52 protein-coding genes and 2 pseudogenes (1 of these 54 cut by a window edge) are annotated in these 57,671 nt (G+C 34.5%); 43 read left to right on the forward strand and 11 right to left on the reverse strand.

Going from position 1 to position 57,671, the window contains the following annotated elements:
* Positions 1-73: 73 nt before the first annotated feature.
* The gene (locus tag OZZ83_RS04485; RefSeq protein ID WP_002289074.1) at positions 74-1,057 is read right to left on the reverse strand and encodes a serine hydrolase domain-containing protein; all 984 of its coding nucleotides are present in this window, start codon (positions 1,055-1,057) and stop codon (positions 74-76) included.
* A 377-nt stretch (positions 1,058-1,434) separates the two neighbouring features.
* On the opposite strand from OZZ83_RS04485, the gene OZZ83_RS04490 reads away from it, so the two are divergent.
* Genes OZZ83_RS04490 through OZZ83_RS04565 form a run of 16 tightly spaced genes read left to right on the forward strand, consistent with a single transcriptional unit; the run spans position 1,435 to position 18,447 of the window.
* Entirely contained in the window at positions 1,435-2,826 is a 1,392-nt protein-coding gene (locus tag OZZ83_RS04490) for a sugar transferase (protein ID WP_002289073.1), read from the forward strand.
* A gap of 15 nt (positions 2,827-2,841) precedes the next feature.
* A complete protein-coding gene (locus OZZ83_RS04495) occupies positions 2,842-3,882 on the forward strand; it encodes a glycosyltransferase family 2 protein (RefSeq protein ID WP_002289071.1) in 1,041 nt (346 codons plus the stop codon).
* An 18-nt stretch (positions 3,883-3,900) separates the two neighbouring features.
* Entirely contained in the window at positions 3,901-4,986 is a 1,086-nt protein-coding gene (locus OZZ83_RS04500) for a glycosyltransferase family 1 protein (RefSeq protein ID WP_002289069.1), read from the forward strand.
* Between the two features lie 32 nt (positions 4,987-5,018).
* A complete protein-coding gene (locus OZZ83_RS04505; protein ID WP_002289068.1) occupies positions 5,019-5,981 on the forward strand; it encodes a beta-1,6-N-acetylglucosaminyltransferase in 963 nt (320 codons plus the stop codon).
* On the forward strand, positions 5,974-7,401 hold the full coding sequence (locus tag OZZ83_RS04510; RefSeq protein ID WP_002292877.1) for an O-antigen ligase family protein: 1,428 nt from the start codon (positions 5,974-5,976) through the stop codon (positions 7,399-7,401). The genes OZZ83_RS04505 and OZZ83_RS04510 overlap by 8 nt, the downstream gene beginning before the upstream one ends.
* Position 7,402: 1 nt before the next feature.
* On the forward strand, positions 7,403-8,473 hold the full coding sequence (locus tag OZZ83_RS04515; RefSeq protein WP_002292876.1) for a polysialyltransferase family glycosyltransferase: 1,071 nt from the start codon (positions 7,403-7,405) through the stop codon (positions 8,471-8,473).
* Complete coding sequence (locus OZZ83_RS04520) at positions 8,460-9,881, forward strand: oligosaccharide flippase family protein (protein ID WP_002292875.1); 1,422 nt, start codon at positions 8,460-8,462, stop codon at positions 9,879-9,881. The genes OZZ83_RS04515 and OZZ83_RS04520 overlap by 14 nt, the downstream gene beginning before the upstream one ends.
* Before the next feature lie 12 nt (positions 9,882-9,893).
* Positions 9,894-10,901 carry a UDP-N-acetylglucosamine 4,6-dehydratase family protein gene (locus tag OZZ83_RS04525; protein WP_278023483.1) on the forward strand — a complete coding sequence of 336 codons (1,008 nt, stop codon included), beginning with the start codon at positions 9,894-9,896 and terminating at the stop codon, positions 10,899-10,901.
* An 11-nt stretch (positions 10,902-10,912) separates the two neighbouring features.
* Positions 10,913-11,917 carry an N-acetylneuraminate synthase gene (gene neuB / locus OZZ83_RS04530; RefSeq protein WP_002292874.1) on the forward strand — a complete coding sequence of 335 codons (1,005 nt, stop codon included), beginning with the start codon at positions 10,913-10,915 and terminating at the stop codon, positions 11,915-11,917.
* On the forward strand, positions 11,914-13,062 hold the full coding sequence (neuC, locus tag OZZ83_RS04535) for a UDP-N-acetylglucosamine 2-epimerase (protein ID WP_002289362.1): 1,149 nt from the start codon (positions 11,914-11,916) through the stop codon (positions 13,060-13,062). Before neuB ends, neuC begins: the two co-directional genes overlap by 4 nt.
* Complete coding sequence (locus OZZ83_RS04540) at positions 13,035-13,712, forward strand: acetyltransferase (RefSeq protein WP_002289363.1); 678 nt, start codon at positions 13,035-13,037, stop codon at positions 13,710-13,712. The genes neuC and OZZ83_RS04540 overlap by 28 nt, the downstream gene beginning before the upstream one ends.
* The gene (locus OZZ83_RS04545) at positions 13,663-14,844 is read left to right on the forward strand and encodes a DegT/DnrJ/EryC1/StrS family aminotransferase (protein WP_002289364.1); all 1,182 of its coding nucleotides are present in this window, start codon (positions 13,663-13,665) and stop codon (positions 14,842-14,844) included. The genes OZZ83_RS04540 and OZZ83_RS04545 overlap by 50 nt, the downstream gene beginning before the upstream one ends.
* A gap of 12 nt (positions 14,845-14,856) precedes the next feature.
* Complete coding sequence (locus tag OZZ83_RS04550; RefSeq protein WP_002289366.1) at positions 14,857-15,834, forward strand: Gfo/Idh/MocA family protein; 978 nt, start codon at positions 14,857-14,859, stop codon at positions 15,832-15,834.
* A complete protein-coding gene (locus OZZ83_RS04555) occupies positions 15,834-16,742 on the forward strand; it encodes a dehydrogenase (protein ID WP_002289368.1) in 909 nt (302 codons plus the stop codon). The genes OZZ83_RS04550 and OZZ83_RS04555 overlap by 1 nt, the downstream gene beginning before the upstream one ends.
* On the forward strand, positions 16,743-17,495 hold the full coding sequence (locus OZZ83_RS04560) for an acylneuraminate cytidylyltransferase family protein (RefSeq protein WP_002289370.1): 753 nt from the start codon (positions 16,743-16,745) through the stop codon (positions 17,493-17,495).
* A 4-nt stretch (positions 17,496-17,499) separates the two neighbouring features.
* Positions 17,500-18,447 (forward strand): NAD-dependent epimerase/dehydratase family protein, encoded by a 948-nt coding sequence (locus OZZ83_RS04565; RefSeq protein ID WP_002289372.1) that lies wholly within the window; start codon positions 17,500-17,502, stop codon positions 18,445-18,447.
* Between the two features lie 116 nt (positions 18,448-18,563).
* On the opposite strand, the pseudogene OZZ83_RS04570 reads toward OZZ83_RS04565, so the two are convergent.
* Positions 18,564-19,430 (reverse strand): annotated as a pseudogene (locus OZZ83_RS04570) (ISL3 family transposase); the annotation flags it as partial.
* 484 nt (positions 19,431-19,914) lie between these two features.
* On the opposite strand from OZZ83_RS04570, the gene OZZ83_RS04575 reads away from it, so the two are divergent.
* Positions 19,915-21,549 (forward strand): YfhO family protein, encoded by a 1,635-nt coding sequence (locus tag OZZ83_RS04575; protein WP_002349576.1) that lies wholly within the window; start codon positions 19,915-19,917, stop codon positions 21,547-21,549.
* Positions 21,550-21,815: 266 nt separating this feature from the next.
* On the opposite strand, the gene OZZ83_RS04580 is transcribed toward OZZ83_RS04575, so the two are convergent.
* Entirely contained in the window at positions 21,816-22,985 is a 1,170-nt protein-coding gene (locus OZZ83_RS04580) for a serine hydrolase domain-containing protein (RefSeq protein ID WP_002289161.1), read from the reverse strand.
* Positions 22,986-23,188: 203 nt separating this feature from the next.
* Between OZZ83_RS04580 and mltG the strand changes: the two genes are divergently transcribed.
* From mltG to OZZ83_RS04625, 9 genes are all read left to right on the forward strand, one after another.
* On the forward strand, positions 23,189-24,364 hold the full coding sequence (gene mltG, locus OZZ83_RS04585) for an endolytic transglycosylase MltG (protein WP_002289159.1): 1,176 nt from the start codon (positions 23,189-23,191) through the stop codon (positions 24,362-24,364).
* A 135-nt stretch (positions 24,365-24,499) separates the two neighbouring features.
* Positions 24,500-24,979 (forward strand): transcription elongation factor GreA, encoded by a 480-nt coding sequence (gene greA / locus OZZ83_RS04590; RefSeq protein ID WP_002289156.1) that lies wholly within the window; start codon positions 24,500-24,502, stop codon positions 24,977-24,979.
* A gap of 168 nt (positions 24,980-25,147) precedes the next feature.
* Complete coding sequence (liaF, locus tag OZZ83_RS04595) at positions 25,148-25,879, forward strand: cell wall-active antibiotics response protein LiaF (protein WP_002292871.1); 732 nt, start codon at positions 25,148-25,150, stop codon at positions 25,877-25,879.
* Positions 25,876-26,943 carry a two-component system sensor histidine kinase LiaS gene (gene liaS / locus OZZ83_RS04600; RefSeq protein ID WP_002289154.1) on the forward strand — a complete coding sequence of 356 codons (1,068 nt, stop codon included), beginning with the start codon at positions 25,876-25,878 and terminating at the stop codon, positions 26,941-26,943. The genes liaF and liaS overlap by 4 nt, the downstream gene beginning before the upstream one ends.
* A 6-nt stretch (positions 26,944-26,949) precedes the next feature.
* Positions 26,950-27,582, forward strand: coding sequence for a response regulator transcription factor (locus tag OZZ83_RS04605; protein ID WP_002289153.1), 633 nt, complete (start codon positions 26,950-26,952; stop codon positions 27,580-27,582).
* A 175-nt stretch (positions 27,583-27,757) separates the two neighbouring features.
* Positions 27,758-30,424, forward strand: a complete 2,667-nt coding sequence (locus tag OZZ83_RS04610; protein ID WP_278023484.1) for an Ig-like domain-containing protein — start codon at positions 27,758-27,760, stop codon at positions 30,422-30,424.
* Positions 30,425-30,475: 51 nt separating this feature from the next.
* Entirely contained in the window at positions 30,476-30,871 is a 396-nt protein-coding gene (locus tag OZZ83_RS04615; protein WP_278023485.1) for an N-acetylmuramoyl-L-alanine amidase, read from the forward strand.
* A 243-nt stretch (positions 30,872-31,114) separates the two neighbouring features.
* Positions 31,115-31,780: a potassium channel family protein gene (locus tag OZZ83_RS04620; RefSeq protein ID WP_002292869.1), complete on the forward strand. Its 666-nt coding sequence runs from the start codon at positions 31,115-31,117 to the stop codon at positions 31,778-31,780.
* A 16-nt stretch (positions 31,781-31,796) separates the two neighbouring features.
* Positions 31,797-32,090 (forward strand): HesB/YadR/YfhF family protein, encoded by a 294-nt coding sequence (locus OZZ83_RS04625; protein ID WP_002314196.1) that lies wholly within the window; start codon positions 31,797-31,799, stop codon positions 32,088-32,090.
* Between the two features lie 59 nt (positions 32,091-32,149).
* Here the strand turns inward: OZZ83_RS04625 and OZZ83_RS04630 are convergent, their stop codons facing one another.
* Entirely contained in the window at positions 32,150-33,097 is a 948-nt protein-coding gene (locus OZZ83_RS04630) for a phosphoglycerate dehydrogenase (protein WP_278023486.1), read from the reverse strand.
* A 218-nt stretch (positions 33,098-33,315) separates the two neighbouring features.
* Positions 33,316-34,119, reverse strand: coding sequence for a DUF1189 domain-containing protein (locus tag OZZ83_RS04635; RefSeq protein ID WP_002310317.1), 804 nt, complete (start codon positions 34,117-34,119; stop codon positions 33,316-33,318).
* Positions 34,120-34,279: 160 nt separating this feature from the next.
* On the opposite strand from OZZ83_RS04635, the gene OZZ83_RS04640 reads away from it, so the two are divergent.
* From OZZ83_RS04640 to OZZ83_RS04655, 4 genes are all read left to right on the forward strand, one after another.
* Positions 34,280-35,179 (forward strand): cation diffusion facilitator family transporter, encoded by a 900-nt coding sequence (locus OZZ83_RS04640; protein WP_002310318.1) that lies wholly within the window; start codon positions 34,280-34,282, stop codon positions 35,177-35,179.
* 47 nt (positions 35,180-35,226) lie between these two features.
* Positions 35,227-35,697, forward strand: coding sequence for a GtrA family protein (locus OZZ83_RS04645; RefSeq protein WP_002310319.1), 471 nt, complete (start codon positions 35,227-35,229; stop codon positions 35,695-35,697).
* A gap of 84 nt (positions 35,698-35,781) precedes the next feature.
* On the forward strand, positions 35,782-36,390 hold the full coding sequence (locus tag OZZ83_RS04650; RefSeq protein ID WP_002310320.1) for a superoxide dismutase: 609 nt from the start codon (positions 35,782-35,784) through the stop codon (positions 36,388-36,390).
* A gap of 133 nt (positions 36,391-36,523) precedes the next feature.
* On the forward strand, positions 36,524-36,724 hold the full coding sequence (locus tag OZZ83_RS04655) for a cold-shock protein (protein WP_002292860.1): 201 nt from the start codon (positions 36,524-36,526) through the stop codon (positions 36,722-36,724).
* 49 nt (positions 36,725-36,773) lie between these two features.
* Here the strand turns inward: OZZ83_RS04655 and OZZ83_RS04660 are convergent, their stop codons facing one another.
* Genes OZZ83_RS04660 through OZZ83_RS04670 form a run of 3 tightly spaced genes read right to left on the reverse strand, consistent with a single transcriptional unit; the run spans position 36,774 to position 38,221 of the window.
* A complete protein-coding gene (locus OZZ83_RS04660) occupies positions 36,774-37,412 on the reverse strand; it encodes a hypothetical protein (protein WP_325066013.1) in 639 nt (212 codons plus the stop codon).
* Between the two features lie 24 nt (positions 37,413-37,436).
* Complete coding sequence (locus OZZ83_RS04665; protein ID WP_278023488.1) at positions 37,437-37,775, reverse strand: hypothetical protein; 339 nt, start codon at positions 37,773-37,775, stop codon at positions 37,437-37,439.
* On the reverse strand, positions 37,757-38,221 hold the full coding sequence (locus OZZ83_RS04670; RefSeq protein ID WP_245169371.1) for a helix-turn-helix domain-containing protein: 465 nt from the start codon (positions 38,219-38,221) through the stop codon (positions 37,757-37,759). Before OZZ83_RS04670 ends, OZZ83_RS04665 begins: the two co-directional genes overlap by 19 nt.
* A 538-nt stretch (positions 38,222-38,759) precedes the next feature.
* Here OZZ83_RS04670 and OZZ83_RS04675 point away from each other — a divergent pair.
* The 5 genes and pseudogenes from OZZ83_RS04675 to OZZ83_RS04695 all read left to right on the forward strand — a co-directional run bounded on the left by OZZ83_RS04675 (position 38,760) and on the right by OZZ83_RS04695 (position 45,852).
* Positions 38,760-40,706: an adhesive domain-containing protein gene (locus tag OZZ83_RS04675; RefSeq protein ID WP_278023489.1), complete on the forward strand. Its 1,947-nt coding sequence runs from the start codon at positions 38,760-38,762 to the stop codon at positions 40,704-40,706.
* A 108-nt stretch (positions 40,707-40,814) separates the two neighbouring features.
* A pseudogene (locus OZZ83_RS04680) lies at positions 40,815-42,494 on the forward strand (hypothetical protein).
* A gap of 5 nt (positions 42,495-42,499) precedes the next feature.
* The gene (locus tag OZZ83_RS04685; RefSeq protein ID WP_002316958.1) at positions 42,500-42,739 is read left to right on the forward strand and encodes a hypothetical protein; all 240 of its coding nucleotides are present in this window, start codon (positions 42,500-42,502) and stop codon (positions 42,737-42,739) included.
* A gap of 38 nt (positions 42,740-42,777) precedes the next feature.
* Positions 42,778-44,268, forward strand: coding sequence for a Mur ligase family protein (locus OZZ83_RS04690; RefSeq protein ID WP_025476959.1), 1,491 nt, complete (start codon positions 42,778-42,780; stop codon positions 44,266-44,268).
* A gap of 357 nt (positions 44,269-44,625) precedes the next feature.
* Entirely contained in the window at positions 44,626-45,852 is a 1,227-nt protein-coding gene (locus OZZ83_RS04695; RefSeq protein ID WP_002334662.1) for an LCP family glycopolymer transferase, read from the forward strand.
* A gap of 118 nt (positions 45,853-45,970) precedes the next feature.
* On the opposite strand, the gene OZZ83_RS04700 is transcribed toward OZZ83_RS04695, so the two are convergent.
* Positions 45,971-46,441 carry a TspO/MBR family protein gene (locus OZZ83_RS04700; protein WP_002310332.1) on the reverse strand — a complete coding sequence of 157 codons (471 nt, stop codon included), beginning with the start codon at positions 46,439-46,441 and terminating at the stop codon, positions 45,971-45,973.
* Between the two features lie 276 nt (positions 46,442-46,717).
* Between OZZ83_RS04700 and OZZ83_RS04705 the strand changes: the two genes are divergently transcribed.
* Together OZZ83_RS04705 and OZZ83_RS04710 are read left to right on the forward strand one after the other, a co-directional pair.
* Complete coding sequence (locus OZZ83_RS04705) at positions 46,718-48,265, forward strand: carbohydrate-binding protein (protein ID WP_002320427.1); 1,548 nt, start codon at positions 46,718-46,720, stop codon at positions 48,263-48,265.
* A 157-nt stretch (positions 48,266-48,422) separates the two neighbouring features.
* Entirely contained in the window at positions 48,423-49,001 is a 579-nt protein-coding gene (locus OZZ83_RS04710; protein ID WP_002310335.1) for a lytic polysaccharide monooxygenase auxiliary activity family 9 protein, read from the forward strand.
* A 171-nt stretch (positions 49,002-49,172) separates the two neighbouring features.
* On the opposite strand, the gene rlmD is transcribed toward OZZ83_RS04710, so the two are convergent.
* Positions 49,173-50,555, reverse strand: coding sequence for a 23S rRNA (uracil(1939)-C(5))-methyltransferase RlmD (rlmD, locus tag OZZ83_RS04715; RefSeq protein ID WP_002310337.1), 1,383 nt, complete (start codon positions 50,553-50,555; stop codon positions 49,173-49,175).
* A gap of 106 nt (positions 50,556-50,661) precedes the next feature.
* Between rlmD and recX the strand changes: the two genes are divergently transcribed.
* From recX to ntdP, 3 genes are all read left to right on the forward strand, one after another.
* Positions 50,662-51,459 (forward strand): recombination regulator RecX, encoded by a 798-nt coding sequence (gene recX / locus OZZ83_RS04720; protein ID WP_002320426.1) that lies wholly within the window; start codon positions 50,662-50,664, stop codon positions 51,457-51,459.
* Entirely contained in the window at positions 51,452-52,630 is a 1,179-nt protein-coding gene (gene mutY / locus OZZ83_RS04725) for an A/G-specific adenine glycosylase (RefSeq protein WP_002316961.1), read from the forward strand. The genes recX and mutY overlap by 8 nt, the downstream gene beginning before the upstream one ends.
* Before the next feature lie 93 nt (positions 52,631-52,723).
* Positions 52,724-53,257: a nucleoside tri-diphosphate phosphatase gene (ntdP, locus tag OZZ83_RS04730; RefSeq protein WP_002310342.1), complete on the forward strand. Its 534-nt coding sequence runs from the start codon at positions 52,724-52,726 to the stop codon at positions 53,255-53,257.
* A gap of 70 nt (positions 53,258-53,327) precedes the next feature.
* Here the strand turns inward: ntdP and OZZ83_RS04735 are convergent, their stop codons facing one another.
* Positions 53,328-53,762 carry a GNAT family N-acetyltransferase gene (locus OZZ83_RS04735; RefSeq protein ID WP_002310346.1) on the reverse strand — a complete coding sequence of 145 codons (435 nt, stop codon included), beginning with the start codon at positions 53,760-53,762 and terminating at the stop codon, positions 53,328-53,330.
* A gap of 141 nt (positions 53,763-53,903) precedes the next feature.
* Here OZZ83_RS04735 and OZZ83_RS04740 point away from each other — a divergent pair, with 141 nt between their 5' ends.
* From OZZ83_RS04740 to OZZ83_RS04750, 3 genes are all read left to right on the forward strand, one after another.
* A complete protein-coding gene (locus OZZ83_RS04740; protein ID WP_002310347.1) occupies positions 53,904-55,022 on the forward strand; it encodes an AI-2E family transporter in 1,119 nt (372 codons plus the stop codon).
* A 127-nt stretch (positions 55,023-55,149) separates the two neighbouring features.
* Positions 55,150-56,526 (forward strand): hemolysin family protein, encoded by a 1,377-nt coding sequence (locus tag OZZ83_RS04745; RefSeq protein WP_002310348.1) that lies wholly within the window; start codon positions 55,150-55,152, stop codon positions 56,524-56,526.
* 396 nt (positions 56,527-56,922) lie between these two features.
* Positions 56,923-57,671, forward strand: the start of a protein-coding gene (locus OZZ83_RS04750) for a peptide chain release factor 3 (protein ID WP_278023490.1). The gene runs 832 nt beyond the window's last position; only the first 749 of its 1,581 coding nucleotides appear in the window; it begins with the start codon at positions 56,923-56,925; its stop codon lies beyond the right edge, outside the window.

Raw genomic sequence — 57,671 nt, forward strand, 5'->3', positions numbered from 1 at the left:
ATAGATACAAAATCATAGCCAAAGTTTCACGAACCCTAGCTGTCAAAGAATCGATATTTTATTTTAATATAGGCTATTTTAAAATAAATGGTTTAAGGTATTCCTCTACAAAAGCCACTCTATCAATTATCATGGGTTTAAAATAAGAAGTGATGGAGATAACCAGATTGTTCTTAGCGTCAATATAAAGAACATTTCCACTATTACCAATTGCTGAATATATTTCGTTCTCAGAATCTAATACCCACCATAAATAGCCATATCTCATATTTTGTAAGTCTTCTAAAGCACTGGTTCTAGGTTTGAACATCTCGTTTATCCACATGGGTGGTACGATTTGTTTTCCTTTATACATCCCTTTATTTAGGCATAATACACCAATTTTTGCCAGATCACTTGCCGATAAACACAAACCATATCCTGCCGTCCCGATATTTAGTGGATCACAAAACCAGACATTGGTTTTAGGAGACTTATCCATTGTAAACTGCTTATGTTCTTCAGCTGTTTCAGCATAATAATTGACATGGTTTGGTATCCCTATAGGATCAAATAGATACTTATTGGCAAAATCAACAGTTGTTAGCTTACTTGTCTGATACAACAAGCCAGTTAATATGTGTAAACAGACAGTTTGATAGTTGAATTCGCCGGTTATACCTTTTCTTCCTCCCAATAAATCTAGTGATGTTTTTGTCCAATCTTCACTTGAACAGACTTTTGTCCATGGATCGCCTTTACATTTGTAGGGTGCTTTCATTGTTAGCAAGTGCTTGATTGTAATAGCGTAAATAGTTTTCTCCCCGCGTTTCACTTTATACTCTGGAAAATAATCTAATACTTTATCATCGATACTTTTGATTAATCCTTGCTCTAAAGCAATGCCAATCAGCAAAGATACAATACTTTTCGTTGCTGACATGATATGACAAGTATCGTCTTTTTTATAACCATTCCATTCATCTGTATAAACTTCTACCCCATCCTTATATGCGACAATTTGACATATATTTGGTTGTCGAAAACCAATAAAATCATGCAACTCTTGTTTATTCATAAGATATTACCTCACTTTCTTCTATAAGCATAATGTCATTAAAAATCGATTTCAATTTTTTCGATTCTTCACGTAATACAGGTATTCTTATGGACTAGACAGCGCTTTGGGAAGATGGATTCTCTGAAAAATATAAAGGTTCACTTTATGAGTGGATAAAAAAAGCAGCAAATACTTCGACTTCTTTAATTTACCAACATTAGTGAAAATCGATTCATCTGGAGATTTGTAATTTAGAGTCCTTGTCTTGATTAGAGGTGTATAAAGCTTTTTATTAGACATTTTTAAATTCCATTACAATTTGCTTATAAACTAGGTTTTTAAAGGTGACTATGGTAAGATAATAGAGGTATTATTTTGTGATTAGGAGTGTATATATGAATAAAAATGGAGAATGGAGTGCTGCACGACGGATATTCATTATATTAATGGATGTTATTGTATACAATGCAGCAATATATAGTAGTTTCTTACTGAAGTTTCGTGGAGAGATCCCATTACGAAATTTAGAAACTTTCCAACACTCAGCAATTATTATTTCAGTGATTTTTATTGCGTTGAACATTTTGTTGGGTGCATATGTTTTTTATAATCGAATGATCAGTGACATCGTGTTTGTCACAGTCATCGGTCAGGTATTGATGACACTAGGGATCATGGTAGTGACTTTTGCGGGCCGCTGGTTTGCTTTTCCACGTCTTGTTATCTTACTTTCATTTGTTCTCGGTACGCTTTTCTTAAGTATCTATCGTATTCTCGTATATAAACTTTATTTACGCGTAAGTCGAGATAAAAAGGTCGTCATTATTGGGTTAGAAAAGGATGTCGCACCAGCAATCCAAAATTTTGGTTCAAAGAAAAACAACAAACATAAAGTCGAAGCAGTCATTCTTGATAACTATTATGCAAACATCAAAAATATGATTAAAGACATCGATATTGTCTATCTTGCTTCTCATATCGAAGAAACTGAAAAAATCAAAATCTATCAATTAGTTACTAAAAATGAAAAAAAATTGTTTTTGAATACAACATTTGAAAACTTGACATTGATCAATCCAAATATTATGAATTTCGAAGATGAAAGTATTATTGAAGCATCTGGATTTAGAATCCAACCTGAATATGAACTATTCAAACGTTTGTTTGATATCATCGTTTCACTTGTTTTATTAGTTATTGCTTCACCATTTATGTTATTCACAGCAATTTTAGTCAAAGTGACATCACCGGGACCAATCATCTATAAACAAGTGCGGATCACAAAAAATCAAAAGGAATTTTCAATCTATAAATTCCGCTCGATGACCGCCACAGCCGAAGCAAAATCTGGACCAGTTTTAGCTAAGAGCAATGATGCACGAGTAACGCCTGTAGGTAAATTTATTCGAGCTGTCCGCTTTGATGAATTACCACAAATCTTCAATGTGCTGAAAGGCGATATGTCGATCGTAGGACCACGTCCTGAACGTCCTTTCTTCGTCGATCAGTTCAATGCAGAAAACCCTTATTACTACTTACGGCATAATGTTCGTGCTGGTATCACTGGGTATGCACAAGTCTATGGAAAATATGTCTCTGATTACAACAGTAAATTACGTTTTGATTTACTTTATATCAAAAAATATTCATTGATGCTTGATTTAAAGATCTTGCTGCAAACCATCAAGATCCTATTTGATAAAATGTCCTCTCAAGGACTTGAAGAAGACGAAAATGTGATCTCATTGGCAGAAATTGCTTTTCCGAATGAAAAAATCTTTCGCTAGTTGGGAGGCGTAAAAATGAACAATCCGAAATTCAGCATAATCGTACCAGTATACAATGCAGAAGCAACTATTGGTCGAACGATTGATATTCTAAAAGAATTGGATTATGAAGAGTACGAAGTCGTTTTAGTAAATGATGGATCAACAGATCAAACACAGGAAATCATTCAAGAACTGATTGAAAATGATGAACGTTTTGAATTGATTACTACGACCAATCAAGGGCCCGGATTAGCAAGAAACGAAGGAATAAGACAGTCAAAAGGAGAATATCTCTTATTCTTCGATGCAGATGACACGCCAGTAAAAACGATCTTGTCAGATTATGATCATTTGCTAGAAAAGAGTCCAAAAGCGGATCTTGTTGTTAGTTCGTTTGTTTTTCGTACAATGGACGAGGGAAGAATCGTTTCCGAAAAAGAAAACTTAGTTACAGAATGTCACTATCTAACTCACGAAGAGTTTATAAAAGACATGTATCAGTTAATGAATGAACAGTTGATGTATGTTGTATGGAACAAATGCTATCGTAGCGATATTCTGAAAAATAACCAAATTCTATTTAAAACTTATAATAGTTGTGAGGATCGAATATTTAACTTACATTATTATGAATACTGTCATCAAGTGATCATGAACCCAAAAGTAGAATATATTTATGAATTTGAAGGTGGGAAGGGGATCACTAATCAATACCGACCTAACAAGTTCGAAACATTTAAAGAATTCTATTCATTAGCAAATACTGTAACAGACGATATTAATAAAGACGGTATGGCGGCGCTTCTTTTAAAAGGGACAACTTCAGTTATTTTTTCTATTTATAGTACCTCTGCAAGAACTTCAAAAGAGAAGAAAGACGAAGCAAAGCAGATATTGAGTGATCCAGTGATCCGAGAAGCCAAGCAAATTGCTAAGACGGATTCTTCAGCAAAAAAAATAACAAAGTTGCTTTACAATATGCCAGCTCCACTATTTTTATCTGCTGTAAAAGTTGGAAGCTTCGTTGAAGTGAAAATGCCAGGGTTAATGGCTGCTTTGAAGCGAGTATATTAGTTAATGGAGGAAAATATAATGAAAAGAATTTTGCACTTTCAGGGACGAATGGGTTTAGGTGGAGCAGAGTCTTTCATGATGAATTTATATCGTAAAATTGATCGTACAAACTATCAATTTGATTTTTTGATTTATGAAGATTATGCAGATGTTCAAGACTATCATTCAGAGATTGAAAGATTAGGAGGCCGTATTTTTGTTGTACCTAATCCTAAGAAAAATATTTTTAAATATTTAATAGAAGTGAATAAGTTACTAAAAAAAGAATCTTTTTCTATAGTTCACAATCAGGTTTATTTTGGCGGGGGAATTAATTTATGGTTAGCCAAAAAGAATGGAATCAGACAGAGAATTGCTCATAGCCATGCAACTGAAGATGGAAAATCTCAAAATATTGTAATGAATGTATTGCGTAAATTTTTAACCAAATTGTTGTTACAAAATGCAACAGACTACCTTGCCGTTAGTCAAGAAGCTGGTGAAAGTCTGTTTCAAAACCATCCCTTTGAGATAGTTCATAATGGTATTGATTTAGAGCTTTATAGTAAAAATTCAGAAGCTAAGGTTAATAAGAGAAAAGAATTGGATATCTCAATGAGTACTTTTGTTGTGGGAAACATTGGACGATTAGAGAAACAAAAAAATCAATCTTATTTGTTAGAGATTTTTTTAGAAATACTAAAAATGAATTCTGATTCTTACTTGATTTTAGTAGGTGAAGGGTCACTTAGAAATAAACTGAAAGCCAAAGCAGTAGAATTGGATATAGAGAAAAGAGTAAAATTTTTAGGAGAAAGAAACGATATTCCCGAGTTATTATCTGTGATGGATGTTTTTGTAATGCCTTCTCTTTATGAAGGTCTGCCAATGGTTGGATTAGAAGCACAAGCAGCAAAATTAAAATTAGTCTTAGCAGATACTATTTCCAAAGATACAAAGTTAACAAATAATGTGGATTTTGTATCATTAGATGAAACACCACAAGAATGGGCAAAAAAAGTAATAAAAGAGCCGTATGCTAATAAAATAACACAAGAACTAAAGAGTTATGATGTTTCGTACACTACTGAACAAATGGAGAGTATATATAGTAGAGATCATTAAAAATGTTCAAGATATTTTAGGAGTGATTATTTTTGAAAATATGTTATTTGATATTGGCATACAATGATATTGGCAACTTAAAGAGATTGGTCAATCGATTGAACGAAAATGCAGTTTTTATTATTCATATAGATAAAAAAACTGATATAGAACCATTTATTGAAGCATTTAAATCATATGATAATGTTGAATTTTTATGTAATAAAAACCGTGTTAAAATTTATTGGGGTGGTTTTTCCATTGTACAAGCAGAAATCAATTTAGTAAAGAGAGCATTACAAAATGAGAAATATTTAAAATATGTATTATTATCTGGTGCTGATTATCCAATCAAAGATAATGAGTATATTTATAATTATTTTAAAAAGAATAGTTCAGTGGAGTTTATTCGTGGAATAGATCTAGATCAAATTAAACATAAAGAATTTTATTATAAACATATAGATGTATATCAAAAACATGATTATCCTAGAATTAATAGGAATAACACAACTGCATTTAAAATTTTTAGAGCTATAATTAATCGTTGTCTGAGGATGATTAAACTTCCCCCAAAAATTAGACACCATAAATTTGATTTGTATCATGGTTCTCAATGGTGGGCTTTGTCGAAAGAATGCCTAACAGAATTAATACAAATGTATGAACAAAATCAACAAGACTACCTGAATTTTAAAATAGGTATGTTTGCCCCAGATGAAAAATTTTTTCATACACTTTTTTTTAATTCCTCGTTCAAAAATAAAAATGTTATTGGAGGACCAGATTTACCACTTGAATTGAAAAATATTGAAGAAACTACTTTACAAACTTCGAAATTAGCAAATATTCATATTATTGATCCTTCCATGAACAAATGGTTTGATGAAAGGGATATAGATCAAATAAAAGAAAGTGAAAAATTATTTGTAAGAAAAGTTAAATCGGATTACTCTGATAAACTATTAAATAGAATTGATAAAGAAATTTTGAAAGTTGGAAATATAGATGAATAGAATAGTACCTGTTTTAGAGAAGAGTTTATTAAGTCGAGATGCGTTTCGAGTAATAAATTTAATCATTTGTCTGCTTTATTTTATGCCTAGTACTTTTAATGTAACTAATATCCCGATGAAAATAGCTTTTGCTTGGGGTGGAATTATAGTTTTGTATGAGGTTTTTATAAAGAAAAATTTTTTTAAAATGCGTTTTTCTTGGCTACTGATTGGAGCAATGATTAGTTTTATCTTAACTATAATCATTAACAGAGAAAATTTTTTAATTCCATCTATTTATAATTTTGGATATTTGCTGATTACTTTGATAGTAATTTTTCCTGCAGACTTTTCACAAAGTGAAGAGGAAAAAAAGAAAAAAATGGTGTATTTTAATAATGTTTTCATTATCATAATTTTTTTAGCTGCGCTAATATCTATCTATCAATTTATTTTTTTGATTTCTTATCATGTCCCAACAGGAACGCCAGGATTACTTGCAAGACAAGGTTTTATTGAACATCGGTTATTTGGTGTCTATACAAGTCCAAATGTTGGAGCTATGTTTGGATATACTTCTATTATTTTAAGTTTAATTAGTGTATTAATTTCAAAAATAACAAAAACGATTCGTGTTTTTTATATGATGAATTTTATCGTACAAATATTTTATATTACACTTTCTTCGTCTAGAGGTGCCCAGGTAGTAATTTGTTCTTTTTTAGTATTATTTCTTTTGTTGTTTGCCAATTCAAAATTTAGAAAGAGCATTAGAGAAGTACTACCTGTAAAAATCAAATGGATGGTAAGCATATTATTAGTTCTATTGGTATATTTTTCTTTTGGTACTAATTATGCTAAGGATTTTTTAGCAACAATTCCTGTATCGATTGATAGAAAAGTAGAAGTTATAGAGTCAAATGAATCAGATAAAACTCCACTTCCAGAAAAAGAAGTAATATTACAGCATTCTAGTGATAACTCCGAAATTTCAGCTGGTCGTTTTACGATTTGGAAAGCTGCGCTTAAAGTTATAAGACCAACTTTGTTATTTGGTTATGGAGAGACCGATTTCTATGGGAATAGCGATGCAAAATTTTTGAAAAAAGTAGATCTTGATACTACAGATGTGAATGAACTAAAAAGAGCACATGGAAACATGCATAATGGATTTCTTCAAGTACTTGTATCAAGTGGTATAATTGCTTTTATATGTATCTATGCTTTCTATGTGTTAAATATCTTTAGTTTACTCAAAACATTTTTTAGAAGTAAAGTGAATTATGCGTTTCTTGGTATTGTTTTAATTTTTATACTATCTATTTTTATAGATGAAATGGTGGAGGCTCATGTACTTTTCAATAAGCGCGATGTCATTTCAATTGTTTTCTGGTATTATTTGGGAAGCATTTCTTACTTGTATTTAAAAAAGGAGAATTAATATGAAGACAGCTTTCATTGCTTGGACTCCTTTACATTTGATTAATATATTAAATGTTTATCAAAATTTTTACCGAGAATCAAAAGGAGATTTATTTATTTATTCTGAATTTGAAAACGCTAGAAGATATAGTGAGCGTATAAAAGAATTAGGGCTATTTAATGATGTTGTTTTTGTGAATCACCGGAAAATCGGTTCTTCCTTTAAACGTAAAATTAACTTGTTAACTAACCATAATCAATTTTTCTCGGATGATTTATCCGTTTATGATGAAATTTTTATACAGGGGGAAAATTATTTCACAAAAATACTTTTCTCCAATGTTTACAAAAAAAATCCAGATGTAAAACTAAATTATATAGAAGATGGTTTGGGTACTTATTTGAAGAAGAGTATATTTTCAACAAGTAAAAACGTTCAAAGAGTTTTTAAAATATTAAATAAAAATAGCATCTTCAAAAAAAAAATTGACGATTATTTTGTCTATTGTCCGGAATTGTTACTTTATGATGTAAAAAATATAAAAAAAATTCCCAAAATAGATGAAAACAGTAAATTGATGAAAAACATACAATCAATCTTTGGGATAGAAGAAGTTTTTGTCGGAGATAAATGTATCTTTTTTGATCAACCTTTATTATCTGATGGTTATGGCATAGATGAAACAGATATTTTCGCTAAAGTAAATAGTATATTTTCTGGAAAAAAAGAAACTTTAATTAAGCTTCATCCTAGAGCAAGGACAAATCGTTATGGTGAAAAAAACATATTGAATTCCAGTTTACCGTTTGAAGTCTTGCTACTTGAAAATGACTTCTCTTCAACACTTTTGATTAGTCCTATATCTACAATTTCTTTTTCACCATCTATGATGTTTGAAAAGACGATCAACTCTATTATGTTGGCTAAATTAATTTTAAATGAATATACAGCATTATCTGAAGATAAAAAAGAAACATTGACAAATATTGTTCTTTTCTGTGAACAATATAACCGTCTATCAGAAGAAAAAATTTTACTCCCAGAAAACTGGGCAGAATTAAGAAAGTTGGTAGAGTATGGGATTATTTAACACACTTTCCAAGTCAAAATTAGTTAAGTCCAGTTTCTGGTATACTATAGGGAATTTTTTTATTAAGGGAATTTCATTCATAACTATTCCTATTTTTGTAAATATTACTACTCAAGCAGAATATGGTTTGATTAATAATTTCACTTCATTTGTATCAATTTTTTCGATTCTTGTTGGGCTAAGCCTAAATTCGGCAATTAATAATGCAAGTTTTGACTATAAAGATGACATAAATGAATTTATGTCATCGGTACTTTCTCTAGCTACACTTTCGTTAATTGTGTTCTTATTAATAGGGAACATATATTTTTTGTTTTCAAATGCTTTTTTTGATATGAACCAACTTGTATTTAATTTGATGTTATTACAAAGTTTTGCTAGTTTTGTAATTAGTTATATCCAGTCTTATTTTACGATTAACTTTAACCATTTTAAATATTTGATTTTATCTTTTATATCTACTTTTTTGAATATTGCAATCTCTGTAGCTTTGATGCAGACATTATATTTTGATGATAAATATGTTGGCAGAGTAGTCGGCGGAACACTGTCATTTGTGTTGATAGGTTTAGTAATTTATTTAAGAATAATGATAAAGGGTGCTCATTTTTTTGATAAAAAACAGTGGAGATACGCTTTAAAAATCTCTTTGCCGCTAATCCCACATTCCTTAGCAAATATAGTTTTAGCACAATTCGATAGAATTATGATTAATTCTTATTTAGGTCCTGCTGCGGGGGGAATATATTCCTACATTAGTAACATAGGTATTATTCTAAGCGTAATATGGATGTCTACTAATAACGCCTGGGTTCCATGGTTCTATGGTGAGATGAGTAAAAATAATGAAAAAAAAGTGAAGAAAGTTAGTAACTATTATTTAGTAGTCTTTACTTTGATTACGATGATTGTAATGGTAGTTTCGATTGATTTAGCAAAATTTATGGCTCCGAAAGACTATTATTCTGGGTTATCTTTAGTGGTTCCGATAACCTTAGGCTATTTCTTTCAGTTTTTATATAGTTTACCAGTTAATGCTGAATTTTATGAGAAAAAAACATCGTTTATTGCGATTGGTACAGTAGCAAGTGCTATAGTTAATATACTATTAAACATGATTTTCATACCTAGGTTAGGAATAATTGCTGCTGGATACACAACCGTATTTACGTATTTTTTACTTTTTATTTTTCATTATAATATCGCTAAAAAAATTACGAATAAACAATTATTTGACACAAAAAAAATATGTATCATAATAATTTTTGTATCAATTTTTTCTTTGATACTTCATATTTTAATCAATCAAATGTTGATTCGTTACGTTTTGACATCATTATTGATAATTAGTTTAGTTATATATTTTTTAAAGATTAAGAATCGAATTATAGATGACTATAATTCATAGGAGGAGATATAAGTGTTTAAAGGAAAAACAATATTAGTAACTGGCGGAACTGGTTCCATTGGAAGTGAAATTGTTCGTCAGCTTTTAAAATATGAACCAAAAGCTATCAGAATTTATAGTAGAGGTGAAGAAAAACAATTTTATATGCAACAAGAGCTCTCAAATCACACTAATTTGAGATTTTTAATTGGTGATATCAGAGACTCTCAAAGGATTGATTATGCAGGTCGTGATGTGGATATTATTTTTCATGCTGCCGCAATGAAACACGTTCCAGCAAGTGAATATAATCCTATGGAAGCTGTAAAAACAAATGTGATGGGAACTCAAAATGTAATAGATGCAGCGATCAAAAATAATGTAAAACATTTTGTAGGTATCAGTACAGATAAAGTAGTGAGTCCTACTAACACCATGGGTGCGACAAAGTTATTGAGTGAAAAATTAATAATAGCTGCCAATCAGTATAAAGGAAAAACAGAAACAATATTTTCTTGTGTAAGGTTTGGAAATGTCATGGGGTCAAGTGGATCTGTTATTCCTCTTTTTAGTAAACAAATAAAAAACAATAAAGATATTACTTTGACAGATGTTGATATGACACGATTTATGATGTCAATACCGGATGCTGCAAGATTAGTTCTGTCTGCTGCTATGAATTCAAAATTTGGAGAAACATATGTCTTAAAAATGCCGGCAATCAATATTTTAACTTTAGCTCAATCATTAATAAAAATATATAATGATACACATGATGAAAAATATAGAGGTGAAATAAAAGTTGTAGGTATCAGGCCAGGAGAAAAATTATATGAAGAGCTAATGACTACAGACGAAATTGAACGCTCATATGAAAATGATAAAATGTATATCATTCCACCACACTATCATGCTACTGACGAACTGTACAAAGATTATGAAAAAATTAAAATCACTGCATACTCTTCAGATGCAACAGAATTAATGAGTGGACAGGAATTTATTAGAATCGCAAAAGAGAATAATGTCGTGACTTGGTAAGGAGTTTTATGATGAAATCAGAAGTATATGTAATTGCAGAAATTGGTGTAAACCATAATGGAAGTCTAGATTTAGCTTTAGAAAGTATTGATAAAGCTAAAGAATGTGGAGCTAACGCGGTTAAATTTCAAACATTTAAAACGAATAAGCTAGTTTCCAAAAAGGCTCCAATGGCAAAATATCAGAAGGATAATCTTAAAGAGGACAGTTCTCAATTTGAAATGCTAAAAAAATTAGAATTATCTCAATCTGATTTTATTAGAATAAAAGATTATTGTATACAAAATAAAATTGATTTTTTGTCTACTCCTTTTGATGAAGAAAGTGCAGACTTTCTAAAACAAATTGGTGTACAAGGATTTAAAATTGGCTCAGGAGATTTAACAAATTTACCTTTTCTTAGAAAAATAGATATGTATGGGTTGCCAGTTTTATTATCTACAGGTATGGCTGATATTCATGAGGTCAGTGAGGCTGTAGATTGTTTCATAGATAGTCCAGTTACTATTTTACATTGTACTTCAAATTATCCGGCTAGTTCTGAAGATATTAATTTATTGGCGATTAACACATTAAAAGAAATGTTCGGGATACCCGTTGGGTACTCCGATCATTCATTGGGATATGATGTTGGTATTTGTGCTGTTGCGATGGGTGCTAAGGTAATTGAGAAACATTTTACCTTGGATAAGGAACTACCTGGTCCAGATCATAAAGCTTCTTTAGATCCTCAGGAATTTGCAGATTTTGTAAAGCATATTAGAAACACTGAAATATTTTTAGGTGATGGTGTTAAGCGAGCAATGCCTTCTGAACTTAGTACAAAAGAAGTATCAAGAAAAAGCCTAGTGGTCACTGAGAATTTAAATGTGGGAGATATTCTTACAGAGAAATCTCTTACAATAAAACGTCCTGGAAATGGAATAGCTCCTAAGTTTTTATATCAATATATTGGCAAAAAAGTTAAAAGACCAATAAGTGCAGATAGTGTTCTGCTTGAGGAAGATGTTGAATGAAAAAAATACTTATAGTAAGTGGAACACGAGCTGATTATGGAATATATAAACCTGTTGCTGAGAATTTACTACAAGATAATTGGGATGTATCATTTGTTGTTTCTGGAATGCATTTATCCCATAAATATGGATTTACTAAAGAATTGATCTTAGCTGACGGATTTAGAATTAGTGGAGAAGTTCAAAGTTTGTTTTTAGAGAACAATAAGGGAAACATGGCTCGGTCTGTGGCATTAGAGATAAATGGTTTCACAAATATATTTGAACAAACTAGCCCTGATTTTGTATTATTACTAGGGGATAGAGGAGAAATGTTGGCAGCTGCGATAGCTTGTTTGTATCTTGGAATCAAAACAGCACATATTCACGGAGGCGAAGTGTCTGGTACTGTAGATGAATCAATAAGACATGCCATAACGAAAATAGCATCTGTTCATTTTGCTGCTACGGAAAAAAGCAAAGAGCGTTTAATAAAAATGGGGGAAGATTCTTGGAGAGTTTTTCCCGTCGGAGCTCCTAGAATAGATACTATTTTAAATAATAGATTACCTAGTTTTAGAGATATAAAAGAAAAATATCATCTAAAATTTGAAAAGAAAAAATACGTTTTGCAAGTATTTCATCCAGTTGTAACCGAACTAGAAAATATAGAAAAACAAATTTTAGCTTTGATCAATTCAATGGAACAACAATCTCAACCAATTATTTGCATTTTACCTAATAGTGATGCTGGTAGCGAAATTATCAGAAAAATGTACCAGAAATATTTAAAAACGGATATTATTTATATTACGAATTTAGAGCCGGAGGAATACCTGACTATATTAAAAGAGTGCAAATTTATGATCGGAAATTCTTCTTCTGGGATAATTGAAGCTGCATCATTCAAAATACCAGTAATAAATTTAGGAACCAGACAAAATGGACGAGAACAATCTAAAAATATTATAAATGCAAATCTAAATGAAAATGAAATTGAAACTGCTTTGAATAAAATACAAGATCCTCAGTTTATAAAAAGCTTGAAAAATGTTAAGAACATCTACGGTGACGGCAACAGTTCTAGAAGAATAACAAAAACATTGAATCAAATATTGAATGATGGGGAAGATATTAAGTGGATTCAAAAACAAATAGCTTATTAAAATATACTAGTGATCCATACATTATTATTGGGGCTGGCGGACACGCAAAAGTCATTATTGAAACCTTAAGATTAGAAAATAAGTTAATATATGGATTTTTTGATGATAAGCAAAATAAAATGCAAGATCTGAAATATCTTGGGAAAATAAACGAATTGAATAGCTGGGCGGATAGCAAAAAAAAAATCTATAAATTTATTGTAGCTATTGGTGACTGTGTAGTAAGAAAAAAGATTATAAAAAAATTGAATATGCCAAGTGAGCAATATGGAATAGCTGTTCATCCAAGTGCTATAGTGGCAAAAGAAATTTCAATTGGTTATGGAACTGTTATTTTTGCGAATGCTGTAATTAACCCAGATGCTGTAATTGGAGAGCATGCTATAATAAACACAGGTAGCATTGTTGAGCATGATTGTAGAATTAATAACTATGTTCATTTATCTCCAGGTGTATGCTTAGCGGGTGGAGTACATGTAGGTGTAGGAACTCAAATAGGAATTGGTTCTCAATGTATCCAGATGAAGAAAATTGGATCTTGGTGTATGATAGGCGCAGGGAGCACTATTGTTAAGGATATTCCCTCACATTCCTTAGCTTATGGCAATCCAGCTAAAATTAAGAAAGAAGGAATTAATTTTGAATTCTAGAATTTTATTATCAAGTCCTCATATGGGAGGAACAGAAGAAAAATATGTTGCTAAGGCTTTTAAAGATAATTGGATAGCGCCATTAGGTGAAAATGTGGATAAATTTGAAGAAAGTATTACAAAATATACTGGTTCTAAGGGCGGAGCTTCTGCGTTAAGTTCAGGTACAGCTGCCATACATCTTGCCTTAAGACTGCTTAATGTTGGAAAAAACGATATTGTCTTTGCTCCTTCATTTACTTTTATAGCTACAGTAAATCCTATTTTATATCAAGGGGCTGTACCAGTGTTCATTGACTCAGAACCTAATACATGGAATATGAGCCCTGTTGCACTAGAGAGCGCATTAGAAGAAGCTGAAAGAAACAACCAATTACCTAAGGCAATCATCGTAGTGAATTTATATGGTCAAATGGCTGATTATGAACGAATTTTAGCTATTGCAAACCAATTTAATGTTCCAGTGATAGAAGATGCAGCGGAATCGTTAGGTTCTACTTATAAGGGAATTTCGTCAGGCTTATTTGGGACAATTGGGATCTATTCATTTAACGGTAATAAGATCATCACAACCTCAGGTGGAGGAGCTCTAGTGTCTAGTGATAAAAAATATGTTGAGCATTCAAGATTTTTAGCAACACAAGCAAGAGATCAAGCACCGTATTATCAACATAGCGAAATAGGTTATAATTACCGTCTAAGCAATATTTCTGCCGGTATCGGACGTGGACAAATGGAAGTATTGAATGATAGAGTAGCTAAACGAAGAGAAATTTTCAATCGATATAAGGAAGCTTTTTCTGGAATTGATAGAATTGAAATGATGCCAGAAGTGGATGGCATGGTGCCAAATCGTTGGTTGTCTACTTTAACGATCAATGATTATAATTCTATTGATCAAGTAGTTAACGTAATAAATAAACTAAATGAAAAAAACATTGAAACAAGAGCTTTGTGGAAACCACTACATTTGCAACCAGTATTTCAAGGGGTAAAAATGTATTACCATGATAATAATCTTAGTGTGTCAGAAAAGTTATTTAATAGCGGCTTATGCTTACCTTCTGGAAGTAATATGACAGATAGTGAACAAGAATTTGTTATTGATGAGTTTAAAAAAATATTCAAGTAGGTGTGATATTTTATGAACATAGGAATTATTGGTTTAGGTTCCATGGGGAAAAGAAGACTTAGACTCATTCAAGAACACTTTAATGATATTTTACTATGTGGTGTTGATACTAATGAGGCGAGACGAAAGGAAGTTGAAAAGGAATTTGGAATACCAACTTATAATAGTCTAACAGAGGCAAAAAATTTGTTTGAAATAAATTCAGTTTTTGTTTGTACATCCCCTATAACCCATGAATTTATTATAAAAGAGGCTTTAAATTTAGATTGTAATATCTTTACGGAAATCAATTTATTAAATGAATATTATGATGAAATAATCGAAGTAGCTAAAAAGAAAGATAGATTACTTTATCTATCTTCTACATTTTTGAAGAGAAAAGAAATTCAATACATTAAGTCTAAAGTGACGCATAATAAAAAAATTTCTTATCAATACCATGTAGGACAGTATTTACCCGACTGGCATCCTTGGGAAGATTATCGCAATTTTTTTGTTTCAAACAAAAAAACTAATGGGTGTAGAGAAATATTCGCTATTGAATTACCTTGGATTATAGATACATTTGGGAAAGTTAAATCGTTTACTGTAATGACCCAGAAATTATCCAATCTTGATATTGATTATTCGGACAGTTTCACTCTTATTATTGAGCATGAAACTGGTATAGTTGGAACTTTAAGTGTAGATGTTGTTTCAAGAGTAGCTAAAAGAAATTTAACTATAATTGGTGAAAAGATTTTAATAGAATGGGAAGGTAACCCGGATTCTCTATTTTCATGGAATGAAGAAACTTCTAGTATGACAGATATTCAATTGTACGATGAGGTTATGCATGATAATAATTATTCACATACTATTATTGAAGATGCATATTTAGAGGAGATTAAAGAATTTTTCACGCTTTTGGAAAAGAAAATGGAACCCCAATATACTTTTGAAAAAGATAAGTATATTATTAACTTAATTAACGACATTGAGGTAAATTAATGATGAAAGTAATTTTTTTTGGGTTAGGGTCAATTGGAAAGAGACATCTAAAAAATCTAATAAGCTATGGAAAAAAGAATTCTATTAATTTTGATATAACAGCTTATAGTAGCAGTGGAAAAAAAGAGTTTGAAGAAATAACGTATATTCAAAATAGAGACGATTTGGATACACATTATGATATAGCTTTTATTACAAATCCGACTTTTAAGCATCTGGAAACACTAAATGTAATTGTTGAAAAAGTTGATTACATATTTTTAGAAAAACCTGCTTTTTCTGAGAGTATTGATCTTACTCAATATAATTATGATTACAAAAATATTTATGTTGCTGCTCCACTGAGGTATAAAAATATCATGGAAGTTGTTCGTAATAGTATTCAAAGTAAAAAAGTATATTCTGTAAGAGCTATTTGTTCTACTTATCTTCCTGATTGGAGAAAAGGTACTGATTATAGAAATAATTATTCTGCCTTTAAATCTATGGGGGGAGGAGTAGAATTAGACTGTATACATGAATTGGATTATATTATAAACCTATTTGGTTTCCCTAAATCAGTAAAAAAACAGTTTGGTAAATATTCGAATCTTGAAATTAACAGTAATGATTTAGCAACATATATATTGAGATACGATGATAAAATTATAGAAATTCATTTAGATTATTTTGGAAGAGTTCCTACAAGAAAATTTCAATTGTTTACTTTAGATGAATGTATCAATGTTGACTTATTAAATAATAAAATAAGTTTTGAAGAAAACATTGTTAAAGAAATGCCTGAATCTGCTAATGATATGTATGAGAAGGAGTTGAAATATTTCTTTGAAAACGTAGTAACAGGCAAAGAAAACTGGAATGATTTATATCATGCAAACGAAGTATTGAAAATAGCTGAGGAGAAATAAATGGAAATTTTATTTACTATTTGTGGTAGAGCTGGGTCTAAGGGGTTTAAAAATAAAAATTTGAAATATTTGGCAGGAAAGCCCCTAGTCCATTTCGCTTTAGCAATGATAGATATCTATCAACAAAAACATCCTGAACATAATTGCACGACTTGTTTGAATACGGACAGTAATGAGTTAGTAGAATTGACGACTAAGTTAAATCCGTCTGTGAAAATTGTAGAACGTAAACCTGAATTAGCTACAGATACTGTAGGGAAAATTGAAGTGATACGTGATTCATTCTTACAACTAGAAAGAGAAGATAATATATTTGATTTAATTATAGATTTAGATTTGACTTCACCTTTACGTGAAGTTTCTAATCTTGAAGAATTAATAGATGAACATCTAAAAAATTTAGATAAAGACGTCTACTTTTCAGTTGTTTCTGCAAGACGTAATCCCTATTTTAATATGGTAAAAAGAATTGAAAATGAAGTTACTATAGTTAATAAATCAAGATACACATCTAGGCAACAGACACCTGAAGTTTTTGAAATGAATGCCTCAATGTATTCTTTTAAACCTGAATTTCTAAAAAAAAGTAATTATATTTTTGATGGGCAATGTGGGATAATAAAAATGAGAGATTATCTAATTTTAGATATTGATAGTGAAGAAGATTTTAAATGGTTAGAATTTTTGTTTCCTAAATTTTTAGAAGATTCTTCGGAGCTTCAAGATATCTATAATTATTTATATCGGAGGTAAAAGGATGAGCTGTTATCTTATCACCGGTGGGGCTGGCTTCATTGGTTCTACCTTAGCCAATCATTTAGGAGAAGAACATGTGGTAATCGTCGTCGATGACTTATCAATGGGAAAAGTAGAAAATCTTGATATGACGAAAAATATCACTTTTATTGAGGGAGATGTCGCTGAGAAATCCTTGATGGAAGAGATCATGAAAGCTAATAAATTTGATTATATCTTTCATTTAGCAGCAGTTGCTAGTGTGGCAGATTCAGTTGCCCGACCAGTAGAAACACATCGTGTGAATTTTGAAAGTGTATTAATGATTTTAGAATTGATCCGCAAGTATCAACCTGATTTAAAACGGATCGTGTTTAGTTCTTCAGCGGCTGTTTATGGGGATGAACCGACTTTACCAAAAAAAGAAGAGTCCGTGATTCGCCCATTGACGCCTTATGCGGTTGATAAATTCGCTGCAGAACAATATGTGCTAGATTATTGTCATTTATATGATGTACCCGGTAGCGCAGTTCGTTTTTTCAATGTCTATGGTCCAAATCAAAATCCGAATTCTCCATACAGTGGTGTGATTTCTATTCTCGTAGATCGCTATAAGAAACAAATCGTAGGAGAAGCAACTTCATTTACATTATTTGGTGATGGAAGCCAGTCTAGAGACTTTGTTTATATAGATGATGTAATCCAAGCATTACTTTTAGTTGCGAATGAGGAAGCTGCACTGGGGAAACAATTCAATGTTGGAACGGGTAAAGCAACCACACTTTTGGAATTGATTCATGCAATCAATGAAATTCTCGGTGTAGAATTGACACTTGAATACAAAGAAGAGCGTTCGGGTGATATCCATGACTCTCTAGCAGATATTACTAAGATCCAGTCAATTGGCTATCAACCGAAATATGGTATTTTAAGTGGAATGACTAATTATTTGAAAACTGAAATCAATTAAAACATACTAAGATAAGATTAGAGGGTAAATTCAGGCTCTTTGTCAATAAGGACTGATGAGTTTTGTAAAATCAAATCTGGGATAGAAGGACTGACCTTCTGTCTCAGATTTTTTTGTTATTTCACTTGAATCAATTGATTGATCAAAAAAATCCTGATTTTCATGTTCTCAAATGATTTAAATCCATAAGATAATCGTTTCAGTGTCTTGATATGGGGAATCTTGGCCTCTATTTTGCCATTAGAATACGGGTAAATCATAGCATTGTAAATACCTTCTTCATACGTTAAAAGGTTTTGAAGTTTCGTGCGAAGTTGTGCATCAAGTGTTTCAGGAAGATTTTTTAATAAGGTAAAAAATAAGTCTGATTCCTTGTCTCTAAAGGCTTTGGTCAGCTCATGGAAAAAAGTATAGGCGTCCTTTAAAGGCGTTGAAAATGCCAGCAATCGATCAATCATCATTGCTTCAGTGAGTAGCGGGTATTTAGGTGCACGAAAACTGCGCCATGTTTTGTAATCATAGTGATTGATTTTTTGACGGTTTTTTAGAAGAAAGCGCCAGTTCTTTTTCACTTTCTCGGCTTCCCGTCGTTGCCCTAACTGGTGTAATCTTTTCATTTCTTGTACACGAAAATCATTGAACGCCTGATTCAAATGTTTGATGATATGAAAACAATCAATGACGACTTTCGCATTTGGTAAGACACGTTTTGTCAGTTGGAAGTAGGCGGCGTTCATATCTGTCACTAAATATTCCACCGCTTCAGGATTTGCACAGCGACTAAAATAGTGTGTTAATCGAGACAATTTTCGTGTAGGCAAAATATCAATGAGTTTTCCAGTCTCGCCATCCGCACAAATAAAGCTCATTTTATCCACAATTGAAGCGTGCGAACGAAATTCATCCACCATCAATACTTTTGGCAGGGTCCTTTTTGACGGCTTCGGAAGATAGTTTTTCAACTCTTTCAATGTACGAATCATATACCTAAAATAACAATGGGACTGAAGAATCAATTTTGATTCATCAGTCCCATAAATTATAGAGCCTATATTTTGCGAATTGCGCTACGGTTTCTTCTTTTCTTTTGTCTGTAATATGAATATATAGATCCATAATGATTTGAATAGAAGAGTGGCCTAAACGCTCTTGCACATCTTTAATATTTGCACTAGCTTGCTAAAAGCAAGCTAGCATGTGTGTGTCTAAGACCATGAATAGTAATTCGTTTAAGATTGTTTTTCCTGATGATTACATCTAACCATTTTCGAGATTTAGATAATTGAAGGTGTTCATTTCTTTCTGGTAAAAATTTAAATATATAACTACATTTTCTCTACTAACTTTGAAACACTACTTTTGTAATATAAAAAATATTTTATTAATAATAAAATTAATCACATTTTATATAGTGACTAATCTAGTGTTTTAAAAAAATAAATGATACTATATGTAATATAAAAAAACATGAGGTGGTATATGAATTTGAAAAAAATTTTTTCTGTAAAAATATTTATAGTTTATGCATTTGTTAGTTTATTATATTTATTTCCAGCATTTAAAAACATGGAAATATTTGGCTTTTATGATACGGCATTTCACATTAATCGTGCGTTAAGTTTAGAATCTATTTTTAGCTCCCCTATTAATTTTGAAACGTTTAGATCATATGGCATGCAAGTAAATAATTTTTACCCATGGTTAACTCTATATCCTTTATTTTTATTGATCAAGTTTACTAATTTAGCAATAGGCTATAACCTTTTTCTTTATATTGTTACGCTCATTACTCTATTTATATGTCATTATGTAATGTATGAAATTACCAAAAAACATGTTACTAGCTCCTTTTTCGCTATTATATATACAACATCTTCTTTTAGGAGTGTAGAAATATTTCTTCGAGGGGCAATGGGGGAATTACTCGCAATGTCAATACTTCCTCTTATTTTACTCGGGTTTATAAAGCTTTACGACTCAAAAAAAGAATCTTGGGTTATGTTGGCGATTAGCATGACTTTATTAATTTACACTCATGTTCTTTCTGTAGCTATGACTATGGTAATGATTATAATTGCTTTAATTATTCAATTTTATCGGAAAAAGAAAATAGAAATCTTCTTAATTATTAAATTAATAAAAGCTGCTATAGTTACTTTACTTCTTTCACTAGCGTTTATAGGTCCTATGATTGAGCAGACATTGTATCAAGATCTGAATAGACCTTATGTGGATATATTACAAAAAAGAGCAATTTATCTGGGTAAAGAGTTTTTGATTGGAAGTATAGATTCAGAATTACTATCATTTGGTATTGGCTTAACTTTGCTTATTTGTTTAATTATACTAACATTTAACTTTAAAAAATTAGGAATCTTATCTAAAATCACTTATATAATGGGTATAATATCTATTCTACTTTGTACAAAAATATTTCCATGGTTTGCCTTACAAAATACTCCTTTAAATATTATTCAAGCTCCTTGGCGTTTTATGATATTTTCAACATTGTTCATATCTTTTTCAGTATCTCTATTTATTTCTCCACAGTTGGAAAAATTTTCTTATACAAGGAGAAGAAATTTTATACTATTATTAATATTAGCTATTTCAATTTTAAATTATTCATCAGTAGTTAACATGGTGAAAGAAATGAATTTTCAAGGAACTTATTCTAATGAACAAATGGAAAATAAACTTGAAGAATTTGAGAATTTTGATTATGTACCTATAGGCTATAAAAAAGATCAATTGCTTTTGAAAAACCATCAAGTTACAGAAGATGGTCAAGTTATTTATAGTAGCTTTTCTCCAAATAAAGATGAAATTACATTTACGTTTAAATCTTCAAAAGGCAAAACAATAGTTTTACCTGTATTCCGGTATAAAGGATTAACGGTTACTGTTAATTCAAAAAATGCTACAGTACTAAAACAAGGAGGTCCTTTTGTTACAGTAAAAAGTGAAAGTGGAATAAATAAAGTAACAATCAGGTATTCATACACATTTTTTTCTAAAATCTCATTATTTATTTCTATAATCACGCTAATTGTTCTTCTTTTTTATTGCATAAAATTAAAAATAAGAACAAGCCATGAATGATTTGCTAGCACATATTTTAGCAATCTAAAGATACTATTTTAGATTTAATAGGCCCTTTGTCAAATAATGTTGGTAAAGAGAAATCTTAGAATAATTTGGACAGAACAGAAAGAAGAACACCTCTTTCTGTTCTGTTTATTTGGAATTAAAGTCTGTAGCAAAAATTGATTTTTAGATTTGTCCCACACTCTTTCCTACGTTTAGTCGAGTACTTTTTTTAAGCAAATGCTATTCAAAGAAGTAGTATTTGCTATCTTTTCATCATATCAGCTATTTGCCAACTTAGTAGTTCCTTCCATCAGGTCATAGATTTGGTTTCTTAGATCAGCAGTAGGCAGTTTGATAGTTTTGTCAGCTTTTATATTGCTTTCCATGATGATAGCATCCTGTGAATCTTTGCTAAATATAGCAGATGTATCAAAAGAGTCGATATTTCCTTGCGACAGGATATAATTATCTCCGCTATATACCCCACCACTATATGGATGTCCATTCGCATTTTCACGCCATAATGAGAAGAGTAAGTCTTTGGAAACTAGTTTTCCAGATAAAACTTGTGTAAACAGCGTATTTAAATCATAGACGGACATACTGATATTACCAGTCCCTAATTCGTTATGGATCTCTGTTTCAGATTCTGTCAGTGGTTTAAAGTAATCATCCTCTTTAGACATTTGATAGGATAGTGCATGATTGGATGAATTTTTGACTTGGTCATAAAATTTTGTATGCTGTAATCCTAAAGGTTCGATGATATCATCGGTCAATAATTTTTCATACGGTTGATTTGTTAATTTGATCAAAATTCCAGTCAATATGGTAAAGTTCAATGAATCATAATGAGAGGTCTGATAATCTGTAAATTTTAAGTGCTGAATCGCAAATTGAACGACTTCTTCATCAGTCATCGGTATGGTTGGAGAAGCAGTTCGGTGCAAGCCTGAGCGCATATACAGCAAGTCACGGATAGTAATTTGCTGGCTGCCAGCAATTTGTGGATAGAATTGAGCCAGCTTAGTATCTAAAGAAAGGTGCCCACGCTCGACTTGTTTTAAAATCAAAAGAGTAGTCAATGCTTTTTGAACCGAACCAATCTGATAATAAAGAGAAGGATCATTTGGTTGTTGCGTGAGTTTATTCGCATAGCCATAGCCTTTTTCCATGATGATGCGATTATTTTTCTTTACGTAAATTGAGCCAATATAATCATTTTTTCTTAATAGTTGATCGATTTTTTCAACGAGCTGTTGTTCATTGGTAGTCAGTATCAACTTTTTTTGAGCTGATTGAGCATGGGCAACTATCTGAGAGTGTTCATTATTGTAAAATTGCCATCCAAGAATAGTTCCTGTAGAGAACGCACTAAGGCTAAACAACACGACAACGATCATTAAAAATGAATATTTTCTTTTTTTAGCATGTTTTCCTTTTTTCATAATAGTTTATTTAGTCTCCTTTCTTTTTTACAGAAAGAATAAAGCTAAAATAGCTTGTATCTTGATAACATTTATTTTAATCTTATAGTAATGGATTTACTACTTACATTTTTGATAGAATATTTAAATAAAATCATTCACGCCAATTCAAATATCATGTATAATGAATAAAGTTACAAACTTGATAGTAAGGAGGAGTTGTTTTGTCAGGAAACAAACAACACCCAAGTAAAGATAAAAAAGAAGCCAGTAAGGCAGCTACAGCAGATATAATCGACAAGCGGAGAAATCTGCGTAAAAAAGAAGATAAGATTGTGAGGAAGATCATTTTAGTGATTGCTCTTACATTATTGATTATTGGCGGATTTCTTGGATTTACCGTGTATCGTTATGTAGATAGCGGGTTGAAGCCTTTAGATAAATCAGATGACCAATTAGTCCAAGTCGAGATCCCGAGTGGCTCTTCTAACAAGCAGATTGGTGAGATTTTGGAGAAGGACAATATTATTAAAAGCGGGATTGTTTTCAATTATTATACAAAATTTAAAAATTTAACTGGCTTTCAAGCTGGCTATTATCAGTTAGCGCCTAATATGACTCTTGACGAGATTGGCAAACAGTTGCAAGAAGGCGGTACTTCTGAGCCAACAAAAGTTGCAGATGGGAAAATTGCCATTCCAGAAGGGTACGATATCGATCAGATTGCTGAACGGGTAGCGAAGGTAACTGGTAAAGACAAGAAAGAATTTTTAGATTTAGTGAATGATGAGACTTTCTTTAACGAGTTGCACCAAAAATTCCCAGAACTGTTGGAAAGTGCATCTAAAGCTGAGAACACAAAATACCGTTTGGAAGGTTACTTATTCCCAGCCACATATGATTATTACACGAGTACTTCGCTTAAGGATCTAGTGATTGAAATGGTGAACAAGACGAATACGGTCATGCAAAACTATTATTCAGCTATCAAGCAGAAAAATTTGACTGTACAAGAAGTTTTAACTCTAGCTTCTCTAGTTGAAAAAGAAGGCGTAAAAGAAAATGATCGTAAAAACATTGCACAAGTCTTCTTTAACCGAATCAAAGCAAATATGCCACTTCAGTCAGATATCTCTGTTTTATACGCATTAGGTGAACACAAAGAATTAGTGACGTATGAAGATACAGCTGTAGATTCACCATATAATTTGTATACCAATACCGGCTATGGACCTGGACCTTTTGACAATCCAAGCGAAGAGGCAATCAAGGCAGTATTAGAACCAGCAGAAAATGACTATTATTATTTCGTAGCAGATACGAGCACTGGAAATGTTTATTTCGCTAAAACTTATGAAGAACATATGGAATTAGTGGAAAAATATGTAAATAATTCTTAGAAAAACAGGCTCTAGACATTGATCATTTTTAGAAAAACATTTACATTTGAAGAAAAGCGTGGTAATCTTTTTTGGACTATATTCCTCAAAAGATTACCTTTTGCGGTATTTTATCGAAAAAAGGAGACGTTACACATGGTAGAGAAAGTTTATCCAATGACTCTAGAAGGTAAAGAAAAATTAGAAAAAGAATTAGAAGAACTAAAAACAGTCAAACGCGGGGAAATCATTGAACGAATCAAAATTGCCCGCGGTTTCGGAGATCTTTCCGAAAACTCTGAATATGAATCAGCGAAAGATGAACAAGCATTTGTTGAAGGAAGAATCACAACAATTGAAAATATGATTCGTTTTGCTCAAATCATCGATAACGACGGTGTAGATGCAGATGAGGTATCAATTGGTAAAACAGTTACATTCATCGAACTACCAGATGGAGAAGAAGAAGAGTACACGATTGTCGGAAGTGCTGAAGCAGATCCGTTTTCTGGCAAAATTTCCAATGATTCTCCTATTGCGCAAGCATTGATTGGCAAACGTAAAAATGATGAAGTAACTATTGCTACTCCAGGTGGCGATATGTTAGTTAAAATCGTCAAAGTAGAACAAGCGTAGTCTGACTGAAAGATCTAGAGAGTTCATCTTACTGATGATACACTCTAGATCTTTTTCTCTTTGTGTATTTTAGATTTCAACAAACGATCTTACATCTAAAGTCCTATAGCCAACAGTTAAAAAAATAGGTATGATGAAATGAGAATGTGTCAGGAGGGAGAAAGAGCGATGAATAGTTCTTGGCGTTTTTTTGTGGTAGTTGAAGCACTACTGCTGTTATTTGCTGTTTGGCAAATCGTAAACAATACTGGACTTTTGCTTTTAGTGATATTCGGTATTTTCAATATATATCTAGCTATGCGCAAACATCCTCGTACTAAATTTCAAAATTTTCAATTGATATTAGGAAGTTTGGTCATTTTTTTTAGCTTAGTCAACAGTCCTGCTTTATGGATGATGGCTGTATTTGCCGTTTTATTTATTGGTCTGAAAGGTGTAGAGATTTCAGGGATAGATTTAACCAAAAATGCTTTTTGGCGAAAGAAACAGATCATGATGATCCAAACAGAGCAATTAAAAACACATAATAATGAGCGGAAAAGACAGCAATTATTCGGTAACCAACGTATTGGAAACGACGTCTATGAATGGGACGATATCAACATCGCCGTCATTTCTGGTGATACTATCATAGATTTGGGCAATACGCTTTTGCCAAAAGATGATAATATTGTGATTGTAAGAAAAGGGATAGGCAGAACACGGATCTTAGTACCTTTGGGCGTAGCCATCCGTTTAGAGCATGCGACATTAGTAGGAAATGTCTTGTTTGAAGAAGAGCAATTTTCTTTGAAAAATGAACAAATCAAAATCTACAGCAGTGATTATGATGAAAACCCTCGTAGATTGAAGATTATTACTAATACCTTGATTGGAGATGTCGAGGTGATACGAATATGATGGGAAAAATATCCAGAGCGATGCTAGCTGTTTATTCGGGGATTGCGGCTTTCCTTATTATTCTATTTTCACTTTTCACTTATTTTTATGCCAGCAATCAAAGTCATTGGTGGGGAGAATTACTGCGTGCACGTTTATTATATGTTCCGCTTATCTTCCATTTGTTAGCCATTTCCTTAGGTGTAGGATTAATTGTCTTTCTATTATTATCACTTATTCAAAAGACAAAATACGGGAAAATCGAAGAAAAGCTGCGTGCACTTTCTTCTGGCAATTATGAATCCAAATTGTTGCTTCTTCCGATCCCAAGTGCATCGGACGATTTATACATCAAAGATATTGATAAGGAAATCACTAAGATAAAAGAAAAAATGATTGAAGTATCTAGTGAATTACAAATTGTAACGAGCCGTCCCCAATATGTAGATGGACAAACCAAAGAAGAAATTTTAGAATTAGAAAGACATCGATTAGCCCGTGAGCTGCATGATTCAGTTTCGCAACAATTGTTTGCAGCAATGATGATGATGTCGGCATTGACGGAGCAAGCAGAAAAAAGCGAGACACCAGAAATGTTCCGCAAGCAGTTGAAAATGGTAGCAGAGATCATCAACGCTTCCCAGTCTGAGATGCGTGCGCTGCTTCTTCATCTACGTCCAGTCAATTTAGAAGAGAAAAGTTTAAAGCAAGGTATCGAGCAGTTATTGAAGGAATTGCAAAATAAAATCCAGATTTCGCTGAAATGGGATGTAGAAGATGTAAAACTATCTAGTTCCATTGAGGATCACTTGTTCCGAATCGTTCAAGAATTGTTATCAAATACATTAAGACATGCTAAAGCCAATGAATTAGAGGTATATTTGCACAAAATAGACAATAATCTTTTGTTACGTATTATTGACGACGGAACAGGGTTTAATATGAATGAAACGAAAACGGGAAGTTATGGATTGAACAATATCAAAGAACGAGTAGCTGGTATTGGTGGAACAGTAAAAATCATTAGTTTTAAAGGTCAAGGTACAAGTGTAGAAATCAAGGTCCCTTTGATGAAGGAGGCATAGATAAGGATGATAAAAGTTTTATTAGTAGATGACCATGAAATGGTGCGCTTAGGCGTCTCTTCTTATTTATCTATTCAAGAAGACATTGAAGTAATTGGAGAAGCTGAAAATGGACGACAAGGCTATGAGAAGGCGATGACACTTCGACCGGACGTCATTTTAATGGACTTAGTCATGGAAGAAATGGATGGTATCGAATCAACAAAAGCAATCTTAAAAGATTGGCCAGAAGCTAAAATCATTATCGTAACCAGTTTTATTGATGACGAAAAAGTTTATCCTGCCATTGAAGCAGGTGCAGCAGGGTATTTGTTGAAGACCTCTACCGCACATGAAATTGCTGATGCTATAAGGGCAACGCAACGTGGCGAGCGAGTATTAGAACCAGAAGTGACAACAAAAATGATGGAAAAAATGAGTCGGCGAAATGAGCCTGTATTACATGAAGAACTAACGAATCGGGAAAATGAAATTTTAATGCTGATTTCTGAAGGAAAAAGTAATCAGGAAATAGCGGACGAATTGTTTATTACACTGAAAACAGTAAAAACACATGTTTCCAATATATTGGCTAAGCTAGAAGTGGAAGACCGTACACAAGCCGCTATCTATGCATTCAAACATGGTTTGGTGAAATAATGATTTTTTGAGGGAAAGATTTGGCTAATCTCCCCTCTTTTTTTACATAAAATAAAGGATTCATCCTGTTTTAATCTCTTTTTCTGTTCACCAACTGTTCATTTTTCTTTTTTTATAGTTTAATAGTAATAGGAGAAAACTTTATCCGAAAAGCGAAAGAACGAGGGAGGAAATTATGAAGAAAAAGTGGATAGGACTATTCTTAAGTCTGTTGTTATTGACAGGATCAATTGCGCCAAATGCTTATGCTGTTACTCAAAGCAGCACTTCTGATGAGCTAAAAACGGAACATACAACAGAGACTTCCACACAACCAATGAGTGAGTCGACGACCCATGAAAGTACAAACGACTCCTTGCCACAGGACTCAGCTAAGGAAGAAGACTCGGGAGAATATTCAGAAAATAATGAAATAACAGAAAAAATAGAAATCAATAAAAGCAATTTTCCTGATGATCATTTTCGAAATTGGTTGTTGGAAATGATTGATACAGATAAAGATGGTTACTTATCAAATGAGTTATTGGAAATAACACAGTTAAACTTGGAAGGGTTACAGATACAGACACTAGAGGGAGTCAATTTCTTTAAAAATTTAACGAAGATCGAAGTACAAAACAATGAGCTGAAAGAATTAGATGTACACGAATTAAAGAAATTAGCGTATTTAGATGTTTCATCTAACCAACTTTCAAAAATTGATCTTTCCCAAAATAGCGAATTAACGTATTTTAAGGGAGAAAATCAAACGGTTACAAGTATTGCGAACAAAATGGATAATAAATGGGAAATAAATGATGAAACGCTGAAACCAGAGAAAGAACAAACGACTTTAGAAACAGAGAAATGGCAGTATGATGGGAGTCACTTTTATTCAAGCGAACATACTCCATTAAGCTATATTTATGAAGTATATTTTTCAGACGACGCAGTATTAGAAGAAGCAGCAGAAAAAACATTGACAGTAAAAGTGACGGTCGAATATATGGAACCAGAACAAAAAGAGGCTGATTCTATCGTACCTGATTCATCGTCTATAGTATTGAAGAAAGGAGAAACAAAACAACTTGCGTACACGAGTGTCCCCGATGGAAGTATCATATCAGATCCGCTATGGGAATCTTCTGACCCATCAGTAGTAGAAGTAGATGAGAACGGTAAAGTAACAGCAAAAGAAGCTGGGGAAGCTAAAGTAGAGTTGAAGAACGCTGAAAAAGTCCTCGGTGAATTCACGGTCATTGTAGAAGCTGAAAAAAATGAATCTCAGACAAAAGAAACAGCACAAACTTCTGACGAAACCACAGATCGTTCACCAATTTATAGACGAAGTGCGTTAGCTGCGACTCCTACGATCACCTATCAAACACATGTACAAGATATTGGCTGGCAAACACCAACTGCTAATGGAGAAGTTGCTGGAACAACTGGACAGAAAAAAAGGATAGAGGCTATCAGAATTCAAGTGAACAACAGTTCATTAAATGGTGACATTGAATATAGCAGTCATATTCAAGAACAAGGATGGCAATCATATGTTAGAAATGGTGGTAACTCTGGTACAACGGGAAATTCACTTCGTATGGAAGCCATACGTATTCGTTTAACAGGTCAGTTAAGTCAATATTATGATATTTACTATAGAGTACATTCAGCAGAGTTTGGATGGCTAGGGTGGGCAAAGAACGGAAAAGATGCAGGAACTTCAGGTTTTAGTTATCGCATGGAAGCCATACAAATTCAGTTAGTAGAAAAGGGGAAGAAAGGGCCTTTGGAAAGCACAGCTTACTACCAAAGAAATTCTTTAATTCCTCCAAATATCAATTATCAAACATACATCCAAAATATAGGGTGGCAGAATCCACAATCAAATGGGTTAACAGCTGGAACTGTAGGAGAAAAACTTAGGTTAGAAGCTATTCGTATGAATGTAACCGATTCTGAATTTTCTGGTACAGTTAAATACAGTAGCCACATTCAAGACATTGGTTGGCAAAAAGAGCAAGAAAATAATGATATCTCTGGTACTAATGGTCAAAACAAAAGAATTGAAGCAGTAAAAATACAGTTAACAGATGATTTAAATAAATTTTTTGATGTATATTACAGAGTACATTCAGCGGAATTCGGATGGTTAGGCTGGACAAAGAATGGAAGTGAAGCTGGTAGCTCTGGTTTTTCATTTCAAATGGAAGCAATCCAAGTTCAGTTAGTAGTAAAGGGGCAGAATGGGCCAACTACCTCTATTTCTTATTATGAAAAAAATAAACTAACAGTACCAACCATAAACTACCAAGCACATTTACGAAATATTGGCTGGCAATCTGTTCAAAGCAATGGAAACAATGCGGGGCTGACAGGGCAAAGCGCTAGGATAGAAGCTTTAAGAATCAATGTAGCAAATACGCCACTTCCTGGTGCAGTGGAGTATACAAGTCATGTACAAAATATAGGTTGGCAAAATTATAGTAGAAATAACGAGATTTCGGGAACAACTGGAAGAGCTCTTCATACAGAGGCAGTTCGGATACGTTTGACTGGACAATTAAATCGTTTCTATGACATTTATTACCGAGTCCATTCAGCACGTCTTGGCTGGTTAGATTGGGCAAAAAATGATCAATATGCTGGAACATCTAGATTGAATTTGCCAATGGAAGCAATTCAAGTCGTAATTGTCAAAAAAGGTGCAGCAGCCCCTGGACCAACGACGAATCCTTATCAGACATCTATTAATCATCTATTTGTGATGGGACATGGAGACAATGATCCTGGAGCTTCTTATAATGGTGTCAATGAGCGTGATTTTACTAGAGGAGAATTGATGCCTCATTTACAAAGATAGGCTGCTCGTTTAACGAGGAATCGGATCACTTTTTATAATACAGCTGCAGATATGTATCAAGATTCTCAACGTATGCAAGGTGCATATACGATTAGCAGTTCATTTTCTTCTGTATCAGAATTTCATTTAGACAGTGGCGTCATTAGGGTTAGCACGGGCGGTCATGTAATCGCTCATCGTAATGGGAACTCATTGACTGCACAAAATTATGCAATCGCCAATGTCATACGAAATTATGTAGGTCTTTGGGGATCGGTACAAAACACAGGAGGGATCAATCTGCGAGCTGACTTACTAAACATGAATGTATTGCAATCAAGAGGGATACCTTACCGTTTAGCTGAGTTAGGCTTCATAACGAATACAAATGATGTAGCAAATATCCGAAATAATATCGACATGATCGCCAAAGGAATTGTAGAGAGTGTGACTGGCGAAAAATTATAGTGAAACAAACTATACAAGAAAGATAGTGGGGAAAGTTTGGGACTGTGACAAAAGTCGTGTCGCAGTCCCTTTTTCCGAATAAACGGTATTCAAGAGACTGCTATCGGTAATAAGGCGCGATTTTGTCGTCGCTCAAGGTTGAACGTCTCTTTTACAACCTCTTTTTCCGCAAAAGAATGCTTGCTTTTGTTTTTGTAAAGGCTTTGTTATACTGAGAAAAGAAGATACTAAAGGAGGAAAACGGTGAAACAAAATTTTGCAATTGTAGGTCTTGGACGATTTGGCGGAAGTATCTGCCGAACACTGATCGAAGCTGGTCAAGAAGTACTGGCTATTGATAGTAATGAAGATCGGGTCAATGAATATATGAATATAGCCACTCATGCTGTTGTGGCAAATGCACAGGATGAAATGACACTTCGATCATTAGGCATAAGAAATTTCGATCATGTAATTGTCGCTATTGGAGAAGATATTCAAGCCAGTATCTTAGTTACTCTGATGGTAAAGGAAATGGGCGTACCAAATATTTTAGCAAAAGCCCAAAATGAGTATCATGCCAGAGTACTTGAAAAGATCGGAGCTGATCGCGTCGTCCATCCTGAACGAGACATGGGAATACGGATTGCGCATAATTTAGTGTCAAAGAATATTTTAGATTACCTAGAGTTGTCAGATAAATATTCTTTAGCAGAAATCCGAGTATCCAATCCTAAATTTTTCAATAAAACATTATCTGAATTAAATTTCAGACAACGTTTTGACCTAACAGTAGTTGCAATTCGCAGAGTAGATCAAACGGTGATCGCTTCACCTGCAGCAGATGAATACGTTCGTGAAAACGATAATCTGCTAGTGATTGGTGAGACAGGCGATGTGGATATTTTAGACGATAAGATGAATCAATAGAAAGCAGGTTGTTAGGATGGAATTAACAGTAACGCCAAAAGCACAAAAATGGTTTGAATCAGAAATCGATCTGCCAGAAACTTACGGAATACGTTTTTTTGGAAAAGTCTACGGCAAAACAGAAGTTCATGATGGTTTTTCGATTGGGATGTCAGTGGAACAGCCTGAACATCCTGTCAAGAAAGTGGAAATAGAGGGGACACTGTTTTTTATTGAGGATGCAGATGAATGGTTTTTTAAAGGATATGATTTACTTGTAGATTATGATCCAAAACTAGAAGAACCAACCTATCACTTTAAAAAACAATAGAAGCAAGAGGGTGTGACAAGTTGTCACACCCTCTTGCTTAAAATAGGCTGATTCAGCTATCAATATCCTGCAGACAATTTGACTTGATTGGTTTGAAGGTCATGAGTAGCAAAGTAGCTTTTTAGATTAGTTAAAAAAATAGACATTAATTTCTTTTGAAAATCAGGTGTCAAACCTGCAATATGGGACGTGATCAGTACATTGTCCATTTTCCAAAGAGGATGATTTTGTGGTAGAGGCTCCTCCTCAAAAACGTCTAATGCTGCAAAGGAAAGTTGCTGCTTGTTTAATGCTTGTATCAAATCTTGCGTTTTAACAGAAGCGCCACGACCGACATTGATAAATACAGCTTTTGAATCAAAGTGTTCAAATATGTGTTGATCAAAGAGTCCAGTTGTTTCCTCCGTTAGAGGTAAGATATTGACGACGAAATCTACTTCAGGGAGAACTTCCTGAAGTTGCTTTAAAGAAAAAGTTTTTTCCATTCCTTCTGCTGGATGACCGGATGTATTGATTCCATAGCAAATCATATCCAATGCTTTGACTTTCTTTGCAATCATTTTTCCAATATGGCCAGTTCCAATGATTAATATTTTTTTCCCTTGGATAGGTTGGTAATGGATTGAGGAACCTAACCATTTCATTTCACTCTGTGCCCTTTGTGCTTGGAAAAGACCGCGAGAATAACCTAGAATGATTCCTAATACGTGCTCGGTGATCGATTCACTGTGGATACCACTTCCATTTGAAAGTAAGATATGTTTTTTTGAAAATGCTTCAAGGGGGAGTTGATCAACTCCCGCTGAGATAGACTGTACCCATTTCAAGTTAGAAGAGGCTAATAGTTTTTCTTGATAGTTTGAGTTCCAACCCAAACTGATTTCTACATTTGGCAGATCCTCTGGTTGTAATTCTGTCTTGAAGACATAACTAGGCGCTATAGTATGGATTTCTTCGATAAATTCGTCACGAAATGGACGATCTGCGTAAATGATTCTTTCTGACATAGTTAATTACCCGCCTTTCTTTACTTTAAGTGTAGCGCATATAAGAAGAACTTTGAAGTGCCATGCTTTTTTAGAAATTAATATTGTATAAATAAAAAAGAGTTGTGACAAAAGATGTGTCACAACTCTTTTTCCGAATAAACGGTGTTCCAGAAGTAGCTTCTGCCACAACCTCTAAAAGAGTTTATTGAAGTTGAAATAATAAGTTGTCTGTATTTCTAACTGATCGATATTTTTGACCATCCTTTGACAGCTTGAGCAAAAATAAAGATACCTGCAAAAGCAATAAATGCACTAGTGTCAAAAGAAGGGAGAAAGATCATCAAGAGTGTTGCAATGATAGTCGGCAACGAGATTGAATAAATCAATGTCTTCAAGCAATCAAGGAAAGTAGCTTTTGTTAGTCGAAAGCGTGCATAGAGAAAAGCAACGACATTGGCAAATAGTAAAGTGATCAGCAGATTCAAGAAACTAGGATAAATCGAAAATAGAAAGGTCAGGGCTTTTACCCAAATCGGTATAGATGCTTCACTTAAGAAGGATCGAAGCTGCTTACCTGTTAAATTTTTTAAAGATTCATTGGTGTAAGGAAGCTCTAACTGATTATTATTCAATAAAGCAGAGGTAGTGCCTGTATTGGGAAGAGCAATGATAAGTTTGTCTTTTAACATCCCGACACTAACGAAATTTCCCATCAAATCAGTAGAGATGTCTTGTTCTGTACGTTTTCCCTCTGGATCAAATGTAAAGATAATGGAGTTTGTTTGGTAAATGAAACCTTCTTTTTCTTTTGTTTGAAGCTGTCCGTTTTGGACTGTAAAATCAGGAATGCGGGTAGCAATCTTTTGTCCGTCCAATTGAATGTTATTTAAGACTTGAAAAACTTGGAAAGAGATTGGCAGAGCCATAATTACACTCAAAATCAGAAGATAGACAATAGCTTTCCAAAATGGAACGTTTCTCGCCTCCTTAAGGTCTTTGAATCGTATAAAGGAACTGATAATTAATTGTTTTGTTGTCATAAGTACTCCTCATCTAGTAGTGTCATCACTTGCAATTCTAGCGAAGTATCAAGTGAAATACAAGTGCTTTAAGGAAACATCTGAATGATTGGTGAAATATCAAAAAAATGTTATTCTTGATTTAAGATTATTCAATACAAATAAAATGGAGGAATGAATCGTGCATACACAGCCACAGAGATCATCAAAAAAGCTATTTGGGGTAGTGGTGCTGAATGCGGTGATCACTTTATCAGAATTTATTGGAGGGGTTGCGTCGGGAAGTTTGTCTCTTGTTTCAGATGCTTTTCATAACCTTAGTGATACATTAGCAATCATTTTTTCTTATGGAGCACAAAAAATGGCCCAAAAAGAAGCGAATGAAAGGCATACGTACGGTTACCAGCGTTTAGAAATATTGAGTGCTTTCATCAACTCATTCATACTGATCATATTATCTTTGTTTTTAGCTGTTGAAGCATTTAAACGGTTCAATTCCCCAGAAAAGATAAATAGTCATTTGATGCTGATAGTAGCAGTTATCGGATTGCTTGCGAATTTGTTTTCGACGTTATTGTTGAGACAAGAAGCAGACGAAAATTTGAATATAAAATCTAGTTATCTGCATTTGTTAAGCGATACACTGTCTTCGATAAGTGTGATTATCGGAGCAGTTTTGATTCGATTTTTCGGTATCTATTGGATTGATCCAGTTATTACATTGATCATTTCGATATATATATTGTTAGAAGCAATAATAGTGATTAAAAAAGCTGCGGCTATTTTGATACAAAGTGCACCTACGATCGACTATGAAAAAATGGAGCAAGAAATCAAAGCAATCGAAGGGGTGAAAGATGTTCATCATGTCCACATTTGGCAGTATAGCGAAAAGATTATTATTTTCGACGGACATATTGATTTTGAAGATCAGCTGCTAAGCGAGATTGAAAAGGCATATCCGCGTATAACTTCTTTATTAAAATTAAAGTATGGGATTACACATGTAACGATTCAAGCAGAGACACATGTAAAAGACCAAAAAAAATTAATTTTTTTAAATAAAGATGAAAGTTACTGAAAAATAGAGTATGATAAATAAGAATTTCTAATAAGGTAGGTTGGCTCATGAAGCAGTATCGACAAATAAAAGGATATTTAGAAGCAAAGGGATATTGGGAGATACTGGTTTATCTCTTTTTTGGTGGTTTGGCTACGATTGTGAACTTTGTTAGTTTTGCCCTCGCACGCCAATATTTTGATTTAAGTATGGCTCTATCCAATTCTATTTCATGGTTTTGTTCTGTATTGTTTGCTTTTGTGACGAACAAACTTTGGGTATTCCATTCAAAATCACCGAATTTTACACATGCACTTATTGAATGTGGTAAGTTCTTCTTTTACCGCATCCTTTCTTACGGGTTGGACATGGGAGCAATGGTGTTATTAATCAATGTCATGAACAGCAATGAATATGTGGCAAAAATTATCACTCAAATTATTGTTATCCTAGCTAATTACATTTTCAGCAAGTTGTTCATTTTCAAAGAAACTGAGGTTTTTGAAGAAGAAGTAGGCCAAGGAGAAAAAGACGACTAGGCATAACTATTGAAGAATTTCCTTCTCTTTGTTACTCTTTGTAATGTAGACATTATAAAGAAAACATTGAGGAGGAATTTTTTTATGACTTACACATTACCAGATTTACCTTATGCATATGACGCATTGGAACCTTACATTGATGAAGAAACGATGCACCTGCATCATGACAAGCATCACAATACTTACGTAACGAATTTAAATGCAGCAATCGAAAAATATCCAGAATTAGGCGAAAAAACAGTAGAAGAATTATTATCTGATATGGATGCTGTTCCAACAGATATCAAAACAGCTGTACGCAACAATGGTGGTGGACATGCTAACCATTCATTTTTCTGGGAAATCATGGCACCGAATGCGGGCGGCGAGCCTACTGGGGCAATAAAAGAAGCAATTAATGAAGCTTTTGGCGATTTTTCTTCTTTTAAAGAAGAATTCAAAAAAGCAGCAGCTGGACGTTTTGGTTCTGGTTGGGCTTGGCTTGTAATGGAGAATGGGAAATTAGCTATTACCTCTACTGCAAATCAAGATTCTCCATTGATGGAAGGTAAGACACCAATTCTAGGTTTAGATGTTTGGGAACATGCTTACTATTTGAAATATAAAAATGTACGTCCAGACTACATTGCAGCATTCTGGAATGTTATTAATTGGGACGAAGTAAATAAACGTTTCGAAGCAGCAAAATAACTATTTTCTCCATCATATCAGTCTTAAAAATAATTTGGAAAATAAACGAGCGAAAGCTTGCGAGCGTTTTCTAAATTGGGTATAATGTTCTTGCAAGGTTACTTGCAAGAACTTTTTTGGAGGCTATACATTTATGGAACACGGAACAGTTAAATGGTTCAACAATGAAAAAGGATTTGGGTTTATTACAGTAGATGGCGGAGATGACGTATTTGTTCATTTCTCAGCAATTCAAGGAGACGGCTTCAAGAGCCTAGAAGAAGGCCAAGAAGTAGAATTTACGATTGTTGAAGGTGCGCGCGGTCCTCAAGCTGCTGAAGTGACTAAATTATAATAATTTGTTGGATAAAGACACGACTTCTTAGGGAGTCGTGTCTTTTTGTCTATTCAAGAAGTTTTTTGATTTCTTGACTAAGTAAATAGATTTGTTCACTAGATATTTCATAACTAATTGTCAAGCAAGGTACATCTTCTTCATAAGTAACGGTTTTTAAAGAAGTATCAGTTGTTCGGATGATCAATTCCGGCTTGAATAAAAGGTCGTTAGTAAACACAACATTTAAATACATACTCAGCTGTTCTTGAAGAATTTCCATATATGCTAACTCCAAACCAATCGGAAGGTCACTCTCAAATTTGATTTTGATTTCTTTATTAAAGTAAGTAGGAGAAATGATTAACATGAACGCTTCTGCTAAATTCCAAGAATGCAACCAATCAAGTTCCTCAGATTCGTTTTTAAATTGTTCCGTCAATCGGTTGATTTCTCGGTGGAATGCCGGATAACTCATCTCGATAAAAGAGGTAATTTCATGTTTGACGATCGAAAATTGAGGAAATAGCAATCCATGCATCCCATTTGCGAGCAGTGTACTGTTCAACAGCGACTTTTTTGAATGGATTTGGGCAGACTTGAATCGATTGGAGTGAATATAAGAATAAAAACTAGTCTGCAGTTGTTTTACAGGAGTCGCAATTTTTGTATGGATACGCAAAGCAGTTTGCAGATAGTCCTCTTTCAAATAAAAAGCAGCCCGAGATTGCATCTAAAGAAACAAGAACATGCTATCTGTCAGACTGAAACGCATACGTTTATAATTCGTTGTTAACTCTTCAGCCATTTTTTCAAAGCCATTCCAAAGGTCAAGTGAAAAATCAGGTAATTCTTTTGCTGGAATAACGTGTCCTTGTTGAGAACGAAGATAAGTAACAGCTAGTATAAAGGACCATTCGATCATTTTTATCTTATTTGGTTTTTGATGAACGATAGCAAAAGAATCCTCCACTTCTGAAAATAATTGATGAAACTCTATTGAAGCAAAAGGCCATTCAACACTGCGATAGGATGGCCATAGTATCAAATAAATCAAATAACGAATTTGCATCTCACTTCCTTTGAAATACATCTCGCCTTTTTTTGTTTTGATCTGCAGTTGATATTTTTTAGTATCTGATTGATGCGAGTAATGTGCCGCCGAAGGATGGATTCACTGATATTATTATCCTCAGAGAATTCCGCAATCGTTACTTTCGAGTCAAGGCATAAATTTTTCAACAGATGAAAAATAGGCGAGCGCTTCAAAATGGACAGAATCAATTCTTGAAAATCCGAATTGGTACCTAAAAATAAATAATTACGTCCTTCCTTTCTGAACTGATCGCTAATGGAGAGGGTGCGTACTTGTTCACAATAATTTTGTACAGAACGTTTGTCACAAGCAGTGAATTCAGCTAATTGTTCGATAGACCAAATTTTATTGGAATGATAGATGGTATCAAGAATAGTAATCTGTAAACGTGTGGTCTTTTCCAATAATGAATAAAAATCCATGAATTTTAATTCCTCCAATCAATAATTAGTACTTAAGTTATCTTGATATTAAAAAATAATGTTATTTTTTAACGGAAAATGTATGCAGAAAAAACAATTTATAATAAAAAAAAGTTTGTTATATGAAAAGCTATACCTTTAGTTTGATAAACAAAATATTGATTTTATTGTTATTTTATTTATTTGTGAATAAATTTACTTCAAAAAAAATAAAAATATTTTTTATTCTTTTATGCTTAATTTCATTATAATTCATCTCATAAAAAAAGCATAATTTTATACTAAAAATAGAAAATCGATTATTTTGTACTTTATTTTCGTGAAAACTGGATAGTTATTTAAAAAAAGATTAAAACTTAATAATAGATTTATCATTGAGATGTTGTTAAACTTCCTCTGACTTAAGTTGAAAACAAAATCTGCACAAAAAGATATCTTTTTGATTAAAAAATGATAGCTAAGGGGTGTTGTAATCTTTTCTTTTTTATAACGATCAAAAATTTGGGGATGACCGATAGAAGGGTGACAGGAGGAAAAAATGAAAAAGGATTATAAAAAAAGTATGAACCAGAAGGCACGGGCAAAAAGTAGATCGAAAAAAATCTTGCTTGCCGGTACATCCATTGCAGCTGGTGTGATGTTAGGGATCACACCAATCTCAATGGCTACGCCATTATTTACTATTGGTTCTCAACAAGTACATGCAGATGTAATCAGTGGGCAACTGTTTAACAATTTAAGTACAACGAATACTAGTGGGACTACAGCTGCTGCCCCATTTCTTCTTCAGGGGGCGAGTCGAGATGTTGATTTTGTTATATCAGCGAATAGTGGTATTGATGTTAGCGTGATTAATGGAACGCGTCGTGCTGTCTTAGCTATTCCAGAAGAAATGCAAGGATTGGTCACTCCGAATGGAACTGGTACTTTCTACACAGATATTTTGCTTCCAGGAAATAGTTTAGCACCTCTATTAAATATTGTAGATGGAGCGGTGACTACTTTGGTAGGAGCAGTAGAAGGTTTGATTAATTTGAATCCTTTAGCTACAGTGAATCTTTCGGAAGTTTATGAACAACTTGCTTTATTGAATAATCTAAGTACACTGACTTCTGCTGAAGTAGAATTGCAGCTTCAAATGCAAGGGGATGAATACATCTACGGAGAGCTAGACGGTGCCTTGGAAACCGTGATACGAGAAAATTTAAGTAATATATTGAGCGGAATCAATAATGCAGTTCAAGCAATCGAGGCAACTTCAACTGGAGGGCTTCTTGGAGATGCAGCGGCCGGAACAATCAATACTGCTTTAGCAGTTACAGTCAAGCCAGCGTTCAATCTTACGTTTAATACCGCTTTGGCATTGGTGAATGTCGGTTCTTATTTCCTTGGTAATCTTGCTGATGCAAGTATTTTGGGTGAAACGACTGTTACTATACCGACAACGATCCAAGATCCTACTTATGCAGACTTAACAAATGCAGGTGTCGACATGACTGTTCCTTATGAAGCAGGATTTATCGGTACCATTCTTAAATCAGACATTCTATCGATCTCTATTGCTTCGAATGTTGATGGCTATTCTCCAGTGTTTTATGCAGCTGAAGAAGTCACTGCTCCTTATAACGTAGAAGTTACAGGTAATTCTACTGATGGTTATGAGGTGACTGGGATGGCAGATCCCAATGCCACAGTTCGTATTTATGATGATGAAGGAAATATGATTGCAGAGGGACAAGCAGATGAAAATGGTAATTTTGCTATTCCAGTCTCGGCAGAAGATGTTGTGCCCTTAGAACAGATCCAATTGATTGCTTATGATGAAAATGGTGTAGCAAGTGCGCCAACAGCAGCAATTATTCCAGATGATGATGAAGGAGATGCTGATGCCGATGCCGATGCTGATGCCGATGCTGATGCGGACGCTGATGCGGACGCCGATGCCGATGCGGACGCTGATGCCGATGCGGACGCTGATGCCGATGCGGACGCTGATGCTGATGCGGACGCCGACGCTGATGCCGATGCGGACGCCGATGCCGATGCCGATGCGGACGCCGACGCCGATGCTGATGCCGATGCGGACGCTGATGCCGATGCCGATGCGGACGCTGATGCCGATGCGGACGCCGATGCCGATGCCGACGCTGATGCTGATGCTGATGCCGATGCTGATGCAGATGCCGATGCGGACGCAGATGCCGATGCGGATTCTGACGCAGATGCCGATGCCGACGCTGATGCTAATCATCCAATGGGAGACATGCATTCTCATGATCAAGATTCAGTGCAGATGCCAATAAGACATGGTCATTCAAATACTCCAAAACCAAGTACTACAGGTGGCTCTACACCGAAATCCTTGCCAAAAACTGCTGAGACATTTCATAGTTCACTTTCTTGGTTAGGAGCAGCTCTGTCTACACTATCTGGTTTAGGAATTTGGAAAATCAAAAAAAATAAAAAAACAGATAACAATAAATAATTAAGAAAGAAGCCGTTGCGGCAAGCAGTTCCGTATCTATGATTTTTTGATAAAAACGGATGTTCAGATTTTGTTTGCCGCAACTTCTTTTTAATATGAGGTGATTGAGTGCTAGTTAAGACAAAAGAAAGCTATTTGCCAGCAATCAAAGAAATGATAGAAACAATTGAAACAAATATATCAAAACAATTGATGATCGTCTCTACAGGAGATTTTACGAATAGAGGAAAGATCTTTGAATTCTACGGCAGTAATTTTGATACGATTTGGCGGAATTTTTTGACAGCATACCATGTCAATAAGCTGGATCAGGCGACTTATTTAAGAATTGATATTGTTATTGAAGAAGAAAAAAACAACTATGAGCAGTTTATACAGCACTTAAAAAAATCAGAAGAAATAATTACATTGATTTCAATGTAAGAATTGATGGGCTAAGAAAAAGAAGTTTCTTAAAAGAAGAACTGGTAGCAAATGCGATCATCAAACCTAGTAAAACACATAAAGTTGGGAAGAATCTTCCTGATTTAAGAATCGACGCTCAAAATTACCGCAGTTATGTGAAACGCAAGTATGGTCGTGAAGAGACAGATCTCAGCTACTTGGAGCGTTCTGCGTTCTATTACTTTAAAACAAAATCTTTTTATTTTGAAGGCGGTCATATTTATCCTTTGCAAGATTACGGTAATGGAAATTGCTTACGGGAAGTTTCATATGAAAATTTATCAGAAATAACAGATCTAGTGATCGAAAAAGGAAGTATATATCTACAAAACCAGCTAACTGCTACAGGAAAATTTATTTACGGATATTATCCTTGTTATAATCAACTGCTTAAAGGTTACAATTCCGTGAGACACTTTTCGTCTTTATATGCGCTAGCCGAAGCAGCAGAATACTTTTCGGATGAAAAAATGCTCTCAGAGGTTGAAAAGGGTTTAGATTGGGGGATTGAAAATCTGACTTCGGAGACTGACGGTTATTTTTTAATCAAGGATTATTTAAACACAGAGATCGAATATAAGCTAGGAGCACAGGCTACAGCAATCTTAGCTTTTTCAAAATACATCGAACAAACAGGTGATGAACAATACGTTCCAATCCTAAATCGTCTGATAGAAACTGTTTCCGCTAAATTTTTAACAAATGAGCATCGAACGATTCATGTACTTAATGCACAACTAGAAACGAAAGAAAAATTTCGGATCATTTATTATGATGGTGAAATTTTATTCTCTTTGCTTCGAGCATATGAGATTTTAGGCAATAAAGAAGTTTTTGCTATATGTCAAGGTTTGATGGACCAGTTCGTAGCGAACGACTATCAAAAATATCATGATCATTGGTTAAGTTATGCGACCAATGAAATGCTGAAACATAGCCAGACAGAAGAATATTATCGCTTCGGTATAAAAAATGCGTTAGATAATATCGACTTTATTGATAAAAGAGATACTGCTTATCCTACGATGCTGGAATTGCTTGTCGCTGCTTCAAAAATGATGAGAAAATTGGAGTTCAGCACGTGGAGAAAAACGATTTTTGCTGAAGAAACTGACTTCTATAAGGTAAAAGAAAGAATAAATACAGTAATGAAAAAAAGGGTGAGACATGAGATTACTACTGGGGTCATGTTCCCTGAATTTGCTCAATTCTTCAAAGAACCAGAAACAATAAAATATGGCTTTTTTTGCACGTCATGATCGTTTTCGTATGAGGATCGATGATGCAGAGCACTTTTTATCAGGATTGATTAACTATCGAATGTATGATCAAAAGAAGGAGTGAGAAGAATGGTTGGATTCATTCGCTTTGTTACATTAGCTGCATTTGGTGTTTTCTATTTAGGTCTTAAAATACGTCGGAAAAATGATCAAAAAAATAATCTGAAAGAATCAGATTTAAGTCAATATAAGAAAAATGAAGAAGGGTTGTATCCTTGGGAAGTGGATCAAGATGATTCTCCGAAAAGGATCGAACCGAATGCCTCCAGATATGTAAACCAGGCAAGGCCAAGAAGAGGCAGGTGGTAAGGCGTCTAGAAAAAAACAAGAAAAACAGGAGGAGAGTTATGACTTCGATACATTCATTATTAGTTGATATGGATGGCCATTATTTAAAGAAATATAGAGATTTAGATAGAAATATCCAAGATGTTGAATATTTCTCAGGCCACTTAAAACGAAACATGGATTATTCTGATACGATGTTTGTTTGTGTTTCGCCAGAAAGAAGGAGTTACGTCAATCGAAAGGTCGTGAAATGGCGAGATGGAAATGAACAAATCATCGGAAAAGAAAATTGGTTTGGGGTGATCGTTACTGAAAAACCAATCATGGATCCGTCAGTGACGACACCACAGTTCATCGTAGAAGATAGTTGGAAATTTTTATTGGAATTATCTGCGAAATTGCGTTCCTGTTTTGTAAATCCGGTTGTTGCGATTACCGGGTCAGCAGGGAAGACTTCTACGCGAATGATGATCACTCATTTGCTTCAAGAAGAGAAAGTTTTGGAAAACAGGGGAAATCACAACGTTCGGTTTGCTGTTCCTTTATACATGAGTAAATTACTTTCTAATCCTGATGTCTTGAATCTTGAAGTTTCTGTCAATGCTTTGAATTCATATGATACAGGGTCGATGTCTAATTTGATACAACAAGATATTGCTATTGTGACTTCAATTGGAGAAGCACATCTTAGTTCTTTAAAAAATACAAAAGGAGTAGCAGTGCATAAAGCAAAAATTTTCGAAGGCCTGAAACAAGATGGAATCGCCATCATCAATGGAGATATAGGAAAAGAAGAATTTTCAATTTTAGTAAGCGCTGCTGAGAAAAGAACCAGCAAAATAGTGGTCTATTCATTACATGATGCTTCAAGAGATGTTTTTGTGAAACAAATCTCACAAAAAAGAGAATATTGCGAAGTCCTAGTTTCTTTTTTCGGAGAAGATATTTTATTGAAACTTGCAGTTTCTTCAGAAGGGATGATCGCTAATTCATTGGCTGCGTTGATTGTAGCAAAAGAACTGAAAAAAGAGATCTCTCCATATATAAAAAAATTTGAGACATTCAAACCACTACCTAAGATATTGGAACGTACGATTTATACATCAGAAACAGGGACAGACTTCACCTTTATTGATGATACGCATAACGCTTCATTGCCTTCCATGAAAAATGCAATCAATTACTTTGATGGGATACAACCATTTTATAAAGGAAATAAAGTCTTGATACTTGGACAAATCGCTGATTTAGGCGATTCAACAAAGCAAATCCACCGCTTTGTACAAGAGGAGTTAAACCAATCGGCTGCCACGCATATTTATGGTTATGGGGAACATTTTAAATTGCTTTTTGAAGAAGGACAGAAAACAGATGATCGGCTTCAATGGTTCGATTCACTTCAGGAATTATGCAATGATCTGGAAACAAAACTAATAGAAGACAGTTTAGTTTTAGCAAAAGGATCAGTTACTGGAAGTGATTTTCATGAAATCGGCAAATATGTGCGTCAGATCGGAAACAAGCATAATATGAAAAGTCAGACTTTATAGAAGGTATTAGGGAAACGCCATGTTAGTCTGAACAGAGTAAAGAGGAATCGTTAAAATGACGGGAAAGGAGTGTGGCAAGTCGATGTCACACTCCTATTTTTGTGAAATACCTGGTTGTTCAATTTTTCTAGCAAAAAATGCATAAAAAAAGATAAAACGGTTATAAACTGCGTATATTCGGGCTTTCGAACTTTTTCGTGGTGTGGTATGATAGTTAAGAATTTTGAGAAAATTTTTAAAAGAATGGTTATTATACAAGAATTATTTTTTAAAGTTTTCTTATGATTAAAAAGTGAATTTGCTGATTGAACAGTTGTATGAGACAATATTTTAGAAAATGTGAGACAGAGGTGTACTATGAAGCAATGGCAAAAAGTTCTATTAACCTTATTAGGTATACTCGTTTTGCTGATAGCCGGATTATCAGCATACGGTATCAGATTTATGGGAGAAGCGAGCCAAACAGTAAACAAAATATCTAAAAACTCTAATCGAATATCTTCCAAACGTTCTGAGAAAGTAAGCATTGATGACAAAGAACCGTTTTCGGTTTTGCTATTAGGTTTAGATACCGGTGGATTAGGAAGAACAGAACAAGGGCGTTCTGATACGATGATGGTAGTAACAGTTAATCCGAAACAAAAAAAATCAACGATTATCAGTTTGGACCGAGATATTTATACGAATATCGTAGGGTATGGAACGGTAGATAAATTAAATCACGCCTATGCATTTGGTGGCGTCGAAATGGCCATGGATTCAATTGAACAACTGCTTGATATTCCTATTGATCATTATGTAACCATCAATTTGGACGGTATGGAAGATTTGATCAATGCGGTCGGCGGCATCAAAGTGAATAATAAAATCGACTTTACGTTGGATGGTGTCCATGTACCAGTAGGTGAACAAACATTGGATGGAGAAAAAGGATTAGCCTATTCCCGAATGCGACACGAAGATCCAGAAGGAGATATCGGGCGACAACGTCGTCAGCGGGAAGTAGTGACGAAAATCGTCAATAAAGTTTTAAGTTTAGATGGCGTAAGCAATTATAGAAAAATTTTAAAAGCAGTCGAAAACAATGTGACAACAGATTTGGATTGGGATGACATGCTTGATGTAGCAACGAATTACACGCCGGCGTTCGAAACGATTAAACAAGACCAGTTGCAAGGTGAAGGTCAAATGATCAATGATATCTACTATCAGATTTTAGGACAAAACGATCTCCTATCGATTCAAAATGAACTGAAGAAACAATTAAATATCAAAACCAGCGACACATTACCTAATTTGAAAAATGAGAATGCTTCAATGATGTTCTTTGATGATTCGGAAGGTGCCGATTCGACAACCGGTGATGGGTCGAATAGTGAAGGATACACTGATTATTCTTCCTATTCAGAAAACACCTATGATCAGTACCAAGATCCGAATACCTATTATCAGCAAACAGAAGATACAAGTCAGTACTATACACCAAGTCAAGATACTCAAAGTTATGATCCTTATGCTGGACAGGAACAAAATGGTTATGGTTATGACCAGAATAATGGGTATGGAACAACAAGTGGGTACTAGAAAAAAATAGTTTGGTTAATAAAGGGTGCCACCTAAATTAGACAAAAAAATCTAACTTAGGTGGCACTCTTTTTATGTGTTAAATATACTTTCTTAACAAGTTTTTAGTTTTTAGCACTTAGTTTAAAAAATAAATCGAATAATTCAGTAGAGTTGCGAATAGTACCCATAAATAATAAGGAATCATGAGCCACATGACTAGGCGATGATGCAGCCATAATTGATACATAAGCACTGACAAGAAAATAACCAAAAGTGTAATATCGATTGCTGCAACGAAGATATTTCTTAAATTAAAAAATAGAGCAGTCCATATGAAATTAAAAATGAACTGAATCACAAAAAGACCTACAAGGTTGTTTCGCTGTTTTTTGTTGTTGTGATTAAGCAACAAATAAAGAGAAATACCCATCAAAATATACAATAAGGTCCACATTGGTCCAAATATCCAACTAGGTGGTGCAAATGGCGGAAGTTGTAAAGAATAGTAATATTCTCCAGGATTTCCGCTAAGCAATCCTGATAAAAAGCCTAATATGACAATTCCTATAACACAAACCCAAAAACGAATATCTTTTATCATCTTCATTCTATTAACTCCTTTCTATAATAATATTTTACATGAAGAATCACAACAATACCTGTATTTAGTTTGTGAAGTAAGAATAATGGAGAAATATTGTTATTTAAAAAAGTTAAAAATTTGTTTATATGAATCATGAATTTGAAAAAGATCGTATTAAATAATTCTCATGTTTTTTACAATTCGTTATTTTCTTATTAACTTCTGTTACAATCTATATTGTAATCGATTACATAAAAGCTTGGCTGAAGTAAAAAATTATACATAGGAAGGTTGATAAATATGAAAAGAGGTTTACTCAAAGTACTTACTGGGGCGGCACTCAGCACGATGCTTTTTTCTCCTGCATTGTTGATTCAAGTACAAGAATCATCTGCAATCGAACAAACAGTAGTGACTAATCCCGATTTTGGAGTAGGACAAGGAATTGAGTGGCCAAAACAAGTAGTTGCTCCTTATGTGGATATAACTGCTTATTCTTCTGATGAAGAACTATCTAATAATGGGGCATTGAACTTAGCAGCTGTTGCTCAACAAACAGGACAGAAATTTTTTAAATTAGGTTTTTTACAGGCGAGAGGTATTAGAAATGGTCGAATTGATTGGGCTTGGGGTGGTTTTAATGGTCTAAGTGAGATTGATAATGACGAATGGCAGTATGAAGGAATCAAAAAATCTATCCGGGAATTACGTCAAAATGGCGGAGATGTAGCTGTTTCGTTTGGCGGACTGAATTCAGGAGCATTTTGGGAGGTCACTCAAAATCAAGCACTTTTATATGATGCCTATATGGAAGTTATTCAAGGCTATGGATTGACACGTGTAGACTATGATGTAGAAGCCGCTGCGATGGGATATGAAGCGAATTTGGCAAATGCAAAAGCGGTAAAGAAAGTTCAAGAAGCAACTGGTGTAGAAGTAACGTTGACCTTGCCAGTCATGGATACTGGCCTGATTTCGACCGGATTAGCAGTGTTACAAGCTTATCTGGAGGCAGGAGTGGATTTGACAAATATCAATCTAATGACAATGTGCTACGGAAGCAGTGTACCAGATTATGCCCAAGGGTCGCTTGATGCTGTGGATAATACAATGGTGCAGTTAAAAGAGTATTATCAAAGATTTATGGGAACGACTTTGACGACAGAACAAGCATATGCTAAATTAGGAACCACTCCATCAATCGGATTTGAAAGTGAAGCTCATCCATACTTTACAGCAACGATGTTTAATCGAGTTGTTCAGCATGCAAAAGAACGAAATATTGGAATGGTTTCCTACTGGTCAATGAATCGAGATTCAAAGGTCGATGGAGGACAAGGACAAGTCAATAACCGGTATGAATTTTTAAATGTGGCACAACGTTTTACAGATGACACACCTCTTCCAGAGGACAAAGAAAAACCAACTATTCCAGAGAATTTTAAAGCAGAATTGGTGACATCTAGGCGTGCTGCGCTAAGTTGGTCACCTGCGACAGATAATGATTCTATTGGAAAGTATAACCTTCGATTGATTGGAAACGAAGAAATAGTTGAAAGAAGTACAATAGATATCAAGTATACTTTTGAGAATTTAAAAGCGAATACAACTTATACAGTGGAACTTACAGCAGAAGACCGTTCTGGTAATATTTCGGATAAAACAACATTGACGTTTACAACATTAGCGGACAATGAAAGTGAATATCCAGTATGGGATCCTGAAAAAGTTTATGCGGCTGGCGATCGTGTTGTATACGAAGGCATCATCTATGAAGCTAAGTACTGGACTCAAAACAATAATCCAAGTGAATCTGGAGAATGGGGACCTTGGAGACAGATTTCTTGATTCATAGGTATATATGAAAAATAAATAAAAAATGTAAACAGGAGTTTTATTTAGCTCCTGTTTCTTTTTATTTCAATATAAAATTATAAAAGCATAATGTTTGTGTTAATATAATAAAGCGTTTACAATATGTTTATCAAATGAAGGAGGTTTCTACATGAAAAAGATTAGTACGTTATTGTTTATCGGGTTAGTTAGTTTAGGGTTGTTCGGTTTCAGCATTCCAGGTTTCGCACACGGTTATATTACTTCTCCTGGAAGTCGTGCATATCTAGGAACATCAGCAGCAGGAAATCTAAACCAAAATGTCGGAAGAGCACAATGGGAACCGCAAAGTATCGAAGCTACCAAAAATACATTCATTGATGGAAAAATCGCCAGTGCAGGAGTCAGCGGATTTGAACCTTTAGACGAACAGACATCTAACAGATGGTATAAAAATATGGTCAATCCAGGAACATTGAATATTACTTGGAATTTAACAGCGCAACATCGGACAAGTACTTGGGATTACTACATTACCAAGCCAAATTGGAACCCTGATCAACCTTTGAAATTTAGCGATTTTGAATTGATTACAAAAATAGACGACAAAGCAACCGTACCACCAAAAACAGTCAACCAAACAATTACACTTCCTCAAGACCGCAAAGGATACAATGTGATTTTAGCAGTATGGAATATCAGTGATACGACAAATGCATTCTATCAAGTGATTGACGTGAATATCCAATAATAATCAAAAGGGCTGTGACAAAAAACGTGTCACAACCCTTTTTTGAATAAGCAGTGTTCGCCTGCCAACTCCTCGGTCACAAGTGACAATAGTCACCAAACATGAAAAGCTGTTTTTTGAAATTGTTCCTTATGACTCGGAGCTGAACGGCAGGCTCACGCCTTCTCTCGTTTAATCAGCAAGTCTCGTCATCTTCACGACAACTTCACAACGTGCAGTCTGAGGAAACATATCAACAGACTGTAAATATTCAACATTGAACTTTTTACTTAAATGGACCAGATCTCTGGCAAGTGTAGAAACGTTACAGGAGATATAAACAAGTTTTTTTGGTGGAAATTTCAGTAACGATTGAATCAATGCGTTATCCAAACCCGTACGTGGCGGATCTACGATGATACCATCTGGCTGAAAACCTTCATTCAACCATTTAGGTAGAACTTGTTCGGCTGTACCGACTTCATATCGAGTATTGTGATACCCTAATCTTTCCGCATTTCTTTTTGCATCAGCGATTGCTTGAGGAACGGTATCCATTCCTCGGACTTCTTTGACCTTTTTTGCTACACTTAAACCAATCGTACCAACTCCGCAATAAGCATCTACGATTGTTTCATCAGGCTGGGCACCTAATGCTTTGATTCCTTCACCATAAAGCAGTTCGGTCTGCTGAGGATTCAACTGAAAGAAGGCGCGAGGAGAAAGATCGAAAGTCACTTCATTGATTTGTTCTTCAATGGCTTCTTTTCCCCATACGTGGATCGTTTCATCCCCCATTACGAGAGATGTTTTTTGTGCTTGGACATTTTGCATGATCGAAACAACTTCGGGCAGGCGTTCATTGATCTCGCGAATCATTGCGTTTTTTTGTGGGAATTTTTTACTGCGAGTAATAAAAACGACTTGCAGCTCTCCAGTTTTGACACCGATTCTGACCATGATCGTGCGGAAAATACCACTGTTTGTCCGTTCATCATAGATGGGTGCATCAAATTTATTCAATAGTTGAACAACAGTATTCATCACTTTTTGTGTTCGGGGTTCTTGTACCAAACAGTCTGTTATAGGAACTAACTGATGCGAGTTTGCTTCATATAAACCAGCTTCGGTCTTTTGCGTTTGTTTATTTTTTCGTAATTGAAATTGTGCTTTGTTTCTATAATGCCATGGATCATCCATCCCAATCGTCGGTAACAACTGGTAGGATCGAAAGCCTGCTGGTTTGAATTTTTCCAATGCTTGCAAGAGTAGATCCTTTTTAAAATCCAATTGTGCTTGATAGGCTAAGTGTTGTAATTGACAGCCACCGCATTCATAATAAACAGGACATGGCGCCACTACGCGATCTTTGCTTGGCTTTTTGACTTTTATTAATTCTCCTTCTGCATAACGAGGAGTTGCTTTCGTGATTTTGACTAGTACTTCTTCTTTTGGTAGTGCATACGGAACAAATATAATCAATCGTTTGAAATAACCAATTCCTTCGCCATTTATGCCTAAACGCTTGATTTTCAAAGGAATCGTTTGTCCATTTTTGACAATTGTTTCTGCCATAAGTATCTCCCTTTTTCTTTTTTCTGTGGTTTATTCTAACATATAATACCTGATTACGGGGATTTTCTATGGTATGATAGAGAATATATGTTCGAGGAGGATGTTTATGTTAACCGTTACGAGAATCAGTAAAGGCAAAGGCCCTTTCTATCGCGTAGATTTATCTGAAGGAGAAGCTTTACAAGTATCTGAAGATGTATTAGTACGCTATCGTTTGTTAAAAGGACGGGAATTAGACGAAGAAACTATCCAAGAGATCAAGAAGAGCAGTGGCGCTGATTTCGGATTTCAGCTAGCAATGAATTACTTAAGCTATCAGTTACGGTCGGAAAAAGAAATCCGAACATACTTAAAAGAAAAGGAAATCCTTCAAGAAGACCGAAATAAAATCGTAGCTCGCTTAAAAGAATTGGATCTTGTCAATGATTTGGTCTATGGGGAAAGTTATGTGCGCACGAACATGCGCTTAAGTGACAAAGGTCCAAAAAAATTGTCACAGCAAATGCAGCAAAAAGGATTAAAACTAGAGATTATTGAACAGGCGCTCGCCCAGTATACAGTTGAAGACCAAGTTCAAAATGCACATCAAACAGCTGAAAAAACATTTGGAAAAAATCATGGGAAAAGCCAAAAAGAATTATTGCGGAAAATCCAACAAACTCTGATGACAAAAGGTTTTTCTCAAGAAGTGATCCAACAAGCGATGGCTGATCTTCCGCAAGAAGTAGACCAGGAAACAGAATATGATTATTTAGTCAAACAAGGGGATAAACTATGGCGAAGAAATTCAAGGTTTGAACCTAAAAAAAGAAACCTAAAAGTAAAACAAAGCTTATATCAAAAAGGATTTGATTTGGATATGATCCAGCGATTCATTACGGAAAAGGAAGAGGAAAGTGAATAAAGAATGGGAAAAATGGACAGACGAAGAAACAAAAGAATTTCAAGATCAGTTCATTCAATGGTATGAACAAGAAAAAAGAAACCTGCCATGGCGCTACAATCGGGATCCTTATCGTATCTGGATCTCTGAGATCATGCTCCAGCAGACCAGAGTAGATACAGTGATCGATTATTTTTATCGCTTCATGGAATGGTTTCCTACAATTGAAGAATTGGCAACTGCTCCAGAAGAAAAGCTTTTAAAAGCTTGGGAGGGGCTTGGCTATTACTCAAGAGCCCGAAACATCCAAGCAGCTGCTAAACAGATCATGTCTGAATTTGACGGAAAAATGCCGCAAACGCCTGAAGAAATCAGCTCATTGAAAGGAATAGGCCCCTATACGACAGGAGCGATAGCAAGTATAGCATTTGGACTTCCAGAACCTGCAGTTGACGGTAACGTGATGCGAGTAGTCAGCAGATTGTTTTGCATTGAAGCAGATATTGCCAAAGCTTCCAGCAGGAAAATCTTTGATGAAGCGATGCGGAAAATCATTGATGAAACGTATCCAGGTGAATTCAACCAAGCAATGATGGATCTAGGATCAGCTATCTGTACACCAACTTCTCCAAAGTGTGAAGCTTGTCCGATCCAAGCCTTTTGTTTAGCCAACAAACGAGGAATCCAAACGAGTTTTCCTGTAAAAACAAAAAAAGCAAAGCCAAAAAACGTTTATTATATCAGTGCGGCTCTTCAAAATCATTCGGGAGCGTATTATTTTGAAGAAAGAGATAGCCAAAAACTGCTAGCGAATATGTGGACATTTCCAATGGTGGAAGTGACACAAGAGGAGTACGAGCGATTGAAAAAAGAATGGGAAGCAAAACAGGAAGTCGATCTGTTTGATGATCTAGTAGCAGAAGACGGAAAAGAGCTTCCCTTCGAAAAGCAGGAACTTTTTATTTGGCAGACACGTCATTTAGGAGAGGTTACTCATGTTTTTAGTCATCTGAAATGGCATGTTCTCCTTTTTTACGGACGGGCAACCGAGGAAGCAGAACAGGAATTTACCGAGAACAAAACTTCGAAGTGGTTGAAGCCTGCTGCATTTGATTCGGTCGTTTTTCCGAAGGTACAAATGAAACTAGTGGAACAGTTGGAGAAAAATCGAAACAATAGGAATCCTTTCTAGGCAAAGCTCATTTTTATTGATATAATAATTATGATGTCGGTGTAATGAACACCCAAACACAAAGCACAAAATGCTGCTTAAGGAAGGGTTGCTATGGGAGTTCCAAAAGAAGGAGAGTTTGTGACGATCCAAAGTTACAAGCACGACGGCAGATTGCATCGAACGTGGCGAGATACCATGGTATTGAAAACAAGCGAACACTCTATGATCGGCGTGAATGATCACACATTAGTTACTGAATCTGACGGACGCCGATGGGTAACGCGCGAACCAGCGATTGTGTATTTTCATAAAAAATACTGGTTCAATGTAATAGCAATGATCAGAGAAAAGGGGGTTTCCTATTATTGTAATCTAGCTTCACCTTTTTTGCTGGACGATGAGGCCTTGAAATATATCGACTATGACTTGGATATCAAGGTGTTTCCTGACGGCGAGAAACGACTATTGGATGTCGATGAGTACGAGATGCACAGCAAAATGATGAATTACCCGAACGATATTGACTTCATCCTAAAAGAAAATGTGAAGATTCTGGTTGACTGGATCAATAATGGAGATGGCCCGTTCTCAGAAGGCTATATTGATATTTGGTATGACCGTTACAAGCAATTGTCGCGTAAGTAAACGCAAAAAAGAACAGTAAGCCAGTGAGAAATTTTTCTCAAAAGCTTGCTGTTTTTTTTTGAAAAATTTTTTATAAAGTCTTTTTCATATAAATGTGAGGCATGCCAGCGTCTTCAAAAGGCTCACCGTAAGCTATGTAACCAAGCTTTTCGTAAAAAGCTTCCGCTGTAGACTGCGCTCCTAATAAAATCGTATTATAGCCTTGATTCTTAGCAAAGGTTTCTGCTTCTTCAATCAATAGTTTACCTAAGCCTTGGTGTCTGTATTCAGAAAGAATCGCCATTCGCTGTAATTTCATTTTTCCGTTTTCTAAAGGCAAAAGGCGTACAGTTCCTTGCGGTTCTTTTTTATCTGAGTACAGAACGAAATGGATGCAATGTGCTTCATCTTTATCTATTTCTCGAGACAAAGGGACACCTTGTTCGACTACAAAGACTTGATGTCTGATTCTTACAGCATCTAAGTAAATATTGCTCATTGTATCTTTTGTTTGTACAACTTTCATGGTCTAGCCACCTTCCTTTCGTATAGTATACTGGAAAATAAAATAAATAAAAAGTATGGAAAGTTTTCGAAAATAAAAAAAGAATAAAAGAATTTTTAGTGAATATAATATATACTAGGAAGAAAGAAAGGAGGAAATCTATTGTTTGAAAAACTTAGACAGTCTAAACTAATGTTTTGGTCGCTTGAATTATTGATCATAGCTGCACTGATCATGATTTCATCAGAAATAAATTTTATTTTTGAACCGATCGGGACATTTTTTTCCACGTTATTTGCACCCGTACTGATTGCAGGCTTTCTTTACTATTTGCTGAATCCTATCGTCAAGCTGCTGATGAAAGCAAAAATCAAAAGAATATGGGCTGTCGCAATTGTGCTGCTCCTTTTAGTTGCAGCAATTATTTGGATTTTACTTAGTGTCATTCCAAGTCTAGTACAGCAAATTTCCTCATTGGCATCTAGTATGCCTGATTTTATCAAACAGGTGGAAAGTTGGTTAAAAGAGGTAGCCGAATTGCCTGTGTTCAAGGAAGTTGATATCAATAAATATTTTGAACAATTAGATATTTCTTACGGGACGATCATCCAACAATTCCTTAGTGGCGTTTCCAACAGTTTAGGTTCGATCGTTGGAACGATTGCTTCGGCAACCGTAGTGATCATTACGGCACCCTTCATCTTGTTCTATATGTTGAAAGATGGCGAAAAACTAGTGCCAAACATCCAACAGTTTTTCCCGGAGAAAAGAAGAAATCAAATTGTGGAATTATTGGGACAGCTGAATAAAACATTAGCTAATTATATTAGTGGACAAGCAATTGAATGTCTATTCGTCGGCACTTTTACATTTTTAGGATATATGATCATCGGTGTAGATTATGCTTTCTTGTTCGGGGTCATTGCAGGATTGACCAACCTGATACCATATTTAGGACCTTATCTAGGGCTAGCACCTGCATTTTTAGTGACGATCTTCAACGATCCGATAAAAGCATTGCTTTGTTGTTTAGTTGTACTAATCGTCCAACAGTTAGATGGAAACATCATTTATCCGAATGTAATTGGGAAATCACTGAAGATCCATCCTTTAACGATCATTATCGTCCTTCTAGTAGCAGGAAACATTGCCGGATTGCTTGGTATCTTCTTAGGTGTTCCTTTTTATGCAATCTGCAAGACAATCATTTCCTATATAATCAAAATCATCAAGGAAGATAAACAAAATGAAAACAAGAAAAAAATTGCTACGACCTCGTAGATAGTTTTAGTACACTTGTTTTTATTGCAAAGAAAATTGCTTTGTGATACCATTTTAACGTGGCTATAGTGCCACGTTTTTTTCTATCGTAAACTAAAAATTAATTTTATAAGGAGAGAATGCGATTATGAATGCTGACCCTGAGAGTCAGTCGCTGTTAGCGCAGATTTTATTATTGATCGTTTTGACATTGATCAATGCTTTTTTAGCAGCTTCCGAAATTGCTGTTGTTTCGATCAATAAGAATCGAATCGAGCAAAAAGCTGATGAAGGAGATGTGAAATCTCAAAAGCTTTTAAAAATATTGCAGAATCCAAATAATTTCCTATCGACAATCCAAGTAGGAATCACTTTGGTCAACATTTTGTCCGGTGCGTCACTAGCAAATACTTTATCGGAACGGTTAGCTCCGGTATTAGGTGGCGGTACAGCGGCAAAAAATATTGCAAATATCATTGTGCTGGCTATTTTGACCTATGTATCGATTGTTTTTGGAGAATTGTACCCTAAACGTATTGCTTTAAATAAATCAGAAGAAGTCGCAAAGTTCACTTCAGGGCTGATACGCTTGATCGGCGTAGTAGCTAAGCCCTTTGTCTGGTTGCTTTCTGCTTCTACAAGTTTGTTGGCACGTATCACACCGATGACCTTTGATGATGAAGATTCAAAAATGACCAGAGATGAAATGCGTTATATGCTTGAAAACGAAGGCGTATTGAACAACGAAGAATTGGAAATGCTCCAAGGGGTTTTTTCTCTTGATACGAAAGTTGCTCGAGAAGTAATGGTCCCACGAACGGATGCATTTATGATTGATATCAATGACACTGTGGAAGAAAATGTGAATAAAGTTTTATCGGAAAACTATTCAAGAATTCCTGTCTATAATGAAGACAAAGATAAGGTAGTTGGAATCCTTCATACAAAGAATTTACTAAAAGCAGCCCATAAATTTGGCTTTGATCATTTAGATATCAAAAAAATCATGCAGGAGCCTTTATTCGTTCCTGAAACGGTCTTTATTGATGATCTATTATATGAAATGAAAAAGACACAGAATCAAATGGCTATTTTATTGGATGAATATGGCGGTGTCGTTGGTTTAGCAACATTAGAAGATCTTTTAGAAGAAATCGTCGGAGAAATCGATGATGAATCAGATGAAGTTGAGAATCTTTATGAAAAAATCGATGAACACGAATATATTATCCAAGGACGAATGCTGATTGATGAATTCAATGAAGCTTTTGACAGTGATTTGCATATGAGTGATGTAGACACAATGGCTGGTTATTTGATTACAGCATTAGGCATGATTCCGGATGAAGGCGAAAAGTTATCATTTGATGTCGATAATATTACGCTGGTTTCTGAAGAAATGGAAGGTTCTCGAATCCTTAAAATCCGTGTCATTTTTCATGATCCGGAAGAAACAGAAGCGGAACCTGAAGAAGAACGCAGATACTTCAGAAAAGAATTCGAAGATGACGAACCAAGAAGATAATTGGAAACTTGGTTATAAAAGAAAGACGTGTTGCTTGAATAAACAAGCAACATGTCTTTTCTTTAGTCAGCTGACAAAAATATTTGACTCTTATGATTTGGTGGCTTTTTCATTCGCTGAATCCATGCTATACTGATTCAGTTGTAGTAATTAACAGAAGTTGTGAAAAAGCTGTCTTGTATCAAGTAATAAAAACAGCTAAGCAAAAACAGCTTCTCTTGTTTTTGGGTTGGTGGGGATTATTACCGATGCAAGCTTTTAAACACTGTTTACTCGGAAAAAGGGACGGCGACACGGCTTTTGTCACAGCCCTATATGAAATTGTCTTTCCTTAAGAGAACAGACAATCTGTCTAGAAAAAGATAAATAATTGAATGGAAGAAATGGAGTTAGGTTATGAATAATCCAGAATTAAAGCAGCAAGTGGACAATCGCAGAACGTTTGCGATCATTTCCCATCCGGATGCGGGGAAAACAACGATTACAGAACAATTACTATTGTTTGGTGGAGCTATTCGTCAAGCCGGAACTGTAAAAGGAAAGAAAACAGGTAATTTTGCCAAATCAGACTGGATGGAAATCGAGAAACAACGTGGAATATCTGTCACTAGTTCTGTTATGCAGTTTGATTATCAAGGAAAACGAGTAAATATCTTGGACACTCCAGGACATGAAGATTTTTCTGAAGATACTTACCGTACTTTGATGGCTGTGGATAGTGCGGTCATGGTAATCGACAGTGCCAAAGGAATCGAAGCACAGACAAAGAAATTGTTTCAAGTGGTTAAAAAACGTGGCATCCCGATTTTTACTTTTATCAACAAACTAGATCGTGATGGTCGCGAACCATTAGAACTGTTAGAAGAATTAGAAGAGTTATTAGATATCGAGTCTTATCCAATGAATTGGCCAATTGGTATGGGAAAAGGTTTAGAAGGTCTTTATGATATTTACCATAATCGTGTAGAGTTTTATCGTCCGGAAAATTATCAAGGAGAACGTTTAGTAGAATTGGATGAAGATGGTCTGCTTCCTGATAATCATCCTTTAACTGAAAATTCCTTATATGAACAAGTCTTAGAAGAAGTAGAACTACTCAAAGAAGCTGGAGATGCATTTAATCAAGAAAAAATTGCTCGTGGCGA

It is taken from the genome of Enterococcus sp. E5-162, from assembly GCF_035725965.1.
GTDB lineage: Bacteria > Bacillota > Bacilli > Lactobacillales > Enterococcaceae > Enterococcus_B > Enterococcus_B lactis.

Bases quoted from the DNA above. Each gene is read 5' to 3' on its own strand.
- OZZ83_RS04485 (WP_002289074.1), bottom strand. From the start codon at position 1,057: ATGAATAAACAAGAGTTGCATGATTTTATTGGTTTTCGACAACCAAAT.
- OZZ83_RS04490 (WP_002289073.1), top strand. From the start codon at position 1,435: ATGAATAAAAATGGAGAATGGAGTGCTGCACGACGGATATTCATTATA.
- OZZ83_RS04495 (WP_002289071.1), top strand. From the start codon at position 2,842: ATGAACAATCCGAAATTCAGCATAATCGTACCAGTATACAATGCAGAA.
- OZZ83_RS04500 (WP_002289069.1), top strand. From the start codon at position 3,901: ATGAAAAGAATTTTGCACTTTCAGGGACGAATGGGTTTAGGTGGAGCA.
- OZZ83_RS04510 (WP_002292877.1), top strand. From the start codon at position 5,974: ATGAATAGAATAGTACCTGTTTTAGAGAAGAGTTTATTAAGTCGAGAT.
- OZZ83_RS04515 (WP_002292876.1), top strand. From the start codon at position 7,403: ATGAAGACAGCTTTCATTGCTTGGACTCCTTTACATTTGATTAATATA.
- OZZ83_RS04520 (WP_002292875.1), top strand. From the start codon at position 8,460: ATGGGATTATTTAACACACTTTCCAAGTCAAAATTAGTTAAGTCCAGT.
- neuB (WP_002292874.1), top strand. From the start codon at position 10,913: ATGAAATCAGAAGTATATGTAATTGCAGAAATTGGTGTAAACCATAAT.
- neuC (WP_002289362.1), top strand. From the start codon at position 11,914: ATGAAAAAAATACTTATAGTAAGTGGAACACGAGCTGATTATGGAATA.
- OZZ83_RS04545 (WP_002289364.1), top strand. From the start codon at position 13,663: ATGGCAATCCAGCTAAAATTAAGAAAGAAGGAATTAATTTTGAATTCT.
- OZZ83_RS04550 (WP_002289366.1), top strand. From the start codon at position 14,857: ATGAACATAGGAATTATTGGTTTAGGTTCCATGGGGAAAAGAAGACTT.
- OZZ83_RS04555 (WP_002289368.1), top strand. From the start codon at position 15,834: ATGATGAAAGTAATTTTTTTTGGGTTAGGGTCAATTGGAAAGAGACAT.
- OZZ83_RS04560 (WP_002289370.1), top strand. From the start codon at position 16,743: ATGGAAATTTTATTTACTATTTGTGGTAGAGCTGGGTCTAAGGGGTTT.
- OZZ83_RS04565 (WP_002289372.1), top strand. From the start codon at position 17,500: ATGAGCTGTTATCTTATCACCGGTGGGGCTGGCTTCATTGGTTCTACC.
- OZZ83_RS04575 (WP_002349576.1), top strand. From the start codon at position 19,915: ATGAGGTGGTATATGAATTTGAAAAAAATTTTTTCTGTAAAAATATTT.
- OZZ83_RS04580 (WP_002289161.1), bottom strand. From the start codon at position 22,985: ATGAAAAAAGGAAAACATGCTAAAAAAAGAAAATATTCATTTTTAATG.
- greA (WP_002289156.1), top strand. From the start codon at position 24,500: ATGGTAGAGAAAGTTTATCCAATGACTCTAGAAGGTAAAGAAAAATTA.
- liaF (WP_002292871.1), top strand. From the start codon at position 25,148: ATGAATAGTTCTTGGCGTTTTTTTGTGGTAGTTGAAGCACTACTGCTG.
- liaS (WP_002289154.1), top strand. From the start codon at position 25,876: ATGATGGGAAAAATATCCAGAGCGATGCTAGCTGTTTATTCGGGGATT.
- OZZ83_RS04605 (WP_002289153.1), top strand. From the start codon at position 26,950: ATGATAAAAGTTTTATTAGTAGATGACCATGAAATGGTGCGCTTAGGC.
- OZZ83_RS04610 (WP_278023484.1), top strand. From the start codon at position 27,758: ATGAAGAAAAAGTGGATAGGACTATTCTTAAGTCTGTTGTTATTGACA.
- OZZ83_RS04615 (WP_278023485.1), top strand. From the start codon at position 30,476: ATGTATCAAGATTCTCAACGTATGCAAGGTGCATATACGATTAGCAGT.
- OZZ83_RS04625 (WP_002314196.1), top strand. From the start codon at position 31,797: ATGGAATTAACAGTAACGCCAAAAGCACAAAAATGGTTTGAATCAGAA.
- OZZ83_RS04630 (WP_278023486.1), bottom strand. From the start codon at position 33,097: ATGTCAGAAAGAATCATTTACGCAGATCGTCCATTTCGTGACGAATTT.
- OZZ83_RS04635 (WP_002310317.1), bottom strand. From the start codon at position 34,119: ATGACAACAAAACAATTAATTATCAGTTCCTTTATACGATTCAAAGAC.
- OZZ83_RS04645 (WP_002310319.1), top strand. From the start codon at position 35,227: ATGAAGCAGTATCGACAAATAAAAGGATATTTAGAAGCAAAGGGATAT.
- OZZ83_RS04650 (WP_002310320.1), top strand. From the start codon at position 35,782: ATGACTTACACATTACCAGATTTACCTTATGCATATGACGCATTGGAA.
- OZZ83_RS04655 (WP_002292860.1), top strand. From the start codon at position 36,524: ATGGAACACGGAACAGTTAAATGGTTCAACAATGAAAAAGGATTTGGG.
- OZZ83_RS04665 (WP_278023488.1), bottom strand. From the start codon at position 37,775: ATGCAAATTCGTTATTTGATTTATTTGATACTATGGCCATCCTATCGC.
- OZZ83_RS04670 (WP_245169371.1), bottom strand. From the start codon at position 38,221: ATGGATTTTTATTCATTATTGGAAAAGACCACACGTTTACAGATTACT.
- OZZ83_RS04675 (WP_278023489.1), top strand. From the start codon at position 38,760: ATGAAAAAGGATTATAAAAAAAGTATGAACCAGAAGGCACGGGCAAAA.
- OZZ83_RS04685 (WP_002316958.1), top strand. From the start codon at position 42,500: ATGGTTGGATTCATTCGCTTTGTTACATTAGCTGCATTTGGTGTTTTC.
- OZZ83_RS04690 (WP_025476959.1), top strand. From the start codon at position 42,778: ATGACTTCGATACATTCATTATTAGTTGATATGGATGGCCATTATTTA.
- OZZ83_RS04695 (WP_002334662.1), top strand. From the start codon at position 44,626: ATGAAGCAATGGCAAAAAGTTCTATTAACCTTATTAGGTATACTCGTT.
- OZZ83_RS04700 (WP_002310332.1), bottom strand. From the start codon at position 46,441: ATGAAGATGATAAAAGATATTCGTTTTTGGGTTTGTGTTATAGGAATT.
- OZZ83_RS04705 (WP_002320427.1), top strand. From the start codon at position 46,718: ATGAAAAGAGGTTTACTCAAAGTACTTACTGGGGCGGCACTCAGCACG.
- OZZ83_RS04710 (WP_002310335.1), top strand. From the start codon at position 48,423: ATGAAAAAGATTAGTACGTTATTGTTTATCGGGTTAGTTAGTTTAGGG.
- rlmD (WP_002310337.1), bottom strand. From the start codon at position 50,555: ATGGCAGAAACAATTGTCAAAAATGGACAAACGATTCCTTTGAAAATC.
- recX (WP_002320426.1), top strand. From the start codon at position 50,662: ATGTTAACCGTTACGAGAATCAGTAAAGGCAAAGGCCCTTTCTATCGC.
- ntdP (WP_002310342.1), top strand. From the start codon at position 52,724: ATGGGAGTTCCAAAAGAAGGAGAGTTTGTGACGATCCAAAGTTACAAG.
- OZZ83_RS04735 (WP_002310346.1), bottom strand. From the start codon at position 53,762: ATGAAAGTTGTACAAACAAAAGATACAATGAGCAATATTTACTTAGAT.
- OZZ83_RS04745 (WP_002310348.1), top strand. From the start codon at position 55,150: ATGAATGCTGACCCTGAGAGTCAGTCGCTGTTAGCGCAGATTTTATTA.